We start from the raw sequence: 45990 nt of genomic DNA, 5'->3' as shown, positions 1-45990 counted from the left end.
ATGCCGATGCCGATCACGTTGGCGGCTTTGAAGCCGGCGCTTTCGGTGGCGCGCACGCCGCCGAGCACGGTGTTGTCGTTCATGCCGCCGATGATCAGGTTCTTCGCGCCGCTGGGCAGCTTGACCAACGCCGAGTTGGTGGCGTCCATGCTGCCGGGCACGTCGAGGGTCTTGAGCGCGGCGGTGAGGATATGGTCTTTGGGGATGCCGGCTTCTTCGAGGGATTTGATCGAACCGTCGGTGCGTTTTTTACCGGTGTCGAGTTCGTTGAAGGTGTTGATCACCGCGTAGGTATCCTTCCAGTCCCAACCGCGTTTCTTCGCCTCGGCGGCCATCGCCGCGCCTTGCTTCTGACCGACTTCGAACGCGGCCATGCCCAGGTACGGCACGTCTTCCATGAAATTGCCCTTGGCGTCGACGAAACGATCATCCACGGCCATGACTTTCAAGCCGTTGACCTTGGCCTTGGCGACAATGGCCGGGCCGAGGGACACGTCCGGCGGGCAGATCACAAAGCCCTTGGCGCCGTTGGCGGCCAGGCTGTCGATGGCCGAGAGGGTCTTCTCACCGTCGGGCACGGCGATCTTGATCACAGTGAAACCATGTTCCTTGCCGGCTTTTTCGGCGAAGGCCCATTCGGTCTGGAACCAGGGTTCTTCGGCTTGTTTGACCAGGAAGCCGATTTTTACGGGTTCGGCAACGGCCAGACTGCTGAAGCCGCTTAACGCAATGGCGGCGGCGAGTACGCGGAGTGTTTTTTTCATGAACGGCACCTCTTGTTGTTATTGGAGAGTGACAAGTTCTAGTCGTGGTACATCACCGACCGTCCGCCATCGATCATCAGGCAGGTGGCGTTGATAAAGGGCGCCTCATCGGTGGCCAGAAACAGCGCGCTCATCGCCACCTCCACAGGCTGGCCGATGCGCTTGGGCGGGTGCAGGTCGAACGCGCGCTGGCGCTCGGCGTGGGGGTCGGGGAAAGCGTTCCAGTAGTCGACGTTGAGTTGGGTTTCGATATAACCCGGGGCGATGGCATTTACGCGGATGCCCTTGGGCGCGTATTCGATGCCGAGGGCGCGGGTCAGGCCGAGCAGGCCGTGTTTGGCGACGGGGTAGGGAAAACAGCCGGGAATGATGTGGCTGGAATGGGTCGAGGCGATGTTGATGATGTTGCCGATGCCCTGCTCGATCATGTGCGGCAACACCGTGCGGCAGCCATACCAGGCGCCGTCGAGGTCGATGGCGAAGCAGCGCCGCCAGTCTTCGTCGGTCATCTGCAACGGGTCGCGGAACACGTTGACCCCGGCGCAGTTGACCAGCACATCGACACGGCCGAAACGCTCGATGGCCAGGTTGACCAGCGCCTGCCATTGCGCCTGGGACGTGATGTCGACCGGTTGCGCGTAGATCTCGGCGCCGCGTTCGCGCCAGTGGGCGGCGACTTGCTCGACCTTTTCGCCCTGGATATCGGCGATCACCAAACGTGCCTGCTGCGCCTGGAAGCAGGCCACGATCGCCTCGCCAATGCCTTGGGCCGCGCCGGTGACGATCACCACCTTGTGCTTGAGCCGCTCGCCATAAGTCGGTTCGGGCACGGCGGGGAGTGACAGAGGTTGTGCCTGCATCGCTTCACCTGTTTTATTTTTGGTAGTGAGTGCTGATGCAGCCGACTATAAACCCAGACCTTTAAATATCTCAATATATAAATTTACATCCCACATAGTGAGAAAGCATATAAAAAAACCGGCGTCGGGGCGCCGGTTTTCACCGGGTACCTGATCAGCCCTGGGCGAAATCCCGCAGCGCATCGCCCTCCATGCGGTAGCGCACCCACTCTTCCTGGGGCTGGGCGCCGATGGATTTGTAGAAGGCAATCGCCGGTTCGTTCCAATCCAGCACGCTCCATTCGAACCGACCGCAACCGTTGTCGCAGGCGATCTTCGCCAGGTGGCGCAGCAACTTCTTGCCGGCCCCGCCGCCGCGTTGCTCGGGGTTGATGTAGAGGTCTTCGAGGTACAGGCAGTTGCTGCCCAGCCAGGTGGAATAGCTGAAAAAGAACACCGCGAAGCCGATGGGCAAACCGTCGCGCAGGCAGATCAGCCCATGGGCGGTGGCGCCCTCGCTGAACAGGCTGCGCTCGATATCCACCACACTGGCGATCACTTCATGACGGGCTTTTTCAAACTCGGCCAACTCGGTGATGAAAGTCAGGATCTGCGCAGCATCGCTGGGCACGGCGGGGCGAATCTCGATGGTCATGGGCGCGCCTTGGGCAAATTCAAAGGCCACATACTAAGACGGTTTGATGACGGATTGCAGTGCAATTTCGGGATCGCCAGGCCACCTTACTCCGTTGCAGGCTAAAGCAAGCACCAGCAACCACAGAACAATCCGCCCTGACACGCATGGTAGAACGTGGCCATAACTCCAATGATTCCAAGGCGTGCTCATGAACTCCACACCTCCGGTGGGCGGAAAATTATTCGTCCTGTTTTGCCTGGCCAGCTTCCTGTTGTCCTTGTCCTACGGCTCGACGTTTCTGCTGTCGTTGCTGATTCACTCGCGCGGTGGGAATGAGCATGACGCCGGCAGTGTGATTTCCACGGCGATGCTCAGTACCTTCGTCGCGGTAGTGCTCTCCGGGCATTTGGCCGATGCATTGGGCGCGGCACGGGCGATTGCGGGAATGGGCGTGTTGCTGGTGGTGGCCTGCCTCGGTTTTGCCCTGACGCCGGGGTTTGGCCAAGGCTTGATGCTGTTCGGGCTGGCCCTCGGCTTGGGTTGGGGCGTGTTCTACACGCTGGGCCCGATCATCGTGACCTTGCTGGTCGAGCCCAGGCAGCGGGCCAAGTACTTTGCGCTGCTGTCGGGCAGCATGTTGAGCGGGATCGGTTCCGGGCCCTTGCTCGGACGAGCCACCAGTGCGCTGGACCTGCCCCTGACGACCGCCTTCTATATCGCTGGGGCAGCCAGCCTCGTTGGGGTGCTGATGTTCTGGCGACTGGGCGCACAACTCAAGCACCATGCGAATGCACCGACGTCGAGGATTTCCCTGGCTGCCAGCCGCCGGGTGCTGTCGTCCAGGGCGGCGTTCGCCATCCTCATGGTCGGCCTGGGCGGTTGCGTGTTTGGCGGGCTTTCATCGTTCCAGACCAGCTACGCGGCCGCGCATGGGTTGGATTATTCGCTGTTCTTCGCGGGGTTCCTGAGCGCCGCGATCACCAGCCGTCTGTTGATCGCCGGCTTCGTGGTCAAGCGTGATGCCTACCGGGCCGCCTGTGTGTTGTCCGGGATCATGCTCGGCTCGATTGCACTGTTTGCTTTTGGTGTGAGCGGTAACCTCAGCTACCTGCTGGCGGCTGCCACGCTGGGGGTGGGTTACGGCCTGACGTACTCGGTGATCAATGGGCTGGTCGCCCACGAAGCGCCGTCCGGCACGACGTCCCAGGCGTTGCTGCTGTTCAGCCTGGCGTATTTTGTCGGCGTCTTCGGGTTTCCCTGGCTGGCGGGCAGGATCATCGTCGACTACGGCCTGTCGACATTGATGATGGGCGTACTGGCCATCGCTGCACTGAACTGGATGATCACCGTGGCACGCCTGATAGCGCGCCAGCTCTCGGCGCACAAAACCTTACAGGTGTCCTGATACCGCTCGTCGGCATCCAGGCACGAACCCCACATGTGGGCTGACCAATAAAGGGTAAGGACATTAACCCTAATGGAGACACCCTCATGAAGCATTCCAAGTGTGCTGCCCTCGCCTTCACGGCGCTGCTGTCCGCTGCGTCGCTGAGCGCTTTGGCCGCGTCCTCGTCCACCGGCAAGACCGATCCGGTCGGCACCCCGCCGAGCCCGGCGACCCAGGAATCCCAGGACTCGATGGGCACTGGCCTCGACACCAATGGTGGCGCGATCATCGACAACGGCGCCGACCCGCGCACCCGAGGCAACGACACCCAGCGCCAGACACCCGCCGCCGTCGGTAACGGCAAGATGGGCCCGGGGGTCAATCAGCCCGGTATCAACAAGGGCGACGACTCGAACATCCCTGGCGCACCGAAACAGCCTGCGCCGTGAAGCATCGAAATAGCGGGTTAGTCGGCGCCAGCCTATGAGTCAGGGCAAGCCCTAGCGCCTATGCGGGGCTTATCCAGCGAGGAATGCGTCGACTTCCGCGGCGCCGGGAGCAGTCGCCGGCCCCCAGCGCGTCACCGCCAGGGCTGCCGCCGCATTGGCACGGCGCGCCGCATCGAGCGGTTTCAAACCGTTAGCCAAACCGGCGATGAACACGCCGGCGTGGGCGTCTCCGGCGCCATTGCTGTCGACCGCCTGCACCTTGAAGCCGGGCACAGGCTCAAGCGCATTCGCCCGCCCGACCCAGCAACCGTTCGGTCCATCGCGCACCACCCGCAGTGTGTCGGCGGGCAGATACCGGTTGAGCTTGATCAGCGCCTCGGCCATATCCGCCGCGCCGGTGAACGCCAGGGCTTCCGGGCCGTTGCTGGTCCAGATATCGATACGCGGCAGCAGCGCGCGCATCAACGCCGAGTCGGGCGCCTTGACCAGCGGGCCCGGGTCGAACACCACCGTAATCGCCCGTGGCAGCGCCAGTAGCCAGTCGATCAGCGCCTGGGCCTTGCCGTCGAGAAGCAGGCTGTAGCCACTCACGTACACGTAGTCATCGGCACGTGGCGCAACGTTGGCCAAGTCCTCGGCGCTCAGCTCGCCCTCGGCGCCCAGATGGGAGATGAAGGTGCGCTCGCTGCTGGCTTCGGTCAGCGCCACGCACAGGCCGGTGTCCTTGCCGGCGCTGGCGGGCAGCGCGATGTCGATGCCTTCGGCGTGCATCGCCGCACGGGCCAGGTCGCCGAAACGGCCGCTGCCGTGGCGCCCCAGATAGACCACCGGCAAGCCGTTGCGCCGCGCCGCCGCCATCACATTAAAACCGCCGCCGGCTTCGAAACGGGCCGATTGCGCCAGCACGTCGCCGCCGCTCGCCGGCAATTGATCGAGGGCCATGACCAGGTCGACGATGACCTGGCCGGTGTGCAGCAACCTAGGCATTGGCACGCTCGACCAATGCCGGACGCCGGTCAGCCGCGCCGCCGAGCAATGCATATATCCCGCCGGCCACCACGAAAGTCACGATCCAGCCCAGGCCGTTGTGGCCCAGCCAGGAATCGGACAACGGCCCGGCGAACCAGATGTTGTCGGCGGTGGTGCCGATGGTAGTGAAACTGAACCCCAGCCCGATCGCCACGGCCCACGCCCCCAACGCGCGCCATTCCACGCCGCCGCGATACCAGTAGGCGCTGCTTGGGCTGACGTTCAGCAGGTCGTCGGGGCTGTAGTAATGACGGTGAATCAGGTCGACCACGAAGATCCCCACCCACGCGGTGATCGGCACCGCCAGCAACGAGATGAAGGTGATGAACGGGCCGTAGAAACTGTCGGCGATCAGCATGAAGTAGATCGAACCGGCGAAGATCGCCACGATATCGACGATCACCGCGTACACGCGCTTGACCTTCAAACCGAGGGTCAAGGTAGTGAGGCCGGCCGAATACACCGACAGGTTATTCGACAGCAACAGCCCGCCAAACGCGGTGATCAGGTACGGCACGGCCATCCAGGTGGGCAGCATGTCGCGGATCGCGACGATCGGGTCGGTCGCCGCCGCCAGGTCGTTGTTGCCCACCGACAGCAGGCCGCCGAGGGTGATCAGCAGCACCAGTGGAATGCCCGCGCCAAACGCGGCAGACGCCACCAGGCGCACGGCCGTGACACTGCGGTGTTGGTAGCGCGACATGTCGGCGCCGGCGTTGGCCCAGCCGATCCCGGTGCCGGCGGCCATGGTGCCGATGCCGATGAGCATCGCGCTCAAGGGCGCCGGGGTGGCGTTGAACACCGCGCTCCAGTCGATGGTGGCGCAGAGGAAGCCGCCGACCAGGAGATTCAAGGCGCCGAACACGTAGGTCGCCCACTTCTGGATCACCAGCAAAGTCGCATGGCCCAGGCCGGAAACGGCCAGGGTCAGCAGTACGAAAATGGCGATGAACAGCAGCGTCAGCAGCGGCGCACTTTTCGCCGCGACCGGGGTGTGGAACAGCAGCGTACACAACGACAGCAGGACGAACGCAGCGGTGGTGGTGTTGACGGTCTCCCAACCGAGCCGCGACATCAGCGACACCAACGTCGGCCCGATATTGCCGCGCACGCCGAAGATGGCGCGGGACAGCGTCAGGCTCGGCGCCCGCCCGCGCCGCCCGGCGATCGAGATAATGCCCACCACCGCGAAGGAGCCGGCGGCACCGAGGATGGCGACGATGACCGCCTGCCAGATGGCCAGGCCGCGAAACGCAACCAGGGTGGCGCCCAGCGGCAACCCCAGGATGCTGATGTTCGCGGCGAACCACACCCAGAACAGTTGCAGCGGATGGCCGTGGCACTCGCCTTCGGGGACCGGTTCGATGCCGCGCGTTTCCAAGCGCCCGGCGCTTGGGCCGGAAGTGGACGTACTCATGTGCGGGTGCTCCTGGTGCCAGTATTGTTAGGGTTGTGGCAAATTCGCAAATCGCAATGTTGACTCGGTCAGTGCGCGAGCGCGCTGGCCGGTGGCGCCTGGCGCAAGCTGAGCAGGCCTTCAACCAACGGCTGCAGCGCCAGCCCGTTGACCCGCTGGACCTGTTCGATCATCGCCGCCGGCCAGCATTGCATCCCCAGGCACGCGCCCAGCATCGCGCCGAGGATCGCGGCGATGGTGTCGGTGTCGCCGCCAAGGCTGGCGGCCACGCACAAGGCCTCGAAGGCGTTCATCTCGCCCACCGCCACTTGCTGCGCGAGGGCGAACGAGACCACCACCGATTCCTGGGAAGCGACCGAGGTGCCAATCAATTCATAGAGCAGGTCGGCGAACAGCGCCTTGTCGCCACTGGCGACGCTCAAGGTCCGCGCCCAACCGATGCGCGTGGCAATACGGCCGCCGGCCACCCAGTGTCCATGGCGTTCGGCCTGCTGGGCGATCTGGCTGCCGATGTTCAGCGCTGCGCCCAGGTCCGCGCCGTTGATCCCGGCCGAGACCACTGCCGCCACTGCCGCGGCACTGGAGATGCCCAGGCTGGTGTTGTGGGTCACCTGGCACGCCTGGATCACCGCGCGGATGAACGGCGCGGGGTCGCTGACATCGGCGGCAATCCCCACCGGCGCGATACGCATCGCCGCGCCGTTGGTGGTGCCGTAGCGCCCGGACTCTTCAGGCGTATGCCCGGCGAGGATCATGTCGATGGCGCGCTTGGTCGACGGGCCCAGCAGGTCCTGGGAGCCTTTGGCGCGCATTCGCGCTTCCCAGTCGATCAGGCGTCGCGCAAGTACGCTCGGCTCGATCGTGCCCAGGCCTTCCACCAGCAACTCGCCGACGAGGATCGCCTGCTCGGTGTCATCGGTGATGGAGCCGGCGGGCATGTTCGGTGCGATGGGTTGGTCGGCGTCGGCATCTTCCAGGCCGGTGATGGCACCGAAGCGCGCCCGGACCTGCTCGCGGCTCAAAGACTGAGTGGGCATGCCCAGGGCATCGCCCAACGCCAGACCGTAGAAGGCGCCGAGGGCACGATTGTGCGCGCTCATTTCGTCGCGCCAAACTGCAAGTGCAGACGAAAATGCAGCGGGTCGAGCAGACTTTCCACGTATTCCATGAAGCGTTCGCGCCGGTCGTAAGTGGTGCGCGACGCCTTGAGAAACACCGTGCCCACCGGGCGCTCGAGCAGCTCGGCGTCTTCATCGGTCAGAGGCTCGGCGCCGATCCATTGATCGCCTTCGGCGCCGACGTAACCGTAGGCGGCCAGGGTGATGGTCAGGGAGTTGTCGATCAACCCGACCCGGGGCAAGCCTTCCAGGCCTCCGGAGGCCGGCATCAGCGAGCGCTCCAAAGACACGGCGCGGCCATCGGCGGCGCGGCGGCGACGGTCGAGGGCGATGAATTGGTCGCTGCCGAAGCGGCTGAACAGGTCCGGGCGGGTCACGGCTTCGAAGCGCAGGATGTCGGTGCTGACCAGGGCGCCGGTGTCGGCCAGGGCCTGGGCCCAGCCATTGCGTTGGTCGAGCACCATGCCGTCATAGGTGACGATGGAGCCGACGCCGCCCTGGGTGGCGATGTAGTTGCGGCGCTTGAGCTCGGCCAGGGCTTCGCGCAGCGTGCCGCGACTGACCGCAAACTCTTCGGCCAGTTGATGCTCACCCGGCAGCAGGAAACCGTCGGCCATCACCCCACCTTCGATACGGCGGATGAGTTCGTCGACGACGCGTTTTTTCTTATCGAATCGGACATGTCTAATCATGTACAAATTGATAACCGAAAGCAGCCGTTTACAGCAAGCGAATTATTTCAGGGAGAGGAAAAAACCTCCTCAGGGCTCCAGGCCAATCGGGAAGAACGTCCCGCCGCTCCACACGCCGAGCCAGTTCTGACCGTCGATCGGACGGCTCACCGCCAGCTCGACCAATTGGTAGAACACATTGCGATGCACCAGGGCTTCGAGGTTGGCGCGCACGCGCAGATAGGGCGAAGGCTCCTCGGTGTCGGGGTCGATCACCACCCGCAGCGGGTGTTCAAGATCGGCCTCGACCTGCTCGTCGACTTGCGTGGTGAAGCGCAACCGCTGGCTTTCGCCCTGCCCTTCGACTTCGAGGGTGACCGCGACAAACGGCGCATCCTCGACGGTGATGCCGACCTTTTCCACGGGGGTGACCAGAAAGTACTCATCGCCATCGCGGCGGATGATGTTGGAGAACAACTTGACCATCGGCTTGCGCCCGATCGGCGTGCCCTGGTAATACCAAGTGCCGTCGCGGGCAATGTGCATGTCGATGTTGCCGCAGAAGTCCGGGTTCCACAGATGCACCGGCGCCGGCCCCTTGCCCTTGGGCAGTTGGGCCAATAGATCATTGGCCTTGGCGGAATCGGTCATGGGCTTCTCCTCTGGCTTACTGATCGCTCATGCCCAGCAGGCCTCGGGCGTACTGCGCCAGCGGGCGGGCGATCAGATCTTGGGGCGTATTGTCGTGGAACGTCAGTAAACCGCCACGACTGCGAATCCGTGCAGTATCAATCAAATACTGGGTGCTGGTCTCGATCAACATGATCTGGATAACGCCGCTGTCCAGGCCGACACGGTCGAGGGCCTGCTGATCGGTCCACTCATCGGCGTTGCCGATGCGGTCATCCGCCTTGGCGAAGCGGCAGTACAGCAAGTAGTGAGCGCCGGCCGCACGGGCTTCGGCCATGGCTTGTTCGAGGCTTTCGGGCTGGCGGGCGCGGCGCACCATGGGGAAGTATTCGACGAAGCCGTTGAAGGCTTCTTCGGCGACCACGTTCGGGCGCGGATAGGCGCTGCCGGGCGGCACGAAGGCGCCCTGGGCGATGAAGACAAAGGAGTCCGGCTGCACGCGAATCGACGCGGAGCGCCGGGTGTCGCTGTGGTCCAGCAACCCGGCGTCGCTCATCTGATAACGGGTGCCTTCGGCCATATCGCTGACGGTCATGCAACCACTCAGCGTCAACGACGCCAGCAACAAAACCAGACTACGCATCCTAATCCTCCAGAAGCCGGTGACGGAAAACCGGCGAATGGGCATGAGATGCAGAATCCGCGCCATTTGGGGAGGGGGCTTGCTCCCGATTGCGGCGAGTCGGTCAGATTATCTGGGACTGACACATTGCAATCGGGGGCAAGCCCCCTCCCACACTGGATTGTGTGTCATCCAGGGGCAGGGTTAGCCGCCGATGATTTTCATGATGGTCGCACCACCGGAGAACGCCACTTCCTGTTTGTCGCCCAGAGCCTTGATCAGCAAGCCTTGCAAGGCCGGCAGCGCCTGGTGGCGAGGTTTATCCAGCAGGTCGCCGACATAGTGACGATTGCTCGACGACAGGCAGCCATGCAACCAACCGGTGGACGACAGCCGCAACCGTGAACAGGTGCGGCAGAACGGCACGCTTTCGTTGGCGATCACCCCAAAGAAACCCTTGCCCGGCACTTCGTAGCGCACCGCCGTGGCGTCCACGGGAGCGTTGGCTTGCAGGTATTCGTGGTGTTCGCCGATCAGGCTCAGCAGTTGCTGAAGGCTGACGAATTGCTGCAGGAAGGCATTGGAGTCCTTGGCCAGGTGGCCCATTCGCATCAGTTCGATAAAGCGCAGCTCGTAGCCCCGTTCCAGGCAATAGTCGAGCAGCGGCATCACCTGATCGAGGTTCTGGCCGCGCAACGGCACCATATTCACCTTGATCTTGATCCCGGCCGCGCGCGCCTGGTCCATGCCATCGAGCACCGTGGCCAGGTCGCCGCCACGGGCGATGCTGCGGAAGGCCTCGGCGTTCAGCGTGTCGAGGGATACGTTGATGCGCCGAATGCCGGCGTCCACCAGCAGCGGCAGTTTGCGCGCCAGCAGTTGGCCGTTGGTGGTCAGGCTGATCTCACTGAGGCCCATCCCGCCCACGGCGCCCATGAAGGCTTCCAGCTTGGGGCTGACCAACGGCTCACCACCGGTGATGCGCAGGCGCTCGATACCGGCGGCTTCGATCAGGTAAGCCACGCCACGGGCCATGGCCTCGGCCGAGAGTTCGTCCTGGGCAGCCACCAGCCGCTTGCCGTTAGGCACGCAATAGGTACACGCGTAATTGCAGGCTGAGGTCAGGCTGATCCGCAAATTGCGAAAACGCCTGCCTTGACGATCAACGATCATGGATCACTCCGGCAGAGGATAATTCAGACGCAGCAAAAGCTGACTCATAAATCAGCTTTTGGCAATAGCCTTACCTGAGTATATTCCTGGGTTACTGCACCTGGCAGCAAATCATTACGCGGCAGGTGTGCCAGCAGGTGCAGCGTCAACGGGTGGCAGCTCGCTGCTGTGCTTGCGCTTGTTGCCCATACGCACACCGATGTCCATCAGAAACTGGAAGAAACCCTCCTGATCTTCCAATACATTGCTCCAGAACGGCGAGTGGTACAGCGCCACCGCGCCATGCACCAACGCCCAGGCGGCGCAGTAGTGGAAATACGGCGGCACGTCTTCCAGCTTGCCTTCGCTGATGCGGCCCTTGATCAGCAGGGTCAGGCGTTCGAAGTTCGAGGCGCGGATCTTGTGCAACTCCTCGACCATTTCCGGCACCTGATGGCCCTTGACCACCTTCTCTTCCAGGCGGTCGAACAGGCGGTAGCGCTGCGGGTCGCGCATGCGGAACTCGAAGTAGGCCCGCGACAGGGCCTCCTTGTCCTTGTCCACATCGGCCGAATGCAGCAGCTCGTTCAGGTCGCGCTCGTAGTCGAGCATCAGGCGCAGGTAGATCTCGGCCTTGGACTTGAAGTGCTTGTAGATGGTGCCTTTGCCGATACCTACGGCATCCGCGATCATCTCGACGGTAACGCTGTCTTCACCTTGTTCGAGGAACAACTTGAGGGCGGTGTCGAGAATTTCCTGCTCGCGGCGGCGAAACTCACGGACCTTACGGGGTTCTTTTTGCATGAGGAAAAGGTCTGCAGAGGTCGGTATAGGGAGGGTTGCGCAGGGCCAAGGAGACGTGGCGATACGATTTACCCGGTACGAGGGATTATCCCGACTGAACGGTCGTTGGGCAACGCTTATGTGAACCGTTCACACACATTACTTTCAGCATACCGACGATTTCATGGCGTTCAGTCAGAAATAATACGTGACGTCTACGCCTGTACATCCGCTCAATGAGAACTCAAGCGAAGCGCGCGTATTCCAAATCTGTTTAAAAAACGACCAGACGCGACTGGACTGAATCGGATACTGATCAATACTTCAACTGTCGGCGCGACATCTCCCCCAAGTGAAGCGTCGACCTGGGTACCGACGGACTGCGTGCCCTTGTTTTACTCCTAATGGTCTTAACCCGGATTCCCCCCCCAGAACCCGGGTTTTTTTTGCCTCGGATTTGGTCGCGTCAACCCGCGACGTGCGCCAGCGGGAACAGGCGCTTGAAGTTCTCGGTGGTCTGTTCGGCAAAGCGTTCGTAGGATTCACCGCGTAGCATCGCCAGGTAATCCGCCACGTCACGCACATACTCCGGCAGGTTCGGCTTGCCGCGATGGGGAATCGGCGCCAGGTACGGCGAGTCGGTTTCCACCAGCAGCCGGTCGGCCGGCACTTGTCGCGCCACGTCACGCAGGGCGTCGGCATTGCGAAAGGTGACGATGCCCGACAGGGAAATGTAGAACCCCAGGTCGAGGGCCGCCTTGGCCATGTCCCAGTCTTCGGTGAAGCAATGCAGCACGCCGGCCTGGGGCAATGCGGCTTCGCGCAGCAGGCTCAGGGTGTCGGCGCGGGCGCCGCGGGTGTGGACGATGACCGGTTTGCCGGTCTGCTCGGCGGCGTGCAGGTGCAGGCGGAACGACGCTTGCTGCAATAGCGCGGCTTCGGGCTCGTAGTGATAGTCCAGGCCGGTTTCACCAATCGCCACCACCCGTGGGTGGTTGAGTTCGCCGAGCAACCAGTCGAGGGCCGGGGCTTCGCCGGGCTTGAGGTCCAGCGGGTGGATACCCACCGAGCAATCCACGTCCGCGTAGCAATCCGCGAGGGCTTTGACGTCGGCCGCATTGTCGGCGCTGACGCCGATGCACAGGAAGTGCCCGACCCCACGCTGGCGGGCCGCTTCCAGGGCGGCGTCGAGGGAACCGCCGTGTTGGGCGAGGTCGAGGCGATCAAGGTGGCAATGGGAATCTACGAGCATAGGAAATGACAACTTCAATCACGGGAAGGATCTGGCCGACGATACACCCGTCGGCCACGGAAATTAACGCCGGCCGAGCAAACCGACCCACTGCACCAGCAGCGCTTCGAGCAACAGCACGCGGTTGAGGTTGGCCTTGCCGAGGACCTTCTGGCGCTGGGCGAGAATCCAGTCCTGGATATTCAGCACCTTGTCCTGTGCGCTTTTCTGCGCGAGGTATTGCACGACCTTGCGCATGTCCGGCAGGCCCAGGCCATTTTCATCCTGGGTCAACTGGTAGCGCAGGATCAGGCTCGACCAGTCGCAGAACCAGTCGAACAGCAGCAGCAAGGGGATGTCCTTCCAGGCGGTTTCCGCCAACTGGGTGGCGGACAACTCCTGCTTGAGCAGCTTTTTCACCCCGTCCACCACCAGCGCGCGTTGCTCGCGCACGCCCTGGGCCTGCAGCTTCACGGCGGCCAGGGGGGAGCCGGCGGCCAGGGTCAGCAACTCGACCCGTTCGGCTTCGGAACAGTCCGGCAAAGCCTGTTCCAGCCATTGCAGGCTCATCGCCTCGCTGGGCAATGGGCACGCCTGCTGCACGCAACGGCTGCGAATGGTCGGCAACAAGCGGCTGGACTGATGGCTGACCAGCAACAGCACGGTATCGCCGGAAGGTTCTTCGAGGCTTTTGAGCAAGGCGTTGGCCGCGTTGATGTTCATCGCCTCCACCGGCTCGATCAGTACGACCTTGCGCCCGCCCATCTGCGCGGTTTGCACCACGAAGCTGACGAGGTCACGCACCTGGTCGACCTTGATCGCCTTGTCCGCTTCCTCGGGTTCCAGCAGGTAGTTGTCCGGGTGGCTGCCGGCCTTGAGCAGCAGGCAGGACTTGCACACGCCGCAGGCTTCCAGGTTGACCGGACGTTGGCACAGCAGGCTGGCCATCAGGCGTTCGGCGAGTGCGCGCTTACCGATACCCGCCGGGCCGTGCAACAAGTAGGCATGAGCGTGCTGGGCACGCCCCGCCAGTTGCTGCCAGAGACTGTCCTGCCAAGGGTAGGCTTCAGCCACGGGCGCGCTCCAGCAATGTGGGTAGCAGCGCATCGATGGCCTGCTGCACCTGGGCCAGCGGCTGGGCGGCGTCCAACAGGTAGTAACGCGCCGGCTCGGCCTTGGCCCGGGCGAGGAACGCGCTGCGCACGGCGTTGAAAAACGCCTGGCCTTCCAGTTCGAAGCGGTCCAGGCGGCCACGCGCACTGGCACGGGCCAGGCCGACTTCCACCGGCAGGTCGAACACCAGGGTCAGGTCGGGACGCAAATCGCCCTGGACGAAGGTCTCCAGGGTGGCGATGCGCGCCTGGGACAGGCCGCGGCCACCGCCTTGGTAGGCATAGGTGGAATCGGTGAAACGGTCACAAATCACCACGGCGCCGCGGGCCAGCGCCGGGCGAATCACTTCGGCCAGGTGCTGGGCGCGTGCGGCGAACACCAGCAGCAGCTCGGTGTCCGGGTTCATCTGTTCTTCACCTGGGGCCAGCAGCACTTCACGGATGCGCTCGGCCAATGGCGTACCGCCGGGCTCGCGGGTCAGCACCACCTCGACGCCCGCAGCGCGCAAACGCTCGGCCAGGTAATCGCGGTTGGTGCTTTTGCCGGCGCCTTCCGGGCCTTCCAGGGTAATAAACAAGCCAGTCACAGGCAGTCCTTAGTCAGAGTCATTGCGGGCTTTGCGGTGCGGCGGCGTCCGGCGCAGGCTCGGCGGGTGCGTCGGGGGCATCGTTCGTCGGCGCGGGGTCTTCCAACGGCTTCACCTGCGGCGCCGGGCTGGAACGGTAATCGGCGCGACGCTTGAGCTGGAACTCACGCACCGCGGCATTATGTGCATCCAGGTCGTCCGAGAAAATATGACTGCCATCACCCCGGGCAACGAAATACAGGCTGCTGCCCGGCACCGGGTTCAGCGCCGCATGAATCGCCTCGCGGCCGACCATCGCGATGGGTGTCGGCGGGAGCCCGGCAACCATGTAGGTGTTGTAGGGGTTGGCTTCCTTGAGATGGGCACGCGTCAGCTTACCGTTGTAGCGCTCGCCCAGGCCGTAGATCACCGTCGGATCGGTCTGCAGCAGCATGCCGATCTTCATGCGACGCACAAATACCCCGGCGATCTGCCCGCGCTCCTCCGGCACACCGGTCTCTTTCTCCACCAGGGAGGCCATGATCAGCGCTTGGTAGGGGTCGGTGTACGGCGCGTCGGCGGCGCGTTTGCTCCACTCCTGGGCGAGCACGTCGTCCAGGCGGTTGTAGGCTTTCTTGAGGAACTCGACATCCGTCATGCCGCGCACGAAGCGATAGGTATCGGGGAAGAACCGCCCCTCGGGGAAAACCCCTGGGTGGCCGAGCTTGTCCATCACTTCGCTGTCACTCAGGCCGGCAAGGCTCTGCACGATCTTTTCATGCTTGGCCAGCGCCGAGCGCACTTGGCGGAAATTCCAGCCCTCCACCAGGGTCAGGCTGTATTGCACCACTTCGCCACGCTGCCACAGGCCGATCAAGCCTTGGGCGGTGAGGCCGGGAGTGAGGCGGTATTCGCCGCTGTGCAATGGCTGGCCTTCGAGGTTGAAGCGCCAGTACAGACGCAACCAGAAGGCGCCGTCGAGCACACCGTCGGCTTCCAGGCGATTGAAAGTGCCGGTCGGCGTGGCTCCGGCGGGGACGTCGAGCAGTTGCTCCTCGGTCAGGTGCAAGGGCTGCTTGAGGGCTGAGTCGAGCTTCCAGGCCGAAAACCCCAACAGCAACGCCGCCGCGAACAGACCGATCAGCAGCAGTAACAACAGTTTTCGTATCAACTCAAATATCCAATAGCGCGCGAACAATGCCCTGCAGTTTACGGGTGAGCGGCCCAACCGACCAGCTCATCGCAGCACAGCCGCGCACCGGCCAAATGCCATAAACGCTGTTGCAGACAAAAACCTCGTCGGCCGACTGCAACTGCTCAAGGCTGATATCGGCCACGACCACCGGGGTGCCGAGCGCCTGCGCCTGGGCCAGTAGCTCGGCACGCATGACGCCGGCCACGCCGCAACGATTCAGATCAGCGGTCAACAACACGCCGTGACGCACCAGGAACAGGTTGCTGAACACGCCTTCGATGACGCGCCCGGACATATCCAGCATCAAACCTTCGGCATGCTCGGTATCTTGCCACTCGGCGCGCGCGATCACTTGTTCGAGGCGATTGAGGTGCTTGAGACCGGCCAGCAGCGGCTGTTCGGACAAACGGGTGGCGCACGGAAACAGGCGGATACCGTCGTTGCCATGGGCCTGGGGATAAGCAGCAGGCGCACTGCCCTGCAGGATACGGCGCACCGGGGCGCCGGGGTTGATGCCATAACCGCGCAGGCTGTCGCCTCGGGTGAGGATCAACTTGAGTACGCCGTCGCCGAGAGCGCTGGCATAAGCGAGCACTTCGCTGCGGACCAATGCTGGGTCCACAACCAATGCCAACCGCCTGCAACCCTCGGCCAGGCGTTGCAGGTGGCGGTCGAGCAACACCGGTTGCCCGGCCTTGACGGCGATGGTTTCGAACAGGCCATCGCCATACGCCAGGCCACGATCTTTCAGGGGCACGCTGTCCGCTGGCTGACCGTCGACCCAGCTGTGCATTACTCGGCGAACCGGCGGAACACCAGGGAACCGTTGGTGCCACCGAAACCGAACGAGTTGGACAACACCACGTCGATCGGCATCTTCTGCGCTTCATGAGGCACGAAGTTCAGGTCGCAGCCTTCATCCGGCTCATCGAGGTTGATGGTCGGCGGAGCGACCTGATCCCTGATGGCCAGCACGCTGAAGATCGCTTCGACCGCGCCCGCCGCACCCAACAGGTGGCCGGTCATGGACTTGGTGGAGCTGACCGCCAGCTTGTAGGCGTGCTCGCCGAACACCGACTTGATCGCTTCGGCTTCCGCCAGGTCGCCGGTCGCTGTCGAAGTGCCGTGGGCGTTGATGTACTGCACCAGGTCCGGACTGATCTTCGCATCGCGCAGGGCGTTGGTGATGCAACGCGCAGCACCGGCGCCGTTGGCCGGTGGCGAAGTCATGTGGTAGGCGTCGCCACTCATACCAAAGCCGATCAGCTCGGCGTAGATCGTCGCGCCACGCGCCTTGGCGTGTTCCAGCTCTTCCAGCACCAGCGCACCGGCGCCGTCGGCCAGGACGAAACCGTCACGGCCTTTGTCCCACGGACGGCTGGCACGAGCCGGCTCGTCGTTGCGGGTCGACAGCGCACGCGACGCGCCGAAGCCGCCCATGCCCAGGCCGCAGGCCGCCATTTCAGCGCCGCCGGCAATCATCACGTCCGCTTCGTCATAGGCGATATTGCGCGCGGCCATGCCGATGCAATGCGTGCCTGTGGTGCAAGCCGTGGCAATGGCGTAGTTAGGTCCCTGTGCTCCCAGATGGATGGACAGGAAACCGGAAATCATATTGATGATCGAACCCGGCACGAAGAACGGTGAAATTCGACGCGGACCGGACTCGTGCAACGTGCGACTGGTTTCTTCGATATTGGTAAAACCGCCAATACCCGAACCCATGGCCACACCGATGCGTTCACGGTTGGCGTCGGTGACTTCCAGACCAGCGTCACGCACTGCCTGAAAACCGGCTGCCAGGCCGTATTGAATGAACAGGTCGAGTTTGCGGGACTCTTTGATCGAGAGGTATTGCTCGACATTGAACCCCTTTACCGAGCCGCCAAAACGGGTGGAATAGGCAGAAAGGTCCGTGTGTTCGATCAGACCAATACCACTGCGGCCAGCCAGAATGCCCTGCCAACTGCTCGGCACATCCGTGCCCAGTGGCGACAACATACCCATACCGGTGACTACGACGCGTCTACGCGACACAGCACTCTCCTTTTTCTAATGACGACACTTTGCTTCAGAATCACTTTTCATCAGAGCTAAAGAAAAAACCGCACGCCGTTACAGCAGTGCGGTTTTTCCCTGACAGCAAGCGACGACTACAAACTATTACGCCTGGTGGCTGGTAACGTAGTCGATTGCAGCTTGAACGGTAGTGATTTTTTCAGCTTCTTCGTCCGGGATTTCGGTCTCGAATTCCTCTTCCAGAGCCATCACCAGCTCAACGGTGTCAAGGGAGTCGGCACCCAGGTCTTCAACGAAGGAAGCGGTGTTGACCACTTCTTCTTCTTTAACGCCCAGTTGCTCGGCAACGATTTTCTTGACGCGCTCTTCGATGGTGCTCATACCTTGTTTTCACTCCTAATGGACAAATTCAGGCAGCTGGCCAGTGGGTAAGTGTATAGAAAGCCATTTCAGCTTTTCAACTGAAAGGTTCACCCCGTACCCGGTCGGCCACCCGCGTATAAATTAAGTTGCAGCTTTATAACGGATTTTAGACAGCTCGTATGACATTTTTTTGAAGCGATCCGTCACAATTTAACTCATGTACATCCCGCCGTTAACCGGGATTGTAGCCCCAGTCACGTATGCCGCACCGTCGGATGCCAGGAAAGAGACCACATTCGCAATCTCTTGAGCCTGGCCCAGACGGCCCAGCGGAATCTGCGTCAGCAAGGCTTCACGCTGTGCTTCCGGCAGTTCGCGGGTCATATCGGTGTCGATGAACCCAGGGGCCACCGAGTTGACCGTAATCGACCGCGAGCCGACTTCACGCGCCAGTGCGCGGCTGAAACCTTCCAGACCGGCTTTCGCCGCGGCATAGTTTACTTGGCCTGCGTTGCCCATGGCACCCACTACGGAGCCAATATTGATAATTCGACCCCAACGCGCCTTGGTCATGCCGCGCAAAACGCCCTTGGACAGGCGAAACAGACTGTTCAAGTTGGTGTCGACGACGTCATGCCACTCGTCGTCTTTCATCCGCATCATCAGATTATCGCGGGTGATACCAGCATTATTCACCAGAATCGCCGGCGCGCCGAACTGTGCGGTGATCTCGGCCAGTACGGCAGCCACGGACTCATCGCTGGTCACATTCAGCTCAAGGCCGGTGCCCTGCACGCCGTTTTCCTTCAAGGTCGCGGCGATACGCTCGGCGCCCGCGGCGGAAGTGGCGGTGCCGATCACGACGGCGCCCTGACGGCCCAGTTCCAGGGCGATCGCCTGGCCAATGCCACGGCTCGCGCCGGTAACCAGTGCAACTTTACCTTGCAGACTCATGCAGGCTTCTCCTAAGTTCGGGGTTCAGGCCAGTGCCGCGCGAGCGGCCGCAAAGGCATCCGGGGTATTGAGGTTGGAGGTCGACACGCCGTCGGCGCAGCGCTTGTTCAGGCCGGCCAGGACTTTGCCCGGGCCGCACTCGACCAACTCGGTGGCGCCGTTGGCGGCCAGGGTCTGTACCGATTCAACCCAACGCACCGGCTTGTAGAGTTGTTCCAGCAGGTCGCGCTTGAGGGTGTCGAGATCCGCGGCAACCGCCGCGCTGACGTTCTGCACCAGCGGGATCTGCGGCGCCTGCCAGTTGATGGCGGCGATGGACTCGGCAAAACGCTCGGCCGCCGGGCGCATCAGCTCGCAGTGCGACGGCACGCTCACCGGCAACGGCAAGGCACGCTTGGCGCCACGAGCCTTGCAGCCTTCGATGGCGCGCTCAACGGCGGCCTTGGCACCGGCAATCACCACCTGGCCCGGCGAGTTGAAGTTCACCGCGCTGACCACTTCGCCCTGGGCCGCTTCGGCACAGGCTGCGATCACCACCGCATCATCCAGGCCGAGAATGGCAGCCATGCCCCCCTGCCCGGCCGGAACCGCTTCCTGCATCAACTGGCCACGACGCTCGACCAGCTTGACCGCTTCAGCGAGGGTCAGGCTGCCCGCGGCGACCAGGGCACTGTATTCGCCCAGGCTGTGACCGGCGACGAACGCCGGACGCGCGCCGCCTTCCGCCAGCCACAAGCGCCACAGGGCGATCGAAGCGGTGAGGATGGCCGGCTGGGTTTTATCGGTTTGATTGAGTTGCTCTTCCGGCCCCTGCTGGGTCAGCGCCCACAGGTCGTAACCCAGGGCATCGGAAGCTTCCTTGAAGGTTTCCAGGATCAGCGGATATTGCGCGCCCAGCTCGGCCAACATGCCGAGGGACTGCGAACCCTGCCCTGGAAAGACGAATGCGAGGGATGTAGACATGTAACAAGCCCCTAATGATCTGGTCGTCGGATATAGGCGCTCCTACGATGGGAGCGCACGAAACTGACAGATTGGATGGTCAATTGAACCGGCCGGTCACATTTAAGCATTCCCGGGCCGATTCGCCTAAGGCAACAGATCTTCCAGGCGGCCGTGCAAGCGTCGCGGCAGGTTTTCCTGGATCTCGATCAACGCCCGTGCAATCGCACTCTGAAAGCCTTCCACCCCCGCCGAGCCATGGCTTTTCACCACGATGCCCTGCAAGCCGAGAAAGCTTGCGCCATTATGCCGCGCCGGGGCCAGGTCCTCCTGCAGGCGGCGCATCAGCGGCAACGCCAGGGCGCCGACCAGGCGTGTGGCCAGGTTGCGCTTGAACAAGGCCTCGATCCGCGTGGCAATCATGGTCGCCAGACCTTCGCTGGATTTAAGCAGGATATTGCCGACAAACCCGTCGCACACCACCACATCCGCCTCGCCGCGATACAAACCGTCGCCTTCGACAAAGCCGATGTAGTTCAACCCCAGCGCACCTTGCAGCAAAGCGGCGGCGAGCTTGACCTGCTGGTTGCCCTTGATGTCTTCGATGCCGATATTCAGCAAGGCCACGCGCGGACGGGCCACACCCAGCGCCTCGGCAGCCACCGAGCCCATCACGGCGAACTGGAACAGATGCTCGGCACTGCAATCGACATTCGCGCCCAGGTCGAGCAACTGGCAATAGCCTGTCTGCGTCGGTATCGCCGCGACTATCGCCGGCCGGTCGATCCCCGGCAAGGTCTTGAGCACATGCCGCGACAACGCCATCAGCGCGCCCGTATTGCCGGCACTGACACAGGCTTGCACCTTGCCATCACGCAACAACTCAAGGGCGACCCGCATTGAAGAGTCAGGCTTGCCACGCAGGGCTACCGCTGGCTTTTCATCCATGCCGATGGCTTCGCTGGCGGGCGTAATCGTCAGGCGCGCGCGATCCACCGCCGGATGGCTGGCAATCAGTTCTTCAAGAAGGGAAGGTTGACCGACGAGGGTCAGGTGCAGCGAGGGCGTAGCAGACAGGCTGGCAATACAAGCCTGAACAATGCTGCGGGGACCGAAGTCCCCGCCCATTGCGTCAATCGCGATGACTTGAGCAGACAAGTGATTACTCGTCAGCGCCCTTGTCAATCACTTTACGGCCACGGTATACGCCTTCTGGCGATACGTGGTGACGCAGGTGAATTTCACCGGTGGTTTTTTCTACAGACAGAGTGCTTGCCGTCAGGGCGTCGTGCGAACGACGCATGTCACGGGCAGAGCGGGATTTTTTGTTCTGCTGAACAGCCATAATTGATTAACTCCTAAACGTTTGGGTCACGCTTTAACTGCGCCAATACACTGAACGGGTTGGACCGCGTTACCTCGTCCTCGCTCGGTTCGGACTCGTCATCGAGGCCCGCCGGCTGCTGGCATTCTTCCGGATGATGAGCAGGCACAATGGGCAAGGCGAGCAAAAGCTCCTCCTCGATCAGTGCATGCAGATCCAAAGGATCTTCGCCCAGTTCCAGCACGTCATAACCTTTCGGCAACGACTGGGTATTCGCACCCTCCTTTACCACAGCGTAACTGCATTCGCTGTGAATCGGCAGGGTGACCAGCTCAAGACAACGCTGGCAAACCATTTTGACCTCGGTGTCGATAAAGCTGTGAATAACCACAGATTTACGTTCATCTCGTTCAAAAACGAATTTGGCCTGCACCGTACCGACAGTGTCGGAAAGCGGGTCGCAGAGTCTCTCCAAATCGGCCAGCAGCAATTCACCTTGAAGGGAAGTGCCACGATCAGCCAATTTGCGCGGGTCAACGTGAGGTGGAATCGGGTCATTCAACATAGGCGCAGCATTATAGGGATGCCCCCAGCCATGTCAAAGGAAATTCAGCCCTGTGCGTCAGCCGGTCGTCCCGCTAGAATCCCCGGTCGCCCTGAGGAGACGCCCATGCTGCCTTTATTACTCGCATCCAGCTCGGTCTATCGCCGGGAATTGCTGAGCCGCCTGCACTTACCGTTCATCTGCAGCTCACCGGATATCGATGAAAGCCACCGCGCAAATGAGTCAGCCGTCGAACTGGTCAAGCGCCTGGCCGAAGAGAAAGCCCGCGCCCTCGCCGCCCACCATCCAGGGCACCTGATCATCGGCTCCGATCAGGTCGCCACACTCGAAGGCCGGATCATCGGCAAGCCCCACACCTTCGAGAACGCCCGCGAGCAACTGCTGGCGACCAGCGGCAAGCGTGTCAGCTTCCTCACCGGGCTGGCGCTGCTGAACAGCGAGACCGGGCATTGCCAGGTCGACTGCGTGCCGTTCACTGTACACATGCGCGCGCTGGACGCAGAGCGGGTCGAGCGCTACCTGCGGATCGAGCAACCCTATGACTGCGCGGGCAGCTTCAAGGCCGAAGGGCTGGGCGTGAGCCTGTTCCAAAGCACCGAAGGCCCGGATGCGACCAGCCTTGTCGGCCTACCGCTGATTCGCCTGGTGGATATGCTGCTGGCCGAGGGCGTGCAAATCCCTTAAACCAGCGCAAAACCAAATGTGGGAGGGAGCTTGCTCCCGATAGCAATGGATTAGTCAGCTTATCTGTAGCTGACCCACCGCAATCGGGAGCAAGCTCCCTCCCACATTTATCTACGCAGACCTTGGGATCTCAGCGCAGGGTCGGGCCCTGGAAGCCCATGTACAAGGCCAACTTCTCCGCCACGCTGGCGCCGAGCTTCTTGGAGAAACGGTCAAACGGCGACTCCTGAACGGTGAAGTCCACCAGTTCCTTTTCACCAATCACGTCCCGCGCCACCGAACTGGCACTACCCAGGCCATCGATCAAGCCCAGCGGCAAGGCCTGCTCGCCAGACCAGACCAGCCCGGAGAACAGCTCCGGATGGTCCTTGTCCTTCAGACGATCACCGCGCCCTTGCTTGACGCTGGCAATGAACTGGCGATGAGTGGTGTCGAGCACGCTCTGCCAGAACTGGGTTTCATCGGCCTTTTGCGGCTGGAACGGGTCGAGGAACGCCTTATGCTCGCCCGAGGTGTAGGTGCGACGCTCCACACCGAGCTTCTCCATGGTGCCGACAAAGCCGTAACCGGCCGCCGTGACGCCAATGGAACCCACCAGGCTGGCCTTGTCGGCGTAGATCTGGTCAGCGGCACTGGCGATGTAATACGCACCCGAGGCGCCCAGGTCGGAGATCACCGCGTACAGCTTGATCTGCGGATGCAGTGCGCGCAGGCGGCGAATCTCGTCATACACGTAGCCCGACTGCACCGGGCTGCCGCCCGGGCTGTTGATGCGCAGGATCACGCCCTTGACCTTGGGGTCTTCGAACGCGGTGCGCAGACTGGTGACGATATTGTCGGCGCTGGCGGACTCCTTGTCGGCAATCACCCCGCGCACTTCGATCAAGGCGGTATAGCTGGAGCCACGGGTCGCGGTTTTTTCCATGTCCACCAGCGGGCTGAACAGCACCAGCATGCCGAGCAGGTAAACAAAGGTCAGCAGCTTGAAGAAAATCCCCCAGCGCCGCGAACGACGCTGCTCTTGCACGCTGGCCAGAAGGGTCTTCTCCAGCAGCTTCCAACTCTTGTCGTCACTGCTGTCGGCCTTTTCGGGCGCTTTCCACTCATCACTCATGCCATCTACCCCAGCAAAGACTCAGTGGGCCCGGCTGAGCCAGGCCTGCAATTCAGAAAAATGATCGATCGTCAGCCTGGGCTCGTATGCCTGCAGCGCCTCGGCAGCCTGCGCACCGTAGCTGACCGCCACGCTGTCCATGCCGGCGTTGCGCGCCATCATCAGGTCGAAGGACGCGTCGCCGACCATCAACGCCTGGCGTGGCGACACGCCGCAATGGGCGAGGATCTGCTCAAGCATCAGCGGATGGGGCTTGCTGGCGGTTTCGTCCGCGGCGCGGGTAACGTCGAAATAGTCTTCCCAGCCGTGGGCCTTGAGCACCCGGTCCAGGCCGCGGCGGGCCTTGCCAGTGGCGACCGCCAGCTGATAACCCTCGGCGCGGAACGCTTCCAGGGACTGCACCACGCCATCAAACAGCGGCGAAGGCTCGGCCTCCAGCGCAATGTAGTGATCGGCATAATGCTCGCGGAACGCGACCAATTCAGCGTCAGCGATGTGCGGGTACAAAGTGCGAATCGCCTCAGGCAACCCCAGGCCGATAATGCCCTTGACCGCCAGATCGCTGCACAGCTCGAAGCCAGAACGCGTCGAGGCCATGTGCATGGCCTCGACGATACGGCCAATGGAGTTGGCCAGCGTGCCGTCCCAATCGAAAATCAGCAGTTTGTAGTCAAGGTGCGGCACTCAAACGCTCCACGGTCTTGGCCCACATCTCATCGACCGGCGCCTGCAATTTCAATTCGCCACCATCGGGCAGCGGTACGGTGAGCATGTAGGCGTGCAGGAACAGGCGTTTGCCGCCCAGGTCGCGAATCTCCTTGGAGAACGCCTCGTCGCCGTACTTGGTATCACCGGCAATGCAGTGGCCCGCATGCAGGGTGTGCACGCGAATCTGGTGAGTGCGCCCGGTGACCGGCTTGGCCTCGACCAGGGTGGCAAAGTCGCCGAAGCGGCGCAGCACCTTGAACAGGGTCAGGGCTTCTTTGCCCTCCTCGTCCACTTCGACCATGCGCTCGCCGGAGCGCAGGTTGCTCTTCTGCAACGGCGCGCGCACGCTCTTGATCGAGCTGGCCCAGTTGCCGCGCACCAGCGCCATGTAGCGTTTGTCCACGCCATCGCCGCGCAGGGCGGTGTGCAGGTGGCGCAACATGCTGCGCTTCTTGGCGATCATGAGCAGGCCGGAGGTGTCGCGGTCGAGGCGATGGACCAGCTCCAGCTCCTTGGCATCCGGACGCAACTGACGAAAGGCTTCGATCACGCCGAAACTCAGGCCGCTGCCGCCGTGAACCGCAATGCCGCAGGGCTTGTTGATCACGATCAGCTTGCTGTCTTCGTAGACAATCGACGCTTCAAGGCGCTGCAACAGGCCCTGGGCCAGCGGCACAGGTTCGTCGCGCTCAGGCACGCGCACCGGCGGCACCCGCACGATATCGCCCGCCTGCAGCTTGTACTCGGGCTTGATGCGACCCTTGTTCACGCGCACTTCGCCTTTACGCAAAATGCGGTAGATCAAGGTCTTGGGCACGCCTTTGAGCCTGGCCAGGAGAAAATTGTCGATGCGTTGGCCGGCATATTCCGGCGAGACCTCGAGCAGCTGGACGCTGGGGGTCTGGGGGGCGGTAGTCGTCATGTCGGCGATGATAACAATTTTTTATGGAATTGAAGCACTTAATCATTACTGCTATAGTCGCGAACGCCGCCAAAAGCGGCCTGGACAGAGGACTTGCGGCAAATTGCCGGCCCTGACCTTCGCAATTCATCAGGACGCGAGGCCGTCCTACGGGGCTTTCGTTACCTTGGAAAGCCCGAGATTGTAACAAGCGCAGGTGACATGAGGCCTGAAGCGAGTGCAGAAAGCAGAGTGAATACTCGCATTTTGCGCCGATATTTACGGCCAGTTCACAAAGTGCAGTCAGTCTTGGGACACACCATGGCGAATGCTTCGGAAACAACGCCTGTTAAGAGCCGAGTGAGAGCGCAATCGCCCACACTTGGTCTTGTTTAGCCATGAGCGTGGACTCCCCATTGGAGAACACGGTAAATGCCAACCCGCTGCGGATTCTGCGCGCGGCAGCACCCGAATTATCAGGGATACGTGTAGGGTGGAGATGCACAACCGTCGGACCGTGTAGCACTAGGCTTATATATAGACGCTTCATCTCGTCCACAGTCGCCGGTTGATTCCTCCTCCTGACCTTAGCTTTTGTTGAAGTGGTGCCTTTGTCACCACCGCTAACAAGCAGGACGCGTCCGTCGCGATACCAGCCCAATTCGCCGGTTATTGCTGGACACTGGAGTGGCCAACCACTCTTGACGCACCTGACACCGACCGTGAGAAGTCGTGTGTGCCGAACGCCGTTTCCGGCAGCCCGGAAACCGACGGTACAACATGAAAAGAATGCTGATTAACGCAACTCAACCCGAAGAGTTGCGTGTTGCGCTGGTAGATGGCCAACGCCTTTACGACCTGGACATCGAGTCCGGCGCACGCGAGCAGAAGAAGGCCAACATCTATAAAGGCCGTATTACTCGCATCGAACCAAGCCTTGAGGCTGCCTTTGTCGATTTCGGCTCCGAGCGCCACGGCTTCCTGCCCCTCAAAGAAATCTCCCGCGAATACTTCAAGAAAGCCCCCGAAGGCCGCGTGAACATCAAGGACGTCCTGAGCGAAGGCCAGGAAGTCATCGTCCAGGTCGAAAAAGAAGAACGTGGCAACAAGGGCGCCGCCCTGACCACCTTCATCAGCCTGGCCGGTCGTTACCTGGTACTGATGCCGAACAACCCGCGTGCCGGCGGCATTTCCCGTCGCATCGAAGGCGAAGAACGCAACGAACTGCGTGAAGCGCTGAACGGCCTGGTCGCTCCAGCCGACATGGGCCTGATCGTCCGCACTGCCGGCCTGGGCCGCAGCAGCGAAGAAATGCAGTGGGACCTCGACTACCTGCTGCAACTGTGGACCGCCATCAAAGAAGCGTCCCTGGATCGTTCCGCGCCGTTCCTGATCTACCAGGAAAGCAACGTGATCATCCGCGCCATCCGCGATTACCTGCGCCAGGACATCGGCGAAGTGCTGATCGACAGCGTCGAAGCCCAGGACGAAGCCCTGACCTTCATCCGCCAGGTGATGCCGCAGTACGCCAGCAAGATCAAGCTGTACGAAGACAGCGTTCCGCTGTTCAACCGTTTCCAGATCGAAAGCCAGATCGAGACCGCCTTCCAGCGCGTGGTCGAACTGCCTTCCGGCGGCTCCATCGTGATCGACCCGACCGAAGCCCTGGTGTCCATCGACATCAACTCGGCGCGCGCCACGAAAGGTAGCGACATCGAAGAAACCGCCCTGCAGACCAACCTGGAAGCGGCTGAAGAAATCGCCCGCCAGCTGCGCCTGCGTGATATCGGCGGCCTGATCGTGATCGACTTCATCGACATGACCCCCGCCAAGAACCAGCGCGCCGTGGAAGAGAAAGTCCGCGAATGCCTGGAAGCTGACCGTGCCCGCGTGCAAGTCGGCCGCATCTCGCGCTTCGGCCTGCTGGAAATGTCCCGTCAGCGCCTGCGTCCGTCCCTGGGCGAGAGCAGCGGCATTGTCTGCCCACGTTGCAACGGCACTGGCATCATCCGTGACGTTGAATCGCTGTCCCTGGCGATCCTGCGCCTGATCGAAGAAGAAGCCCTGAAAGACCGCACCGCCGAAGTCCGCGCACAAGTGCCGATCCCGGTTGCCGCGTTCCTGCTCAACGAAAAACGCAACTCGATCACCAAGATCGAACTGCGCACCCGTGCCCGTATCGTCATCCTGCCGAACGATCATCTCGAAACGCCGCACTTCGAAGTGCAGCGCCTGCGTGATGACAGCCCGGAAGCCCACAGCGGCCAGTCCAGCTACGAAATCGCCGCTGCCGCTGCCGAAGTGGAAGAAGTCCAGCCAGCCGCCGCGACCCGCACCCTGGTTCGCCAGGAAGCCGCCGTGAAGACCGCTCCGGCGCGTGCCAACGCACCGGTTCCGGTTGAAGTGGCTGCCCCGGTCGCAGCCCCGGCCGCCTTGCCTGAGCCAAGCCTGTTCAAGGGCCTGGTGAAATCGCTGGTCAGCCTGTTCGCCAGCAAGGAAGAGCCTGCGGCACCGGTGGTGGTCGAAAAACCTGCCACCGAGCGTCCGGCGCGTAACGAAGAGCGTCGCAACGGTCGCCAGCAGAGCCGTAACCGCAACGGTCGCCGTGACGAAGAGCGCAAGCCGCGCGAAGAACGGGCCCCGCGTGAAGAGCGCGCACCCCGTGAAGAGCGTGCGCCTCGCGAAGCCCGTGAAGAGACCCCGGTCGTAGCCCGCGAAGAACGCGCACCGCGCGAAGAGCGCGCACCACGCCCACCACGCGCACCGCGTGAAGATCGCAAGCCGCGTGGCGAGCGTGAAGAACGTGTGCGTGAACTGCGCGAGCCGCTGGACGCTGCGCCAGCCGTTGCCGCCGCTGCTGTTGCCGCCACTACCGAGGAAGAACGCCCGGCTCGCCCGCCGCGTGAAGAGCGTGCGCCACGTGAAGAGCGTCAACCGCGCCCACCGCGTGAAGAACGTCAACCACGTACCGAGCAGGCGGCTGCCGCCAGCGAAGAAGAAGTGCTGACCGGCGAAGAGCAACTGCAGGAAGACGGCCAGGACAACGCCGAAGGCGATCGTCCGCGCCGCCGCTCCCGTGGCCAGCGTCGTCGCAGCAACCGTCGCGAGCGTCAACGTGACGCCAACGGCAATGTGATCGAAGGTTCGGAAGAAGCCGGCGAGAACGCAGAAGCCGCTACCAGCGAACCGACCAGCACCGAACTGGCTGCCGGCCTGGCCGTTACCGCCGCTGTTGCCAGCTCGGTCATCAGCGCACCAGCCGAAGCCCAGGCTCACGAGCAGGCTGAACGCGCCACTGCCGCTGTCGAAGAAACCCTTGCGGTAGAAGCGCCAGTCGCCGAGACCCCAGTGGTTGAAGCACCGGTCGTAGAAGCAACCACCCCGATCGAAGCCCCCGCGGCTCCGGAAGTGGAAGTTGCGCCGGTTCGCGAAGTCCAGCCGCAAGAAGAAGTGGCTGCCGCCGAGCCTGCCCCAGTGGTTGAGCCACAGCCAGTGGTTGAAGCTGTTGTAGAAGCTCCGGTTGTCGAAGCCGCCACCCCGGCCGTGCGTGAAGTTCGCGAAGAACAGACCGCCTTCCAGTGGACTGCCGAACCTGCCGCCCCGGTTGAAGCGCCTGCCCCCGTGGTAGAAGCCGCACCGGCCCCGGTTGCCGAAGTGGTTGAAGCCGCTCCGGTAGTGGTTGCCGAGCCTGCGCCAGTGGTTGAAGCGCCCGTGGTTGCCGAAGCCGCCGCCCCGGTGGTTGAAGCCGCACCGGCCAGCGCCCTGACCGAAAACGGCCGTGCGCCGAACGACCCACGTGAAGTGCGCCGTCGTCGCAAGGAAGCCGAAGCGGCCGCCGCTGCTGCCGCTGCCGCACCGGCTGTCGCCGAAGTGGTCAAGCACGCTGCCCCTATCGTCGACGAGACCCCGCGTTCCGTTGAAGAAGTGGCAGAGCACCACCCAAAGGCCCTGGAAGAAGAGCACGAGCCTAAACCCCTCGTCTGATTCCATCAGCCACTGAAAAGCCCCGCCTGATCACTCAGGCGGGGCTTTTTTATGCCAACAAATTCTGAAAACACCGAAGATTCAATGTGAGAGGGGGCTTGCCCCCGATGGCGGAGGGACAGGCACAGATGTTGAACCTGTCACTCCGCATTCGGGGGCAAGCCCCCTCCCACATTTCAGAGCGGTTTGAAATCCAACAGATGCGGCAGATCCACATCCCAGAGTACGCCAGGGTCGTTTACCTGGATCTCGCGCACCTGCCCCTGGGCAAACAGCGGCTTGGCCCCGCGATCGCCCGTCAACGCCATCAACGCCGGGCCGAACGCCCGCCCAAACGCAACCGGATGCCCATATTGGCCGGCATGCACCGGCACGCTGATACCATCTATGCGCTCCAACACCCGTTCAATACTGGACGGCAGAATGAACGGCATATCACCCAGCACCACCAGCCAGCCATCACTGGAACCACTGGCCGCGACCGCTGCCGCAATGCTGTCGCCGATTCCGGCCGAGCACAGCTGCACTACCTCGCAGCCATGGACCTGCGCCAGACGAATGACTTCAAGCCGCTCGGGCGACGTCACCAGCACGCGCTTTAGCACCCACGCCGGCAAATTCACCAGCACCTGCTCGATCACCGGCCGCACCACCCCGTCCCGGCCGACGCACTCAGCCAGCAATTTATCCCGATCTGCCCCGGCTTCAGCGCGAAAACGACTGCCCTGCCCCGCCGCCAGCACAATCACCGTGACGGTCATTCAACCTGCACCGACAGCGGCTTTTTCTGCAGTGGCGCCACGCCATTCTTGATCGCGACAATTTCCGCCAGCAACGACAGCGCGATCTCCGCCGGTGTATGGCTGCCGATATGCAAACCGATCGGCCCATGCAACCGCGCGATCGCCTGCGCAGACAACCCCAGCGCCGCCAGGTTTTCCCGGCGTTTACGCGTATTGACCCGCGAACCCAGCGCGCCGATATAGAACGCATTGGAGTTCAGTGCCGTCAGCAACGCCATATCGTCCAGACGCGGATCGTGGGTCAGGCAGACGATGGCCGTGCGTTCGTCGGTCTGGATGTTCAGCACCGCTTCATCAGGCATGCCGGGCACAAAGCGGCCGTGCGGTTCTTCCCAGCCATACGCGAACTCTTCACGCGGGTCGCAGATCAGCACTTCAAAATCCAGCAACCGCGCCATCTGCGCCACGTAGCGGGACAACTGCCCGGCGCCGATCAACAGCAGGCGCCAGCGCGGGCCATAAATGGCGCGCAGGCGCTCGCCGTCGAAGCTCACCACGTCGGTCTTGCTCGCGGGGCTCAAGCTCACGTCGCCGGTGGCCAGGTCCAGCTCCCGAGCGACGATTTCATGGGCGTCACAGCGCGCCAGCAACTCGGCCACCCACTGCCACTCCGTCACGCGCTCTTCGGTCAGGCGCAGGGTGCCGCCGCACGGCAGGCCGAAACGCGCCGCTTCATCGCGTGTCACGCCGTAGGTCACCAACTGCACCGCGGGCCCGTCGTCCGCCAACCGACCATCCTGCAGACGCGCAATCAAGTCGTCTTCAATGCAACCGCCGGACACCGAGCCGATCACCACCCCGTCACCGCGCAAGGCCAGCATGGCCCCGGGCGGACGCGGCGCGCTGCCCCAGGTCTGGACCACGCTGTACAACACCACCCGCTGCCCCGCGCGGCGCCATTCGAGCACGCTGCGCAGGACATTCAGATCCACGCTGTCCATCAAGCCTTCGCCTCCTGCCAGCCTTGCAACTGATAACGCACGGGCAGGTTGCGAATACGCTTGCCGGTGGCGGCAAAGATCGCGTTGCACAGCGCCGGCGCAATCGGCGGCACGCCGGGCTCACCGACACCGCCCAACGGCACCTCGCCCTGTGGCGTGACTAGGTGGACCGCGACGACCTTGGGCGCCAGGGACATGCGCGCCACTTCATACATATGGAAGTTGTCCTGCTGGACCTTGCCGTCCTTGAAGCTGATCTCGCCCAATACCGCGTTGCCCAGGCCCATCACGCAGGCGCCTTCGAATTGCGAGCGAATGCGTTCCGGGTTGATCTGCGGGCCGCAGTCCACAGCGATATCCGCCTTGTGGACGATCAGCGTGCCGTCGTCTTTGACTTCCACCTCGATCACCGCCGCCACATAGGTGACAAAACTGTAATGCACCGCCAGCCCCAGGCCTCGCCCCTTGGGTAGCGTGCGCCCCCAGCCGGCGGCTTTGGCGGCGGTTTCGAGGACGCCGCGCAGGCGGGCGGTATCGATCGGGTAGCGCTCCGGGGATTCGCCGTAGTTCCACTCATCGCTCAGGGTTTTCGGATCGATCTGACGGTCCGGCCCAAGCAGTTTGAGTTGGTACTGCAACGGGTCCTGGCCGGCCTTGTGCGCCAGCTCATCGACAAAGCTCTGAATCGCAAAGCCATGCGGGATGTTCGATACCGAGCGGTACCAGCCAACCCGGGTGTGGGCGGCGGCTTCGGGGTTTTCCAGGCGCACGTTGGGAATCGCGTAGGCCATGTTGGTAAAGCCCATGCCCAGCTCGAACGCCGCCTCGTGGTTCATCCCCGGTGCAAACAACGCGGTGATGCTCGGCGCGACGGTGCGGTGCAGCCAGGCGGAAGGCAGGCCGTCCTTGTTCAGGCCAGCCTTGAGGTACTCGGCGGAAACCGTGTGGAAGTAGGAGTTGTGGATGTCATCTTCACGAGTCCACTGCACGCGCACGGCCTTGCCGGGGAATTCCTTGGCGAGGATGGCCGCCTCGACCACGAAGTCCGGCTTGGACTTGCGACCGAAACCGCCGCCCAGCAGCGTGACATTGATCGTCACGTTATCGAAAGGCAGGCCCAGGCGCTCGGCGACGCGCTCACGGGTCACCTGGGGCGCCTGGCTGGGGGCCCAGGCTTCGCACTGGCCCTTGTCGAAACGGGCAACGGCAACCATCGGTTCCATCGGTGACTGGGCCAGATGCGGCAAATAATAAGCGGCGTCCAAAGTGCTGTCGGCCTCGTTCATCGCCTGCTCGAGGGTGCCGGTGTTGCGCACCACTTTGCCCGGTTGCCGCGCGGCCGCTTCCAGTTCCTTGCGGTAATCGATCGAGTTGTAGCCGGCGTTGACGCCGTCATCCCAGACAATCGCCAGCGCTTCGCGGCCCTTGATCGCTGCCCATGTGTTGCTGGCCACCACGGCCACGCCGCCCAGTGGCTGGAACTCCGAGGGCAGAGGCCGGCTTTCGATTTCGAGGACCCTGATCACCCCCGGCACCTTCAACGCCGCACTGGCATCGAAGGATTTGACCTTGCCGCCATACACTGTCGGCCGTGCAATGGTGGCGTAGAGCATGCCGTCGAAATGCACGTCCGCGCCGTAGACCGCGCGACCGTTGACGATATCGGCGCCGTCGATGGCCTTGACGCCCTCTTTGCCGATGTAGCGGAACTCCGACGGCTGCTTGAGGCGCAGCGTGTCGCGCGCCGGCACCGCCAATGCTCCGGCAGCGGCGGCCAGCTCGCCATAGCCCAAGGTGCGACCGCTGGGCTGGTGAACCACCTTATGCAGCTGCGCACGGCACTCGCCCAGCGGCACCTTCCACTGTTCGGCAGCCGCCTGTTCCAGCATCGCGCGCACACTCGCGCCGCAACGCCGCATCGGTTCGAACCAGTGGCGCATGCTGCGCGAGCCATCGGTGTCCTGGTTGCCGTAACGCACTTCGTCAGCCGGCGCCTGCTGGACGCGCACGTGGGCCCAATCGGCGTCCAACTCATCGGCGACTACCAGGCTCAGGCTGGTACGCACGCCCTGGCCCATTTCCGAACGGTTGCAGATCACGGTCACGGTGCCGTCGGTGGCAATGCTGACGTAGACCTTGGGGTCATCGATCAGCCCATGGGGCATGGCATCGCCGCCATACTTCTTGGCGGCATCGGCGGCAAACGCGGCGGGCAGGCCCCAACTGGCGGCGATCACCAGCGCGCCGGTGGCGCCGACGCCCTTGAGGAAACCGCGACGGCTGAGGTTATCGAGGACGAAATCAGCGGGTAAGCGGTTCATGCCTTGGCCCCCTGCAGGTGCGTCGAGGCCTGGCGGATCGCGATCTTGATGCGGTTGTAGGTGCCGCAGCGGCAGATATTGCCGACCATCGCCTCCTCGATCTGCTCGTCGCTGGGGTTGGGGTTGGTTTTCAGCAGCGCGGTGGCCGACATGATTTGCCCGCCCTGGCAGTAACCGCACTGGGCCACGGCACTGTCCAGCCAGGCTTGCTGCACGACCTGGCCGATGGGGTCGGTGTGCAGGTTGTCGATGGTGCTCACGGCCTGGCCCTTGACCGCGCCGATCGGGGTGATGCAACTGCGCGCCGGGGCGCCGTCGATATGAATGGTGCACGCGCCGCACAGGCCCATGCCGCAGCCGAATTTGGTGCCGTTGTAACCCGCCACATCGCGAATCGCCCACAACAGCGGCATATCCTCGGTGACGTCCAGTTGATGGTCTTGACCATTGAGTTTCAGGGTAATCATTGGGCACGCCCGCCTATTTTTTGCATTTAGGGGCGAGCCATCTGCCGCGAAAGGTATCGCTGGTTCGGGTGCGCGCAGATGGGCTCAGGCTGAGGAGGCTCTCTTGCGAAGACGGATCTTCACCGGGCCTTTGATGGAGCATTGACTAACTGTAAACCAAAAAATTCGAATTTGGCCGCGCAGAAACGCAAACGCCCCGAACCAGTCGGGGCGTTTGCGGATTGCTGTGGGCGTCAGTTCACGCCATCAGCGGGTTACTTGATCACCGGCGCAGGGCCTTCGGCCACGCCCAGGTCATCTTCTTCACGGGTGTCGGAGATCCCACGACCACCGGAAGCCAGCTCGACTTGCAGCTTATCTTCGTCCAGTTCGTTGACCCACTTGGCGACAACCAGGGTCGCCACGGCGTTACCGACCAGGTTGGTCAGCGCACGGGCTTCGGACATGAAGCGGTCGATACCGAGGATCAGCGCCAGGCCGGCAACCGGCAGGTGGCCTACGGCCGACAGGGTCGCGGCGAGTACGATGAAACCACTGCCGGTCACGCCTGCAGCACCTTTGGAGGACAGCAGCAGCACCAGCAACAACGTGATCTGATGGGTGATGTCCATGTGGGTGTCAGTCGCCTGGGCGATGAACACAGCAGCCATGGTCAGGTAGATCGAGGTACCGTCGAGGTTGAACGAGTAGCCGGTCGGGATCACCAGGCCAACCACGGATTTCTTCGCGCCCAGACGCTCCATCTTGATCAGCATGCGTGGCAGTGCCGATTCAGACGAGGACGTACCCAGAACGATCAGCAGCTCTTCACGGATGTAGCGGATCAGTTTCAGCACGCTGAAACCGTGTGCGCGGCAGATGGCGCCGAGCACCACGACCACGAACAGGACGCAGGTGATGTAGAAGCAGATCATCAACTGGCCCAGTTGCACCAGCGAGCCGACACCGTAGGCACCGATGGTGAACGCCATGGCGCCGAGGGCACCGATTGGCGCGAGCTTCATGATCATGTTGATGATGTTGAACATCACGTGGGCGAAGCGATCGATGAAGTCCAGCACCGGCTTGCCGTAGGCACCCAGGCGATGCAGGGCGAAACCGAAGATCACCGAGAACATCAGCACTTGCAGGATGTCACCGTTGGCGAATGCGCCGACGATGGTGTTCGGGATCACGTTGAGCAGGAAGCCAACGATGCTCTGGTTCGCACCGGCCGTGGCATAGGCCGCGATTTTCGAAGCGTCCAGGGTGGCCACGTCGATGTGCATGCCAGCGCCCGGCTGCACGACGTTCACCACGAACAGGCCGATCAGCAGGGCGATGGAGGACACGACTTCGAAGTACAGCAGCGCGTAGCCGCCGGTTTTGCCGACCGATTTCATGCTCTGCATGCCAGCGATGCCGCTGACAACGGTGCAGAAGATGATCGGGGCGATGACCATTTTGATCAGTTTGATGAACCCGTCACCCAGCGGCTTGAGCTCCACACCAGTCTGCGGGTAGAAGTGACCGAGCAAAATACCGATAACGATGGCAACGATCACCTGGAAATACAGGGATTTGTACAGTGGCTGACGAGTCGTCATTGCAAAGTTCCTCAATCGTCCCGTGTGGCAAATATCCGCCATTGCCCACGGCACTTGAATTGCGAACCCTCCTGCACTGGAGGGATTTGTTGTTTGCGAGACCTGTAGGACCAAGCCTGCGCTGTAATCCTTATCGCAAACGTCGTGCCACTTTGCTGAAACGGCCTGAAGCCCCCTAGACATCAGGGCTGGAGGGATCAAGGCGCGTCTGAGCGCCGTCCATTGCATGGCGGGTTTCCGCCAACTCGCCGTATCTCGTCCTACAATTTGGCGGATATCCGCCTTGTCGCTGTAGCGGGTGATGGCTACCATCCGCCCTTCCATGGACGAGGCCCTTGCATGCGCGAACGTACCATCGCCAGTCACTACGCCCGAGCGGCCCTCGGCGGTGCGCGCCGGGCCGGCTACGACTACTCGGGCCTGTTGCAGCAGGTGGGCATCACCCCGGAACTGCTGAACGAACCCCGCGCCCGCATCGCCCCGGAACAATTTACCCGGCTGTTGCAAATGCTCTGGCTCGCGCTGGACGACGAATACCTGGGCTTTGCCGAAGGTCCGAGCAAGCGCGGCACGTTCGCCATGATGTGCCACGCGCTGATCCATTGCCGCACCCTGGAGAAGGCACTCGAACGCGGCCTGTTGTTTTACAGCCTATTCCCACAAGGTCCGCGTTGGCAGCTGACACGGGAAGGCGAAATGGCCCGCTTGAGCCTGGACGACTCCCAGCTCGGGGACCCGGATCACTTTCTCAGCGAATCCCTGCTGCTGATCTGGCATCGCCTCGGCAGTTGGTTGATCGGCCAGCGCATCCGCCTGCAACAGGCCACGTTCAGCTACCCGATGCCGGCCCACGCCAGCGAATACGACCTGTTGTTTCCCTGCCCGCAGGTGTTCGGCGCACCGAACAGCAGCCTGGTGTTTCCTGCGCGTTACTTGAGCCTGCCGCTGCTGCAGGACGAGCGCACCCTCAAGCATTTCCTGCAGCGCTCCCCCGCCGACTTGTTGTCGCGGCCCGATGAGGGCGACAGTTTGAGCAGCCAGATCCGCCGCCTGCTCAGCCGTGACCGCACACCCTGGCCGGACCTGGACGCCGTTGCCCAGCACCTGCACATCAGCCCGCAGACCCTGCGCCGACATCTGCGTGAAGAAGGCAGCAGTTTTCAAGCGCTCAAGGATGAGCTGCGGCGGGACATCGCCATTTACCACCTGGGACGCGCGGATCTGTCATTGCAGGAAATTGCCGAGCAGCTCGGGTTCTCCGAGCCGTCGGCGTTTCATCGGGCGTTCAAGAAGTGGACGGGATTGACGCCGGGGGCTTATCGGGCACAGGAGAGTTAGGCAGGCGCCACTCAAGGAAGGTCAAACGGTCGGAAAGTGGATCTTGAACGCCGCGCCCCCCAAAGGCGAGTCGCCCAGGGTCAGGCGCGCGCCGTAGCTTTCAATGATGTCCTTGACCACCGCCAGGCCGATCCCCTGCCCCGGGTGCTGGCGGTCCAGCCGCTCGCCCCGTTGCAGAATCCGCGCGCGCTGGTCGGGCGGCACACCGGGGCCGTCATCTTCGATGCACAGTTCGATGCCATCCAGACTTTCCACCAGGCTGATACGCACTTCGCTCAGGCACAGGCGGTAGGCGTTTTCCAGCAGGTTGCCGAGCAGTTCCAGCAAAGCGCCTTTTTCGATGGGCACATCGCACGCGTCCGGCAATACGAAGCTCACTTTGACGTGCTTGTCGCGGTAGACCTTGTCCAGCGTGTCGCACAGGCTTTGCAGTACCGGCTGCAGGCGTACCTGATGGCGTACCAGGCCGCTTTTACGCAAGCTGGCGCGCTGCAACTGGTAGCTGATCTGCTGGCTCATGCGTTCGATCTGCGATTGCAGCACCCAGGCCTGGTCGCGGTCTTCGGGGCGCTGGGCCATGTCTTCGCTCACGCCCTGCAACACCGCCAGCGGGGTTTTCAGGCTGTGGGCCAAGTCGTCGAGGGAATCGCGGTAGCGGGTACGCTGCTCGCGTTCACTGTGCAGCAAGCGGTTGAGAGACCCGGTGAGGCGCAGCAGTTCGCGCGGGTGTTCTTCGCTGAGGCTTTCGCGGGTGCCGCCTTCGATCTGGTCCAGCTCCTGGCTCAGGCGCCGCAACGCTTGCAGGCCCCAGGTCAGGCCCAGCCAGAGCAACGTCAGCAACACCAGCAACGCCGCGCCGAAGCCCAGGTAGAGGTTTTCGCGCAGGCCTTCGAGGGTCAACTGGTATTCGCGCACCGGTTGCAGCGCGACGATGCTGAACGCCGCACTCTTGCCGCCGAGCAGCTTGACCTCGACGTCATACACGAAGAATTCCTGGCCATTACCCTCGCGAATCCGCGCAAACTCATTACCGCGCCCGTCATAGCGCGGCCTGTAGTTGATGTTTTCTTCCTGGGTCGCCCGCGAGCGCCACACCAGATGGCCTTCGCGGTCGTAGATATAACCGAGCAACCGGCTATCGGTGAGGTTGAAGCGTTCGTCCGGCAACTGCGCCGGCATTTGCAGGCGGTTGTTTTCGACCCGCGCCGCCGAAATCAAGGTGGTGACGTCCGACGCCAGGCGCTGCTCGATCGAGTCCTGCAAGGCCAGGCTGAACGCGCCCTGCATGGCCGGCAACAAACCCAGCATAAACAGCACGGCCAGGGTGGCGGCCGCCAGCATCAAGCGCACACGTAACGAGCGAATCAACGACAGCGCTCATTGAACAGATAGCCCAGGCCACGCACGGTGTCGATCGGCTTGAACCCACCCGGGCCTTCCAGTTTACGGCGCAGGCGGCCGACCAGCACTTCGATGACATTCGGGTCGCGCTCGTCGTCATCGGGGTAGAGCTGCTCCATCAAGCGATCCTTGGGCACTACCTGCTGATGGTGACGCATCAGGTACTCGAGAATCCGGTACTCGTAGGCGGTCAGCGCCAGGGGCTGCTCGTCCAACGAGGCCTGCTTGCGGTTGAGGTCCAGCAGCAAGGGGCCGGCGACGATGGTCGATTGGGTAAAGCCGCTGGAACGACGCAGCAACGCGTTCATCCGCGCTTCCAGTTCTTCGAACTGGAACGGCTTGACCACGTAGTCGTCGGCGCCGGCGGCCAGGCCTTCGACCTTGTCCTGCCAGTTGCCGCGAGCGGTGAGGATCAGGATCGGGAAGGTCTTGTCCTGGGCGCGCAGTTGGCGGATCAGATCAAGACCGCCCATGCCGGGCAGGCCGAGGTCGATGATCGCCAGGTCATGGTTGAATTGGCCAGTCTGGTACAAGGCCTCCTCCGCGTTGGCCACGGCTTCGACCACGTGCCCGCTGTCGGTCAGGCGGGTATACAGGTGATGACGCAACAGAGCCTCATCTTCCACGACCAGCAATTTCATAAGGCTCTCCAAAGCAAATCAACTGTCCGACAGAGGGATATCATAGCGGCCCTGCAGGTCTTGCGGGCGCAGTTTAATGCCATTGTATTGGCCACCAAGATGCTCATAACCGGCACGATACGTCGCCTGCGGGCTGCTCGAGCCCAGCGACTGGCCCCAAGGCGCGGCCTGGCTGCGCACCGCCTCGAAGCTCACACGCTGCATCAGCGTGCTGGATTTCTTGGTTCTCTCGCTACCGAATGCCGCAAAGGCGCCATCGCTGGCCTGCGCCCCGGCGGTGGCAGTGAACATGGTCAACGCCAACATCAGCTTCTTGATTGCAGTCATGGTACTTACCTCCACGTAGGCTGTAGGTCCACATTACGCAAGCGCCCCTGAACTCCCCCTGAACAGGCTCTGAACCTGGCCTGAACCGCTACGGACTATCCACTGGCGCGCCAACTCGGCAAAATACCGCCCATGACGCCCCTACCCGCTTGCTGCACCCCACTCGACGCCCATTGGCCACTGCCCGATCCCTTGCCGGGCACGGTGTTGTTCAGTACGCGTTTTGATCCGGCCCTGTTGATCGCCGGTGATTTCCAACGTAGCGCGGTGCCGCCGCCAGCGAGCATCCAGCGTTCGGTGGCCAAGCGCCAGGCGGAGTTTCTCGCCGGGCGGTTATGCGCCCGCGCCGCCTTGCAACAACTCGATAACCTGGACTGCGTGCCGGCAATCGGCGAAGACCGGGCGCCGGTGTGGCCGCCGCACATCAGCGGCTCCATCACCCACAGCAGCGGGCACGCGGCGGCAATCGTCGGGCACAAGGCGCAATGGCGCGGGCTGGGGATGGACCTGGAAAATGTCCTGAGCCTGGAGCGCGCGGAACGCCTGGCGGGGGAAATTCTCACCGCCGATGAGTTGCAGCGCATGGCCAGGTTGCCGCGTGAGCAACATGCGCGGCTGGTGACACTGACGTTTTCGGCCAAGGAGAGCCTGTTCAAGGCGCTCTACCCGATCGTGCAGAAGCGCTTCTACTTTGAGCATGCCGAAGTGGTGGAATGGTCCGAGCACGGCCAGATGCGGTTGCGGCTGCTGACGGAGTTGTCCGGCGAGTGGTGCCACGGCAAGGAGTTGGTTGGGCAATTTGCGGTGGATGGGGAACAGTTGTTGAGCCTTGTAGCAATCGGCGTCTGATCTAGCGTCATCGGGGGCAAGCCCCCTCCCACACTGGAATGCATTCCAAGAGGGGCGGTGCGAGGGTTCGGCTTGCTCCCGATAGCAGTATCAGGATTTATCCTGGTCCCGTGGCCAACTCAGGCTGAAGCACGCCCCTCCCAGGTTGTTGCTCTTGCTGATCAATGCCCGCCCGCCATGCCAATGAATAATCCGCCGCACAATCGACAAGCCCAGGCCATGCCCGCCCGAGGCGCGGGTGCGGCTGTCGTCCAGGCGCAGGAACGGCGTGAAGATGCGTTCCCAGGCGCTTTCCGGTACGCCGGGGCCATCGTCTTCCACATCGATGCGGCAGCGCACCTGGCCGACCTGGTAACTGATCAGCACCCGGCCCTGGGCATGGCGCATGGCGTTGCTCACCAGGTTCTGCAGGGCGCGGTGCAGGTAGCGCGGTTCGGCATCGACCCAGGCATCGTCCCAATGCACCGATGACAGGCAGATACCACGGCTCACGCTGACCTGCGGGCGCAGTGGCGATAATTCGCCGATCACCTGGTCGAGCAACGCATTGAGGTCGACCCGCTGGAAATTCAGCTCCGGCGCGCCCTGCTCCAGGCGCGCGTAGGTGAGCATTTCGTCGACCAGGCCGTCGAGGTCCTGAATATCGCTGTCCATACCTTCGAGGTATTTGCGCCGGGCCTGCGGGGTGGCGGCCTCGCCGATCATCTCCAGGCCGAAACGCAGGCGCGCCACCGGGGTGCGCAACTCGTGGGACACCGCGCGCACCAGTTCGCGCTGGATCGCGAGCAACTGCTGCAGGTGCTCGGCCATGCCATTGAAGGCGGCGGCCAGGCGCCCCACCGAGTCGGCGCCGCGCGCGGGCACGCGCACTTCCAGGTTGCCTTTGGCAATACGCGTGGCAGCGGCCTCAAGGCCTCTGAGCCGGCGCTCGAGCTGACGCACCAATAGATAGACGATCAGGCCAATCAGGGTCAGGCCGATCAATGCGATCAGGATCAACCATTGCGCCGGGTACGGGTTCATTTGATACAACGGGCCAATTTCAAGCACCCAGGGCGTGCCGACCATGCCGGCAAACACCCGAATCGAGTCGCCGCCCTTGCCCAGCGCCATCACCGTATCGCCCTCCGACACGCGGCGGCGCTGGTCGTCGTCCATATCGGCCTGATCGAGGGCCATCAGGTGCATCTCGAAGCCAAACCCTTTGGCTTCCTTTATATCCGCCAGGCGTTGCGGTTGCTCGGCCACCGGAAAACGCACCAACTCGTCGGCCAACAGGTAGATCGTCGCCCGCGCCAATTGCTCGCTGATCTGTTGCACTTCACCTTCCAGCACCAACTGATCCTGCTCGCTGACCAAACGCAGGACCCGCGCCGCATGGGGGCCGGTCTGTTGCACCAGCACCTGGCCATGCTGCAGGCGGGTGCGTTGACCGAGATCCAGTTGGGCATCGGTGTACGTGCGCAGCATCAGGGGAATGCCCAACAGGCGCTCCCACACCGCCAGTGCGCGCTGGCGCTCGATCGCGCTCATGGGTTGCAGGTTGTCGCCCATCAAGGCAAAGGTGCCGTGGGCCAGACGTTCACGGTACTGCCCGCTGCGCACGTCGTTGAGCAGGTGCAACGCCAGCACGCCCAGCAGCGCCACCAGGATCAGCGCCGCGCACATGCCGCCGTAGATGCGCAGGAAGATCGAGTTCACAGCGGTATGTCGGCAGCGGCTTCGGGGACGAACAGATAGCCTTTGCTGCGCACGGTCTTGATCAGGCGCGGGTGGATCGGATCGTCGCCGATTTTCGGACGGATGCGCGAGATACGCACGTCGATCGAGCGGTCCTGGCCGTCGTAGCCAATGCCGCGCAGGGCGATGAAGATTTCTTCGCGCGACAGGATGCGTCCGGCATTCGCCACCAGCAGCCACAGCAGGTCGAACTCGGCGCTGGTCAGTTCGATGCCCTCGCCCTGCAGCCAGGCTTCGCGCAGGGCGTTATCCACGAGCAGCGGGCCGAATTGCAGGCGGCGCTGGTTTTGCGCGACGGCCGGTTCCGCCGGCTCGCTGCGGCGCAACAGGGCCTGGATACGCGCCAGCAGCAGGCGCGGGCGCACGGGTTTGCACACGTAGTCGTCGGCGCCCATGTCCAGGCCCAATACCTGGTCCATGTCGTCGGTACGCGCGGTGAGCATGAGGATCACCCCGTCGTAGCGCTCGCGCACCTTGCGGCAGATGCTCAAGCCATCTTCGCCGGGCAGCATCAGGTCGAGGATCACCAGGTCCGGCTGTTCGGCGATGATCCGCGCCGCAGCCTGGGCGCCGTCGCTTTCCACCGACACGCGCAGGCCGTTGCTCTCCAGGGAATCACGGGTCAACTCGGCCAATCGCTCGTCATCCTCGACGATCAGGATTTGCCAGGCTTCATGCTCCACAGGTAATCCTCGTTGTTATTAGGGGATTGGTTGATCTTCGCCAGCCACACCTTATTTGTAATGTTGTGAGGGCATAACAATGATCGATTGTAGCCATGCCCCAACCCTCGAACACAAGCCAGGAAATGCATTCGGTGATGAGGTTTTTTTGTGATAGGGTTCGCGCCCTCAAAAATCCAAAGAGCCGTTTTTTTCTTGGAATATTCAGTGACAAACGGCGCGGTCCCGCAGTACTGCGGCCTACACGGGCATTCTACGTTTCATACACATTTTACTCACAGCGTTATCCACAGCCCCTGGATTGCTAAGCCTCCAAAAACGCATTATCTTGTACCTCGGCGCCAAAAAAACCCTACATGTAGGGTTTTGAACTAAAAGACCAAACACAAATCAGACAAGAAACTCAAGCCCTTTCTTGCTCCTGTTTGGTCCAACTCCAGCATTTTTTGAAAGCCCAAACCGCTCATGCGGATGGCAACCGTTTTAGCGCTCCAACAGCGCAAAACGGTACGGGTGTTGCAGTGCTTGAACCGGGCAACTGTCACCCACCAGGAATACGGCGAGGCGCTTTTGAGCGCCAAACCGAAGACTTCGGCATGGAAGCGGCGCGATAAGCCCCCCTTCCTCCTGTCCCGAAGTTGTTATGCCAGGCCAAGGCCTGCTGTAAGTGCTTCAGGACGGAACGGTGGGCACCGTGATGGTGCCCAAATAAATATAGAATGTGGAGACAACCCCCCATGCAAACCGACACAACTCGCGAGAACCCGCAGGGCTCCGTGCCGCAGGCCGCTGATTCGAATATGGATCTGTCCGCCACTGCACCCGGCCAACTGCGCGTGATCAAGCGTAACGGCACTGTCGTTCCTTACACCGATGACAAAATCACCGTCGCCATCACCAAAGCGTTTCTTGCAGTTGAAGGCGGCAACGCTGCCGCCTCGTCGCGCATCCACGACACCGTTGCCCGCCTGACCGAACAAGTCACCGCGACCTTCAAGCGTCGCATGCCTTCGGGCGGCACCATCCACATCGAAGAAATCCAGGACCAGGTCGAACTGGCCCTGATGCGTGCCGGCGAGCAGAAAGTCGCCCGCGACTACGTGATCTACCGTGATTCGCGCGCCAAGGAACGTGCCGTTCGCTCCCCGGCCGACGAAGCCGCCATACAGGCGCACCCATCGATCCGCATCACCCTGGCCGACGGCACCTTCGCGCCGCTGGACCTGGGCCGCCTGAACACCATCATCACCGAGGCCTGCGAAGGCCTGGAAGAAGTCGACGGCGACCTGATCCAGCGCGAAACCCTGAAGAACCTGTACGACGGCGTGGCCCTGACCGACGTCAACACCGCCCTGGTGATGACCGCCCGTACCCTGGTTGAACGCGAGCCGAACTACTCGTTCGTCACCGCGCGCCTGTTGATGGACACCCTGCGTGCCGAAGGCCTGGGCTTCCTTGGCGTGGCCGACAGCGCCACCCACCACGAGATGGCCGACCTGTACGCCAAGGCCCTGCCGGCCTACATCGCCAAGGGTATCGAATACGAATTGCTGAACCCGGTCCTGGCCACCTTCGACCTGGAAAAACTCGGCAAAGCGATCAACCACGAGCGCGATCAGCAGTTCACCTACCTGGGCCTGCAAACCCTGTACGACCGTTACTTCATCCACAAGGACGGTATCCGCTTCGAACTGCCGCAAGTGTTCTTCATGCGCGTGGCCATGGGCCTGGCGATTGAAGAGAAGCACAAAGAAGACCGCGCCATCGAGTTCTACAACCTGTTGTCGTCCTTCGACTACATGTCGTCCACGCCGACCCTGTTCAACGCCGGTACCCTGCGTCCACAGCTGTCGAGCTGCTACCTGACCACCGTGCCGGACGACCTGTCGGGCATCTACCACGCGATCCACGACAACGCCATGTTGTCCAAATTCGCCGGCGGCCTGGGCAACGACTGGACGCCGGTGCGCGCACTGGGTTCGTACATCAAGGGCACCAACGGCAAGTCCCAGGGCGTCGTACCGTTCCTGAAAGTCGTCAACGACACTGCCGTAGCGGTCAACCAGGGTGGCAAGCGCAAAGGCGCTGTGTGTGCCTACCTGGAAACCTGGCACATGGACATTGAAGAGTTCATCGAGCTGCGCAAGAACACCGGCGATGACCGTCGTCGTACCCACGACATGAACACCGCCAACTGGATTCCTGACCTGTTCATGAAGCGTGTCTTCGACGACGGCAAGTGGACCCTGTTCTCGCCATCCGAAGTGCCGGACCTGCACGACCTGACCGGCAAGGCCTTCGAAGAGCGCTACGAGTACTACGAAGCCCTCACCGAGTACCCAGGCAAGGTCAAGCTGTTCAAGACCATCCAGGCCAAAGACCTGTGGCGTAAAATGCTGTCCATGCTGTTTGAAACCGGCCACCCATGGCTGACCTTCAAAGACCCGTGCAACCTGCGCAGCCCGCAGCAGCACGTAGGCGTGGTCCACAGCTCGAACCTGTGCACCGAGATCACCTTGAACACCAACAAGGACGAGATCGCCGTCTGCAACCTGGGCTCGATCAACCTGCCGAACCACATCGTCAACGGCAAGCTGGACACCGCCAAGCTGGAGCGCACTGTCAACACCGCTGTTCGCATGCTCGATAACGTGATCGACATCAACTACTACTCGGTGCCACAAGCGCAGAACTCCAACTTCAAGCACCGTCCAGTCGGCCTGGGGATCATGGGCTTCCAGGACGCTTTGTACCTGCAGCACATTCCTTACGGTTCGGACGCAGCGGTCGAGTTCGCCGACAAGTCCATGGAAGCGGTCAGCTACTACGCGATCCAGGCTTCCTGCGACCTGGCCGACGAGCGCGGCGCCTACGAGACGTTCCAGGGTTCGCTGTGGTCCAAAGGCATCCTGCCGCTGGACTCGCAACAGATCCTGATCGCACAGCGCGGCCAGAAGTACATCGACGTTGACCTGAACGAATCCCTGGACTGGGCGCCGGTGCGTGCCCGTGTGCAGAAAGGTATCCGTAACTCCAACATCATGGCCATCGCACCGACCGCGACCATCGCCAACATCACTGGCGTGTCGCAGTCGATCGAACCGACCTACCAGAACCTGTATGTGAAATCGAACCTGTCGGGCGAATTCACCGTGATCAACCCGTACCTGGTTCGCGACCTGAAAGCCCGCGGCCTGTGGGACTCGGTCATGATCAACGACCTGAAGTACTACGACGGTTCGGTGCAGCAGATCGAGCGCATCCCGCAAGAACTCAAAGAGCTCTACGCGACTGCCTTCGAAGTGGACACCAAATGGATCGTTGACGCCGCCAGCCGTCGCCAGAAGTGGATCGACCAGGCGCAGTCGCTGAACCTGTACATCGCCGGCGCTTCGGGCAAGAAGCTCGACGTGACCTACCGCATGGCTTGGTACCGTGGCCTGAAAACCACTTACTACCTCCGTGCCCTGGCCGCGACCAGCACCGAGAAGTCGACCATCAACACCGGCAAGCTGAACGCGGTTTCCAGCGGCAACCACGGTGATGACTCGGTGCTCGCCGCACCGGCCGGCCCGGCCCCCGTGCCGAAAGCCTGCGCGATCGACGAGCCGGATTGCGAAGCCTGCCAATAAGCTGAGCACGTTCCGGGCTTGATGGCCCGGGATTTGAAAAGCCCCGATAACCCCTTGCTGCAGTTGGGTTTATCGGGGTTTTCTTTTGCCTGGGCAAAGGC

Annotated in this window: 43 protein-coding genes; 7 read left to right on the top strand and 36 right to left on the bottom strand. The window is 62.4% G+C overall.

The genetic code is table 11. The annotated features are described in order from the left end of the window. From INT12_RS25620 to INT12_RS25610, 3 genes are all read right to left on the bottom strand, one after another. Positions 1–764: substrate-binding domain-containing protein (locus tag INT12_RS25620; RefSeq protein WP_193059070.1), on the bottom strand; the 764-nt coding region annotated here is incomplete at its 3' end. Positions 765–802: 38 nt separating this feature from the next. Next, positions 803–1624: an SDR family oxidoreductase gene (locus INT12_RS25615; protein ID WP_046489313.1), complete on the bottom strand. Its 822-nt coding sequence runs from the start codon at positions 1622–1624 to the stop codon at positions 803–805. A 154-nt stretch (positions 1625–1778) separates the two neighbouring features. Continuing rightward, complete coding sequence (locus tag INT12_RS25610; RefSeq protein ID WP_046489311.1) at positions 1779–2258, bottom strand: GNAT family N-acetyltransferase; 480 nt, start codon at positions 2256–2258, stop codon at positions 1779–1781. A 190-nt stretch (positions 2259–2448) separates the two neighbouring features. Here INT12_RS25610 and INT12_RS25605 point away from each other — a divergent pair, with 190 nt between their 5' ends. Then, on the top strand, positions 2449–3645 hold the full coding sequence (locus tag INT12_RS25605) for an MFS transporter (RefSeq protein WP_046382381.1): 1197 nt from the start codon (positions 2449–2451) through the stop codon (positions 3643–3645). An 86-nt stretch (positions 3646–3731) separates the two neighbouring features. Further along, positions 3732–4076: a hypothetical protein gene (locus INT12_RS25600; protein WP_046382380.1), complete on the top strand. Its 345-nt coding sequence runs from the start codon at positions 3732–3734 to the stop codon at positions 4074–4076. A gap of 69 nt (positions 4077–4145) precedes the next feature. Here the strand turns inward: INT12_RS25600 and INT12_RS25595 are convergent, their stop codons facing one another. The 20 genes from INT12_RS25595 to INT12_RS25500 form a co-directional block, all read right to left on the bottom strand. Then, positions 4146–5063: a PfkB family carbohydrate kinase gene (locus INT12_RS25595; RefSeq protein ID WP_193039681.1), complete on the bottom strand. Its 918-nt coding sequence runs from the start codon at positions 5061–5063 to the stop codon at positions 4146–4148. Then, the gene (locus INT12_RS25590) at positions 5056–6522 is read right to left on the bottom strand and encodes a purine-cytosine permease family protein (protein ID WP_046489304.1); all 1467 of its coding nucleotides are present in this window, start codon (positions 6520–6522) and stop codon (positions 5056–5058) included. The genes INT12_RS25595 and INT12_RS25590 overlap by 8 nt, the downstream gene beginning before the upstream one ends. A 68-nt stretch (positions 6523–6590) precedes the next feature. Beyond that, positions 6591–7622, bottom strand: coding sequence for an ADP-ribosylglycohydrolase family protein (locus INT12_RS25585; RefSeq protein ID WP_193039680.1), 1032 nt, complete (start codon positions 7620–7622; stop codon positions 6591–6593). Further along, positions 7619–8332 carry a GntR family transcriptional regulator gene (locus tag INT12_RS25580; protein WP_046382376.1) on the bottom strand — a complete coding sequence of 238 codons (714 nt, stop codon included), beginning with the start codon at positions 8330–8332 and terminating at the stop codon, positions 7619–7621. Before INT12_RS25580 ends, INT12_RS25585 begins: the two co-directional genes overlap by 4 nt. Positions 8333–8401: 69 nt before the next feature. Next, positions 8402–8962 (bottom strand): DUF1285 domain-containing protein, encoded by a 561-nt coding sequence (locus tag INT12_RS25575; RefSeq protein ID WP_046489303.1) that lies wholly within the window; start codon positions 8960–8962, stop codon positions 8402–8404. 16 nt (positions 8963–8978) lie between these two features. Next, a complete protein-coding gene (locus INT12_RS25570) occupies positions 8979–9584 on the bottom strand; it encodes a DUF4823 domain-containing protein (protein ID WP_046382374.1) in 606 nt (201 codons plus the stop codon). Between the two features lie 183 nt (positions 9585–9767). Further along, positions 9768–10736: a GTP 3',8-cyclase MoaA gene (locus INT12_RS25565; RefSeq protein WP_102618412.1), complete on the bottom strand. Its 969-nt coding sequence runs from the start codon at positions 10734–10736 to the stop codon at positions 9768–9770. A gap of 114 nt (positions 10737–10850) precedes the next feature. Further along, on the bottom strand, positions 10851–11519 hold the full coding sequence (locus INT12_RS25560; RefSeq protein ID WP_046382372.1) for a TetR/AcrR family transcriptional regulator: 669 nt from the start codon (positions 11517–11519) through the stop codon (positions 10851–10853). Between the two features lie 445 nt (positions 11520–11964). Further along, the gene (locus tag INT12_RS25555) at positions 11965–12750 is read right to left on the bottom strand and encodes a TatD family hydrolase (protein WP_102618411.1); all 786 of its coding nucleotides are present in this window, start codon (positions 12748–12750) and stop codon (positions 11965–11967) included. A gap of 63 nt (positions 12751–12813) precedes the next feature. Next, a complete protein-coding gene (locus INT12_RS25550; protein WP_046489299.1) occupies positions 12814–13803 on the bottom strand; it encodes a DNA polymerase III subunit delta' in 990 nt (329 codons plus the stop codon). Then, a complete protein-coding gene (tmk, locus tag INT12_RS25545) occupies positions 13796–14428 on the bottom strand; it encodes a dTMP kinase (RefSeq protein WP_046382369.1) in 633 nt (210 codons plus the stop codon). Before tmk ends, INT12_RS25550 begins: the two co-directional genes overlap by 8 nt. Before the next feature lie 19 nt (positions 14429–14447). Continuing rightward, a complete protein-coding gene (gene mltG, locus INT12_RS25540) occupies positions 14448–15578 on the bottom strand; it encodes an endolytic transglycosylase MltG (protein WP_046382368.1) in 1131 nt (376 codons plus the stop codon). A 1-nt stretch (position 15579) separates the two neighbouring features. Continuing rightward, entirely contained in the window at positions 15580–16395 is an 816-nt protein-coding gene (gene pabC, locus INT12_RS25535; protein WP_126589456.1) for an aminodeoxychorismate lyase, read from the bottom strand. After that, positions 16395–17639, bottom strand: coding sequence for a beta-ketoacyl-ACP synthase II (gene fabF, locus INT12_RS25530; protein ID WP_193059069.1), 1245 nt, complete (start codon positions 17637–17639; stop codon positions 16395–16397). Before fabF ends, pabC begins: the two co-directional genes overlap by 1 nt. Positions 17640–17765: 126 nt before the next feature. Then, positions 17766–18002 (bottom strand): acyl carrier protein, encoded by a 237-nt coding sequence (gene acpP, locus INT12_RS25525; protein WP_003175607.1) that lies wholly within the window; start codon positions 18000–18002, stop codon positions 17766–17768. Between the two features lie 192 nt (positions 18003–18194). Beyond that, positions 18195–18938: a 3-oxoacyl-ACP reductase FabG gene (gene fabG, locus INT12_RS25520; RefSeq protein ID WP_046382365.1), complete on the bottom strand. Its 744-nt coding sequence runs from the start codon at positions 18936–18938 to the stop codon at positions 18195–18197. 24 nt (positions 18939–18962) lie between these two features. Then, a complete protein-coding gene (gene fabD / locus INT12_RS25515) occupies positions 18963–19901 on the bottom strand; it encodes an ACP S-malonyltransferase (RefSeq protein WP_046489281.1) in 939 nt (312 codons plus the stop codon). A 126-nt stretch (positions 19902–20027) separates the two neighbouring features. Then, positions 20028–21038, bottom strand: a complete 1011-nt coding sequence (gene plsX / locus INT12_RS25510; RefSeq protein WP_082118866.1) for a phosphate acyltransferase PlsX — start codon at positions 21036–21038, stop codon at positions 20028–20030. 4 nt (positions 21039–21042) lie between these two features. Further along, complete coding sequence (rpmF, locus tag INT12_RS25505) at positions 21043–21225, bottom strand: 50S ribosomal protein L32 (protein ID WP_008152339.1); 183 nt, start codon at positions 21223–21225, stop codon at positions 21043–21045. 13 nt (positions 21226–21238) lie between these two features. Beyond that, positions 21239–21769, bottom strand: coding sequence for a YceD family protein (locus tag INT12_RS25500; protein ID WP_027607804.1), 531 nt, complete (start codon positions 21767–21769; stop codon positions 21239–21241). 105 nt (positions 21770–21874) lie between these two features. Here INT12_RS25500 and INT12_RS25495 point away from each other — a divergent pair, with 105 nt between their 5' ends. Continuing rightward, a complete protein-coding gene (locus INT12_RS25495; protein WP_193039677.1) occupies positions 21875–22453 on the top strand; it encodes a Maf family protein in 579 nt (192 codons plus the stop codon). Between the two features lie 130 nt (positions 22454–22583). On the opposite strand, the gene sppA is transcribed toward INT12_RS25495, so the two are convergent. Genes sppA through rluC form a run of 3 tightly spaced genes read right to left on the bottom strand, consistent with a single transcriptional unit; the run spans position 22584 to position 25197 of the window. Continuing rightward, positions 22584–23567 carry a signal peptide peptidase SppA gene (gene sppA / locus INT12_RS25490; RefSeq protein WP_046382361.1) on the bottom strand — a complete coding sequence of 328 codons (984 nt, stop codon included), beginning with the start codon at positions 23565–23567 and terminating at the stop codon, positions 22584–22586. Between the two features lie 21 nt (positions 23568–23588). Continuing rightward, on the bottom strand, positions 23589–24251 hold the full coding sequence (locus INT12_RS25485) for an HAD-IA family hydrolase (RefSeq protein WP_046382360.1): 663 nt from the start codon (positions 24249–24251) through the stop codon (positions 23589–23591). After that, positions 24238–25197 (bottom strand): 23S rRNA pseudouridine(955/2504/2580) synthase RluC, encoded by a 960-nt coding sequence (gene rluC, locus INT12_RS25480; RefSeq protein ID WP_046382359.1) that lies wholly within the window; start codon positions 25195–25197, stop codon positions 24238–24240. Before rluC ends, INT12_RS25485 begins: the two co-directional genes overlap by 14 nt. 768 nt (positions 25198–25965) lie before the next feature. Between rluC and rne the strand changes: the two genes are divergently transcribed. Beyond that, the gene (gene rne / locus INT12_RS25475) at positions 25966–29160 is read left to right on the top strand and encodes a ribonuclease E (RefSeq protein WP_193059068.1); all 3195 of its coding nucleotides are present in this window, start codon (positions 25966–25968) and stop codon (positions 29158–29160) included. A gap of 176 nt (positions 29161–29336) precedes the next feature. Here the strand turns inward: rne and INT12_RS25470 are convergent, their stop codons facing one another. The 5 genes from INT12_RS25470 to INT12_RS25450 form a co-directional block, all read right to left on the bottom strand. Continuing rightward, a complete protein-coding gene (locus INT12_RS25470; RefSeq protein WP_126587162.1) occupies positions 29337–29921 on the bottom strand; it encodes a nucleotidyltransferase family protein in 585 nt (194 codons plus the stop codon). Beyond that, positions 29918–30904, bottom strand: coding sequence for an XdhC family protein (locus tag INT12_RS25465; protein WP_057005502.1), 987 nt, complete (start codon positions 30902–30904; stop codon positions 29918–29920). Before INT12_RS25465 ends, INT12_RS25470 begins: the two co-directional genes overlap by 4 nt. Beyond that, a complete protein-coding gene (locus INT12_RS25460) occupies positions 30904–33225 on the bottom strand; it encodes a xanthine dehydrogenase family protein molybdopterin-binding subunit (RefSeq protein WP_046382355.1) in 2322 nt (773 codons plus the stop codon). Before INT12_RS25460 ends, INT12_RS25465 begins: the two co-directional genes overlap by 1 nt. Then, the gene (locus INT12_RS25455; RefSeq protein ID WP_193039675.1) at positions 33222–33692 is read right to left on the bottom strand and encodes a (2Fe-2S)-binding protein; all 471 of its coding nucleotides are present in this window, start codon (positions 33690–33692) and stop codon (positions 33222–33224) included. Before INT12_RS25455 ends, INT12_RS25460 begins: the two co-directional genes overlap by 4 nt. Before the next feature lie 254 nt (positions 33693–33946). Beyond that, positions 33947–35278 carry a dicarboxylate/amino acid:cation symporter gene (locus tag INT12_RS25450; RefSeq protein ID WP_102618404.1) on the bottom strand — a complete coding sequence of 444 codons (1332 nt, stop codon included), beginning with the start codon at positions 35276–35278 and terminating at the stop codon, positions 33947–33949. A gap of 339 nt (positions 35279–35617) precedes the next feature. Between INT12_RS25450 and INT12_RS25445 the strand changes: the two genes are divergently transcribed. Next, on the top strand, positions 35618–36616 hold the full coding sequence (locus INT12_RS25445; RefSeq protein ID WP_079444539.1) for an AraC family transcriptional regulator: 999 nt from the start codon (positions 35618–35620) through the stop codon (positions 36614–36616). A 21-nt stretch (positions 36617–36637) separates the two neighbouring features. Here the strand turns inward: INT12_RS25445 and INT12_RS25440 are convergent, their stop codons facing one another. Genes INT12_RS25440 through INT12_RS25430 form a run of 3 tightly spaced genes read right to left on the bottom strand, consistent with a single transcriptional unit; the run spans position 36638 to position 38985 of the window. After that, positions 36638–37984 (bottom strand): ATP-binding protein, encoded by a 1347-nt coding sequence (locus tag INT12_RS25440; RefSeq protein ID WP_193039674.1) that lies wholly within the window; start codon positions 37982–37984, stop codon positions 36638–36640. Continuing rightward, positions 37981–38658 carry a response regulator gene (locus tag INT12_RS25435; RefSeq protein ID WP_046382350.1) on the bottom strand — a complete coding sequence of 226 codons (678 nt, stop codon included), beginning with the start codon at positions 38656–38658 and terminating at the stop codon, positions 37981–37983. The genes INT12_RS25440 and INT12_RS25435 overlap by 4 nt, the downstream gene beginning before the upstream one ends. 18 nt (positions 38659–38676) lie before the next feature. After that, positions 38677–38985, bottom strand: a complete 309-nt coding sequence (locus tag INT12_RS25430; protein ID WP_102618402.1) for a hypothetical protein — start codon at positions 38983–38985, stop codon at positions 38677–38679. 132 nt (positions 38986–39117) lie between these two features. Here INT12_RS25430 and INT12_RS25425 point away from each other — a divergent pair, with 132 nt between their 5' ends. Further along, a complete protein-coding gene (locus tag INT12_RS25425) occupies positions 39118–39834 on the top strand; it encodes a 4'-phosphopantetheinyl transferase family protein (RefSeq protein WP_193039673.1) in 717 nt (238 codons plus the stop codon). A gap of 90 nt (positions 39835–39924) precedes the next feature. Here INT12_RS25425 and INT12_RS25420 read toward each other — a convergent pair whose 3' ends face one another. Then, a complete protein-coding gene (locus tag INT12_RS25420) occupies positions 39925–41535 on the bottom strand; it encodes an ATP-binding protein (RefSeq protein ID WP_046489255.1) in 1611 nt (536 codons plus the stop codon). Next, positions 41532–42257: a response regulator gene (locus tag INT12_RS25415; RefSeq protein ID WP_193059067.1), complete on the bottom strand. Its 726-nt coding sequence runs from the start codon at positions 42255–42257 to the stop codon at positions 41532–41534. Before INT12_RS25415 ends, INT12_RS25420 begins: the two co-directional genes overlap by 4 nt. 737 nt (positions 42258–42994) lie before the next feature. On the opposite strand from INT12_RS25415, the gene INT12_RS25410 reads away from it, so the two are divergent. Then, the gene (locus INT12_RS25410) at positions 42995–45889 is read left to right on the top strand and encodes a ribonucleoside-diphosphate reductase subunit alpha (RefSeq protein WP_046489252.1); all 2895 of its coding nucleotides are present in this window, start codon (positions 42995–42997) and stop codon (positions 45887–45889) included. Positions 45890–45990 lie beyond the last annotated feature (101 nt).

Source organism: Pseudomonas sp. K8 (assembly GCF_014889455.1).
Classification (GTDB): domain Bacteria; phylum Pseudomonadota; class Gammaproteobacteria; order Pseudomonadales; family Pseudomonadaceae; genus Aquipseudomonas; species Aquipseudomonas veronii.
The sequence above is the reverse complement of the archived record's forward strand: the minus strand, read 5'-3'. Positions and strand labels throughout refer to the sequence as shown.

Coding starts and splice junctions, on each gene's coding strand:
- INT12_RS25615 (WP_046489313.1), bottom strand. CDS start 1,624: ATGCAGGCACAACCTCTGTCACTCCCCGCCGTGCCCGAACCGACTTAT.
- INT12_RS25610 (WP_046489311.1), bottom strand. CDS start 2,258: ATGACCATCGAGATTCGCCCCGCCGTGCCCAGCGATGCTGCGCAGATC.
- INT12_RS25605 (WP_046382381.1), top strand. CDS start 2,449: ATGAACTCCACACCTCCGGTGGGCGGAAAATTATTCGTCCTGTTTTGC.
- INT12_RS25600 (WP_046382380.1), top strand. CDS start 3,732: ATGAAGCATTCCAAGTGTGCTGCCCTCGCCTTCACGGCGCTGCTGTCC.
- INT12_RS25595 (WP_193039681.1), bottom strand. CDS start 5,063: ATGCCTAGGTTGCTGCACACCGGCCAGGTCATCGTCGACCTGGTCATG.
- INT12_RS25590 (WP_046489304.1), bottom strand. CDS start 6,522: ATGAGTACGTCCACTTCCGGCCCAAGCGCCGGGCGCTTGGAAACGCGC.
- INT12_RS25585 (WP_193039680.1), bottom strand. CDS start 7,622: ATGAGCGCGCACAATCGTGCCCTCGGCGCCTTCTACGGTCTGGCGTTG.
- INT12_RS25580 (WP_046382376.1), bottom strand. CDS start 8,332: ATGATTAGACATGTCCGATTCGATAAGAAAAAACGCGTCGTCGACGAA.
- INT12_RS25575 (WP_046489303.1), bottom strand. CDS start 8,962: ATGACCGATTCCGCCAAGGCCAATGATCTATTGGCCCAACTGCCCAAG.
- INT12_RS25570 (WP_046382374.1), bottom strand. CDS start 9,584: ATGCGTAGTCTGGTTTTGTTGCTGGCGTCGTTGACGCTGAGTGGTTGC.
- INT12_RS25565 (WP_102618412.1), bottom strand. CDS start 10,736: ATGATCGTTGATCGTCAAGGCAGGCGTTTTCGCAATTTGCGGATCAGC.
- INT12_RS25560 (WP_046382372.1), bottom strand. CDS start 11,519: ATGCAAAAAGAACCCCGTAAGGTCCGTGAGTTTCGCCGCCGCGAGCAG.
- INT12_RS25555 (WP_102618411.1), bottom strand. CDS start 12,750: ATGCTCGTAGATTCCCATTGCCACCTTGATCGCCTCGACCTCGCCCAA.
- pabC (WP_126589456.1), bottom strand. CDS start 16,395: ATGCACAGCTGGGTCGACGGTCAGCCAGCGGACAGCGTGCCCCTGAAA.
- acpP (WP_003175607.1), bottom strand. CDS start 18,002: ATGAGCACCATCGAAGAGCGCGTCAAGAAAATCGTTGCCGAGCAACTG.
- fabG (WP_046382365.1), bottom strand. CDS start 18,938: ATGAGTCTGCAAGGTAAAGTTGCACTGGTTACCGGCGCGAGCCGTGGC.
- fabD (WP_046489281.1), bottom strand. CDS start 19,901: ATGTCTACATCCCTCGCATTCGTCTTTCCAGGGCAGGGTTCGCAGTCC.
- rpmF (WP_008152339.1), bottom strand. CDS start 21,225: ATGGCTGTTCAGCAGAACAAAAAATCCCGCTCTGCCCGTGACATGCGT.
- INT12_RS25500 (WP_027607804.1), bottom strand. CDS start 21,769: ATGTTGAATGACCCGATTCCACCTCACGTTGACCCGCGCAAATTGGCT.
- INT12_RS25495 (WP_193039677.1), top strand. CDS start 21,875: ATGCTGCCTTTATTACTCGCATCCAGCTCGGTCTATCGCCGGGAATTG.
- sppA (WP_046382361.1), bottom strand. CDS start 23,567: ATGAGTGATGAGTGGAAAGCGCCCGAAAAGGCCGACAGCAGTGACGAC.
- rluC (WP_046382359.1), bottom strand. CDS start 25,197: ATGACGACTACCGCCCCCCAGACCCCCAGCGTCCAGCTGCTCGAGGTC.
- rne (WP_193059068.1), top strand. CDS start 25,966: ATGCTGATTAACGCAACTCAACCCGAAGAGTTGCGTGTTGCGCTGGTA.
- INT12_RS25470 (WP_126587162.1), bottom strand. CDS start 29,921: ATGACCGTCACGGTGATTGTGCTGGCGGCGGGGCAGGGCAGTCGTTTT.
- INT12_RS25465 (WP_057005502.1), bottom strand. CDS start 30,904: ATGGACAGCGTGGATCTGAATGTCCTGCGCAGCGTGCTCGAATGGCGC.
- INT12_RS25460 (WP_046382355.1), bottom strand. CDS start 33,225: ATGAACCGCTTACCCGCTGATTTCGTCCTCGATAACCTCAGCCGTCGC.
- INT12_RS25455 (WP_193039675.1), bottom strand. CDS start 33,692: ATGATTACCCTGAAACTCAATGGTCAAGACCATCAACTGGACGTCACC.
- INT12_RS25450 (WP_102618404.1), bottom strand. CDS start 35,278: ATGACGACTCGTCAGCCACTGTACAAATCCCTGTATTTCCAGGTGATC.
- INT12_RS25445 (WP_079444539.1), top strand. CDS start 35,618: ATGCGCGAACGTACCATCGCCAGTCACTACGCCCGAGCGGCCCTCGGC.
- INT12_RS25435 (WP_046382350.1), bottom strand. CDS start 38,658: ATGAAATTGCTGGTCGTGGAAGATGAGGCTCTGTTGCGTCATCACCTG.
- INT12_RS25430 (WP_102618402.1), bottom strand. CDS start 38,985: ATGACTGCAATCAAGAAGCTGATGTTGGCGTTGACCATGTTCACTGCC.
- INT12_RS25425 (WP_193039673.1), top strand. CDS start 39,118: ATGACGCCCCTACCCGCTTGCTGCACCCCACTCGACGCCCATTGGCCA.
- INT12_RS25410 (WP_046489252.1), top strand. CDS start 42,995: ATGCAAACCGACACAACTCGCGAGAACCCGCAGGGCTCCGTGCCGCAG.